Consider the following 52,215-nt stretch of genomic DNA (forward strand, 5'->3'; position numbering starts at 1 on the left):
TTTGTGGCTTTTGTGGCTTTTGTGGCTTTTGTGGCTTTTGTGGCTTTTGTGGCTTTTGTGGCGAGGGAGCTTGCTCCCGCTGGGCTGCGCAGCAGCCCCTTTTTGGCGATTGCTACGCAATCGAGCGGGACCAAGCTCCCTCGCCACAGGGTCGTGTTCAGATAGATCCAATGAAGTTGACCAAATCCTCCCCTCCGTTTCCCAGTAAACTCTCCTTCTTTTAGCCGCCCCCTCTTCACCGCGGCCATCATCTGTTTCTGGAGTTCACCTTGCGTCTGTTTCACACCTCCGACTGGCACCTGGGGCAAAACCTGCACGGCCAGGAACGCGATTTCGAACACGCCTGCTTCCTCGAATGGCTGCGGCGTCAGCTGAGCCAGGAAAACCCCGACGTGCTGCTGATTGCCGGTGACATCTTCGACACCGTCAACCCGCCGGTCAAAGCCCAGGAGCGCCTGTACGATTTCATCGTCAGCGCCCATGAACAAAACGCCAACCTGACCATTGTCATGATCGCCGGCAACCACGACTCCGGCTCGCGTATCGAATTGCCCGCGCCGCTGATGCGCCGCTTGCGCACCCACGCCTTGGGCCGGGTGTTGTGGCTGGACGACGGCCAATTGGACGTCGAGCGGCTGTTATTGCCGCTGCCCGATGCCAAGGGCAAGGTCAAGGCGTGGTGCCTGGCCCTGCCGTTCCTGCGCCCCGCCGAAGTCACCGGCGCGCAACTGGGTGACGACTACCTGCGGGGCATCGGCCAGGTGCACGAGTGGCTGATCGCTGCCGCCAACAGCAAGCGCAAGAAAGGCCAGGCGCTGATCGCCGTCAGCCATGCGCACATGGCCGGCGGCTCGGTGTCCGAGGATTCCGAGCGCAGCCTGATCATCGGCAACGCCGAGGCCCTGCCCGCCAGCCTGTTCGGCCCGAGCATCAGCTACGTAGCCCTCGGCCACCTGCACAAACCGCAGAAGGTCAACGGTGAAGAGCGCATCCGCTACAGCGGCTCGCCGATCCCACTGTCGTTCTCGGAGATTGGCTACCAGCACCAGATTCTCGACGTCACGCTGGACGGCGAGATCCTAGTCAAGGTCGAGCCACGCCTGATTCCCCGGGCCGTCAATCTTCAACGCCTGGGCCCGGCCCCCCTGGCCGATATTCTCGGGCAACTCAAGGAGCTGCCCGACATCGACCTGCTGGCCGACATCCAGCGCCAACCCTGGCTGGAAGTGCGGGTGCGCCTCGACGAACCGCAGCCGGACCTGCGCCACCAGGTTGAAACCGCGTTGCAAGGCAAGGCCGTGCGCCTGGTACGGATCGGCGCCGAGTACGCCGGCAACGGTGGCACTGGCGGTGCCGATGACGACGGTGCGTTGGTGGAGCTCGATCAGCTCAGCCCGCAGGAACTGTTCAGCCGCGCCTGGCAGGACACCTACGGCAACGAAGTGGACGAACAAACCCTCAAGGACTTTGCCGTGCTGTTGCAAGACGTGCAGATGGAGAGCGAGCAGCCATGAAGATTCTCGCGATCCGCCTCAAGAACCTGGCGTCCCTGGCCGCGCCTTTTGAAATCGATTTCACCGCCGAACCCTTGGCCAGCGCCGGCCTGTTCGCCATTACCGGCCCCACGGGCGCCGGCAAGAGCACGCTGCTCGACGCCTTGTGCCTGGCGCTGTTCGGCGCCGTGCCGCGCCTCAACAACACCGGGCGCGACGCCAAGGTGCCGGACGTCGATGGCGATATCGCCACGGGTGACCCGCGCACGCTGTTGCGCCGCGGCACCGGCGACGGCTTTGCCGAAGTGGATTTTCGTGGCATAGACGGGCGCCGCTATCGGGCCCGCTGGGAAGCCAATCGCGCCCGGGAAAAGGCCGGCGGCAAGTTGCAAGCCAGCCGCCAGAGCTTGCGGGACCTGGACAACGATCAATTGCTGGCGAGCCAGAAAGGCGAATACAAGACCCAGCTCGAAGCCGCCCTGGGCCTGAACTTCGAGCAGTTCACCCGCGCCGTGTTGCTGGCCCAAAGCGAGTTCAGCGCGTTCCTCAAGGCCGATGACAACGACCGCAGCGAACTGCTGGAAAAACTCACCGACACCGCCCTGTATACCCGCCTCGGCCGCCGCGCCTTCGACAAGGCCAAGCAAGCCAAGGACAGCCACCGGCAATTGCAGGACCAGGCCAGCGGCGTCACGCCGCTGGTTCCCGAAGCCCGGGCCGAGCTGGACCAGCGTTTCAATGACGCCCAGCAGCAGCTCAAGACCCAGCAGGCGCAGCTCAAGCAACTGGAGCAGCAACACACCTGGCTGCGGGACCTGCGCCAGCTGCAGGACGAACACGCCAGCGCCGCCGAGCAGTTGCAACAGGCCCAGGTCGATTGGGACGCCCTGGCCGACGAACGCCTGAAACTGACCCGCCTGGAACAACTGGCGCCCCAGCGCCATCAGTTCATTCGTCAGACGGAGTTGAGCCGACAACTCGACCCCCTGGCCGGGCAGATCCAGCAGCTCACCCAACAGCAGATCGACTTGCATGAACAACAGGCCGAACTGGAAAAACGCCTGGACGCCGCGCAACTGGCACAGGCCGCAGCCCGGCAACAAAGCAGCGACTGCGCGCCGTTGCTGCGCCAGGCCTTTGAAGAGCAAAGCAGCCTGGCCCGCCTCGCCAAGGACACCAGCCAGGCCGCCGAGCGCCAGGAGCAGGCACAACAGGCGTGCACCGAAGGCCAGCGCACCATCGACACCTTGCTCGACCAGCAAAAACAGGTGGCCGAGCGCTTGCAGCGCATCGCCGGCGAACTTGAGCAAAGCACCCACCTGGCGCCGCTGAGCGACGCCTGGAGCGCCTATCGCGATCGTCTCCAACAACTGATGCTGATCGGCAATCGCCTGAACCAGGGCCAGGCCGAACTCGCCACCTTGGAACACAGCGCCGCCCGCGCCGCCGAAGAACTGGCCAGCCGCCGACAAGACCTCGAGGTGCTGTACAAGGAAGCGGGCGCCGAGCCCGACGCGGTGGCCGAACAGATCCAATTGCTCGGCAACCTGCTGCAAGACAACCGCAAGCAACTGCGCGCGTTCGAAGAACTGACCCGGCTATGGGCCAGTCAGCAAGAGCTGGACAAACGCGGCGCCGAGCTCGAACAACGCCAGCAACAAGCGTTGCAGGAACGTGACCGCTTGGTGCGTGAGGGCGGCGAAGCCAAGGCCGAACTGACCATTGCCGAGCAGGCCCTGACCGTGACCCGCGAACTGCTGGCACGCCAGCGCCTGGCCCGCAGCGAAAGCGTCGAGCAACTGCGCGCCCAGTTGCAGGCCAAGCAGCCCTGCCCGGTGTGCGGCAGCGTCAAGCATCCTTATCATCAACCCGAAGCCCTGCTGGAAAACCTCGGGCGCTTCGATGACTCCGAAGAGGCCAACGCCCGCAAAGCCGTCGAACTGCTCTATGAAAAAGTCATCGAGCTACGGGCGCAGTACAGCGGCGTCATGGCCCAGCTCAAGGAGCTCAAACAGCAGCAGGAACAGCTCGCCAGCCAGCAACAGGGCTTGGCGCCCAGCCTGGAAGCCCACCCGTTGTCGGCGCAACTGCTGGCCCAGGATTCGAGCAAGCGCGACGCCTGGCTGGCCCAGCAGAACAGCCAACTGCACCAGCACATCAGCCAGGACGAACAACGGCAAGCCGCCCTGCTGACCCTGCAGCAAGACGCCGCCCGGATGGGCCAGCGCCTGCGCGAGGCCGAAGTCGCCAGCCAACAGGCCTCACAGCACCTGGACAACCAGCAGCAAGCACTGGCCCGCGACCGCCAGCGCCTGGGCGAGGATTTGAGCCACTTCAGCACGCTGCTGCCGGCGGACACCTTGCAGGCGTTGCGCAGCGATCCCGCCGCGACCTTCTTGCAGCTCGACCAACAGATCGCCCAGCGCCTGGCGCAACTGGACCAGCAACGCGACGAACTGGGCGAACAGCTCCAGCGCCAGCAGACCCTGGAAAAAGAACAGGACCGCCAGCAGACTCGCGTCCAGCAACTGGAAGCGGCCCGCGTGCAATTCAGCACCTTGAGCGAGCAACAGCAGGCCGGCCAGGCAAAACTCGCGCAACTGCTCGGTGGGCACATCAGCGCCGAACACTGGCAGCAACAACTCGACCAGAGCCTCGAACAGACCCGGGAGGCCGAGGCAACGGCCAATCAGCAGTTGCAGCAATTGCGCAACAACCTCGTGCAACTGGCCGCCGAACTCAAGGCCCGCCAGGAACAGGCACAATCCCTGGACCATGAACTTCAGGCCCTGGATACGGGTATCGCGCAGTGGCGCAACGGCCATCCTGAACTGGACGATGCCGCCCTTCAAACCCTGCTCAGCCTGGCCGAACAACAGGTCAGCCAGTTGCGCCAGCGCTTGCTCAACAGCGAAAAAGCCATCGAACAGGCCCGCGTCCTGCTCACCGAACGCGAGCACCGCCTGCACAATCACCAGGCCCAGCACAACGGCAACCTGGCCGCCGAGCAACTCGCCGAAGCCCTCACCGAGCTGCAAGCGCAATTCTCCGCCAGTGAACAGCGTTGCGCCGAACTGCGCGCCGAACAGGCCGAGGATCAACGTCGGCAGAACGCCAACCAGGCCCTGGCCCAGCAGATCGACCAGGCCTACGCCGAATACCAGCGCTGGGCACGCCTCGATGCCCTGATCGGCTCGGCCACCGGTGATCGCTTCCGCAAGCTGGCCCAGGCGTACAACCTCGACCTGCTGGTGCACCACGCCAATGCCCAACTGCGGCAACTGGTGCGCCGCTACCGGCTCAAGCGCGGCGGCAGCATGCTCGGGCTGCTGGTGATGGACACGGAGATGGGCGATGAACTGCGCTCGGTGCATTCGTTGTCCGGCGGCGAAACCTTCCTGGTCTCCCTTGCCCTGGCACTGGGCCTGGCCTCGATGGCGTCCAGCACACTGAAGATCGAATCGCTGTTCATCGACGAAGGCTTCGGCAGTCTCGACCCCGAGTCGCTGCAACTGGCCATGGATGCCCTCGACGGCCTGCAGGCCCAGGGCCGCAAGGTTGCGGTGATATCCCATGTGCAGGAAATGCACGAGCGGATCCCGGTGCAGATCCAGGTGCGGCGCCAGGGCAACGGGTTGAGCACGGTGGAGGTGAAATGAGTCGTGCCACGCTCTACTCCTTCCGCCGTTGCCCCTATGCGATGCGGGCGCGCATGGCCTTGCGCTACAGCGCGGTCGAGGTGGCAATTGTCGAAGTCAGCCTGAAGGCCAAGCCCGCCGAGATGCTCGCCCTCTCCAGCAAAGGCACGGTGCCGGTGCTGCAAGTCGATAGCCGGGTGATCGATGAGAGTCTGGAGATCATGGGCTGGGCCTTGGACCTGCACGATCCGCAAGACTGGAGACTACGGGACGATCCCGAAGGCCAGGCGCTGACAGCGGCGTTGGTCGAGGAAAACGACCGAGTGTTCAAGCTTCACTTGAATCGCTACAAATACCCCGAACGCCATCCCGAATACTCGAAGGAACATTACCGTAGCGAGGGTGAAAATTATCTGCGCAGACTGGAGGCATTGCTTGAAGCCCGGCCCTTCCTGGCGGCGGAGCACCCGAGCCTGGCCGACGTGGCCGTGCTGCCCTTCATACGGCAGTTCGCCCATGTCGACCGCGACTGGTTTGCCCAGGCGCCCTACCCTCGGCTACAGGATTGGCTGCAGGGATTGCTCGAGTCAGAGCTGTTCGTGGCGATCATGGCCAAGTAACCATTTGCCCAGTTAGCGCACTTTTTGTGGCTAATGAGCTTCTATGGCTAAGAGGGGCTTTTGTGGCTAAGGGTTTTTTTGTGGCGAGGGAGCTTGCTCCCGCTGGGCTGCGCAGCAGCCCCCTTTTAGCGATTGCTACGCAATCGAGCGGGAGCAAGCTCCCTCGCCACAAAGGCAATCATGCAGCCCATTGCTATCTGAGCCAATCAGTCGCCCAACAAACTCAACAATCGCTCACGGGCGACTTCCAGCTCACCGGGAACGGGCTGGGCCGCCGAGACAATCGGGGTGGAATAGAGGAACAGCAGCATCACTGCCAGACGCATCGCCATGGTGTCGATCCTTATTGGTAAGGAGTCAATTAACGAGCGTCAAATTTAAACACATGGCCATGTGATATCACAACGGTGATTTTCAACCCAAGCACGAAGCCTGCGATCTTTTCTCTCCCCCGGGATCCGGGTAGGAAACGAAAAGATCGCAGGCTTCAAGGGTCAGCGGTGTTCAGTGTTGGGTCTTGTGGTCCAGCGCCGCATAGAAGTTGGCGCTTTGTTGCAGGTATTTCTCGGTGTAGCTCTGGGTGCGGTTTTTCTTGTCGCTGATCTCGATGCTGGCACTGGCCGGCAATGCCACGTTGGCGGAGATGGCGGAAGCGGCGATCACGGAAAAAAGATTCAGGTTCATGGCGGTAATCCTCGGATTCAGTTGGCTGATTTGCCCGGTGGGGCCGTGAAGCAAACTTACGCGCCGAGGCGTCTCGCCTTGAAATGCTTTGTAATACTAGCGACTATCAGTCTTGTTGATACAACGGCGAAGGCCCCTGAAATCGGGGCCTGAGCGTTATTGACGCACCAGGAATTTCACATCGCTTGGCGCATCCATGGGCAGTTTCTGAACGGTTTTGCCCAGCAGGCCGGTCTTTGGATCGCGCTCGATGACCACGATCTGGTTGCTTTTCTGATTGGCGACCAGGACGAATTTTTCGTTTGGATCAAGGCTGAACTCCCGGGGGTGATCACCCTCGACGGAGCGTCGCTGCAGTTCCTTCAAGGTGCCGGAGGTCGGGTCTACAGCGAACACCAGGATTTCGTTGGTGGTGCCACGGTTACTGACGTTCAAGAACTTGCCGTCCTTGGACGCATGCAACGCTGCCGCTGCCTTACCCGGCTGGGGTTTGCCGTCGGCCAGATCGACCAACTGGCGCTGGGTCAGGCGACCGTCCTGGTAATCGAATACCGCGACCTGGGCGGTCATCTCCATCGTCAACCAGGCATGCTTGCCATCGCCACTGAACAACAGATGGCGCGGCCCGCTGCCCGGCGGCAACTGCACGAAGGGCGGATCGGCAGGCGTCAACGGCAGTTCGGGGTTGGCCTTGGGGTTGTAGCGGTAGACAAACACCTTGTCCGCCCCCAAGTCATTGGCGAACACATAGTTGCCGTCTGGTGACGGCACCGCGGAATGCACATGAGCGGATTTCTGCCGCTCGGGATTGACCCGACTCGGCTGATGGCTGCCCGATTGGACCACTGGCGTCAGCTTGCCGTCCGCCCCCACCGGCACCACCACCAAGGTGCCGCCCGGGTTTTCCAGCACGGAATAGTTACTGACCAACAAATGCTGGCCGTCGTGGCTCAAACTCGAATGGGTCGGTTCGTTGCCCAGGGATTGCACTTGGCTGATCAGGCTGATGGCGTGGGTCTTTGGGTCGATGGCGTAGCTACTGACCTTGCCCACCGGGTCTTTTTGGCCCGGCCCGTTTTCGTTGACCACGAACAGCCGGGTCATGTCCTTGGACAGGGTCAGCCATGAAGGGTTGTCTGTCTTGATCACTTGCAACGGGTTGGCGGCGATCTGGCCGGTGCGGCTGTCGAACTGCAACCGGTAGATGCCTTGGCTCTGGCCCGCCGTGTAGGAGCCCACCAACAACTGGTGGCGCTCGCTGGTGTCGGCCTGGACGCCCATGGCGCCCACGCTGCCGGCCATCAACAAGGGCCAGAAACTACGCATCTTCATGATCGGAGTCCTCATCGTCGTGGCCGCTGGTCGCTTCCACGCATTCCAGGTGGTGATCGCCCGAATCGCTGGTAATGACCCAATGCTTCAGGGCTTTGTCGAAGGTCGCGGCCTGCATCTGCGCCGGGGTGAAACGCCAATGCTCAAGGGTGCGGCCGTTCATGCACTCGACGTGCAACTGATCTTGCTCGTCGAGGGAGAAATCGAATGCATGCAGCCCATCGATAATCAGCATGTCGCAATGTTCGAGGGCGTGCAGCAGGGTGTCGGTTACGGCAGTCATGGTGATCAGTCGGTCATTGGGAAAGTGCCATGATAACCCAATGTGGGAGTGGGCCTTGGGCCATAAGGTTCGAAAGCGGTGTTGCCTGACATATCGCTTTCGCGAGCAGGCTCGCTCCCACAGGAGATTGGTGATGAGCGTAAATCCCCTGTGGGAGCGAGCCTGCTCGCGATGAGGCCGGCACATTCAACTTGAATGTAACGACCTCACCGCAACCCTCAGAGCGCCTCGCGCCCCGGCACCCCATCCACCAACCGCTGGATCCCCAGCGGATTTGCGTTTTTCAGTGGTTCCGGCAGCAGGCTGTCCGGATAGTTCTGGAAGCACACCGGACGCAGGAAGCGATCGATCGCCAATGTACCCACCGAGGTGCCACGGGCATCGGACGTCGCCGGGTAAGGCCCGCCGTGCACCATCGAATCACACACCTCGACGCCGGTTGGATAACCGTTGAGCAAGATGCGGCCGACCTTCTGCTCCAGCAACGGCGTCAGTTCGCCGAACTGTTCGAAATCCGCCGGCTCGCCAATCATCGTCGCGGTGAGTTGGCCGTGCAGGCCGTTCAGCGCGGCGGTCAGTTGCGCCTGGTCGGCGACTTCGACAAATACCGTGGTCGGGCCGAACACCTCTTCTTGCAGCGCCTCGGCACCGTTGATCAACAGGCTGGCGTCGGCCTTGAACAACTGCGGCTGGGCCTGGTTGCCCTGTTGCTCGCGCCCGGCCAGGTGTTCGATGCCCGGGTGCGCCAGCAGCTTTTGCAGGCCCTTGCCGTAGCTTTGCAGCGTGCCGGCGTTGAGCATGGTCTGGGCAGACTGGTCGCCGATCAGCGCGGCCACCTGTTGGGTGAAGGCGGTGAACTGCGGCGAGCGAATGCCGATCACCAGGCCCGGGTTGGTACAGAATTGGCCGCAGCCCTGCACCACCGAGGCGGTCAAGTCGCGAGCGATGCTTTCGGCGCGGGTTTCCAGCGCCTGGGGCAACACGATCACCGGGTTGATGCTCGACATTTCGGCGAACACCGGAATCGGCTGGGGCCGTGCGGCCGCCATGTCGCACAGGGCACGCCCGCCCTTGAGGGAACCGGTGAAACCCACGGCCTGGATCGCCGGATGCTTGACCAGCCATTCGCCGACGCCACCGCCATAGATCATGTTGAACACACCGGCCGGCATCGCGGTTTTCTCGGCGGCGCGAATGATCGCGTCGGCGACGTGTTCTGCCGTGGCCATGTGGCCGCTGTGGGCCTTGAACACCACCGGGCAGCCGGCGGCCAGCGCCGCTGCGGTATCACCACCGGCGGTGGAAAACGCAAGGGGGAAGTTACTGGCGCCGAACACCGCCACCGGGCCGAGGCCGATGCGGTACTGACGCAGGTCCGGACGCGGCAGCGGCGTGCGCTCCGGCAAGGCGCGGTCAATGCGCGCGCCGTAGAAATCACCACGGCGCAGGACCTTGGCGAACAGACGCATCTGGCCGCTGGTACGCCCGCGCTCGCCCTGGATCCGCGCCGCTGGCAACGCGGTTTCACGGCAGACCACGGCGACGAAGTCATCGCCCAAGGCGTCCAGTTCATCGGCAATGGCTTCGAGGAACTCGGCCCGGCGCGCCGCACTCAGGCTGCGATAGGTCGGGTATGCCGTGGCAGCGGCCTTGGCAGCGGCATCGACTTCTTCGGCCGTGGCCTGGACGAATGCATGGGGCAAGGCCTCGCCGGTGCTGGCGGCGACGCTCTGCAGGCGGGTCTGGCCGGCCGCGCTGCGCGCCCCGCCGATGTAGTTGTGGCCAAGGATCTGGTTCATCGCAAGTCTCCTTTAAAGTGTGCCGATAGTACCCGGATTGAACACCGCGTCCACCGGGGCAATACCGTTGACCAGCGGCGCGCCGAACTCCGCCTGGCTGATTTCGAACACATCCCCCGGCTGGGTGCGGATGCCATCGGCGAACGACAGCGTCGCGGTGCCGAAGAAGTGTACGTGGACGTCCCCCGGGCGCAGGAACTGACTGTATTTGAAGTGGTGGAATTCCAGGTTTTCGAGGCTGTGGCACATGTTCGCCTCGCCGCTGAGGAATTCGTTCTGCCACAGCACTTCGCCGTTGCGCAGGATACGACTGGTCCCGGATAGATGTTGAGGCAGTTCACCCACGCGAAGTTCCGGGCCAAAGCTGCAACTGCGCAGTTTCGAATGGGCCAGGTACAGGTAATTCTTGCGCTCCATCACGTGGTCGGAAAACTCGTTGCCCACGGCAAAGCCCAGGCGATACGGCTTGCCATCGTGACCGATGACATACAGGCCGCTGACTTCAGGCTCTTCGCCAGCGTCTTCGGCGAACGGCGGCAACGGAAACGGCTGGCCCGGACGGACGACAATGCTGCCGTCGCCCTTGTAGAACCATTCCGGTTGCACACCGGCCTGCCCGGCCTGGGGCTTGCCGCCCTCCACGCCCCACTTGAAGATGCGCATGGTGTCGGTCATGGTCGCTTCGTCACCGGCCTGCTGGTGCATCTTGTCCCGGGCCGAGGCACTGCCCAGGTGGGTCAGGCCGGTGCCACTGACCAACAGGTGCGCCGGGTCCGGGTGATCCAGCGGCGGCAGGATGCGCAGCTCACCGAGCAACTGCGCGTAGTCATGGCTTGCACCCAGGCCCAGGCCGTTGACCTGCTGCTCAAGCTTCACACCCGCTTCGATGGCTGCCAGCGCCAGCTCGCGCACGGTGCCGGCGCCCTGCACTTCGCGCACTTGATCGCCCTCGACCACACCGACGCGGCGTTCGCCGTTACTCAATTCGAACTGAACTAAACGCATATCTTTCTCCTTGTACGCAAAACTTGAATTTGGTGCATTCCCTTGTGGGAGCGAGCTTGCTCGCGATAGCGGCCTCCCATTCAGCCGGGATGTTGACTGTCCGATCGCCATCGCGAGCAAGCTCGCTCCCACAGTTGATCGCAGTCATTTCAGGTACGTGTCGCTCCCCGGGCGCTGGCGGCAAACTGATCCGCCGGCAACACATGCTTGCGCTCCAGCAGGCGGTAGACCACGCCAGTCAACACCAAGCCAAACACCATCACACAGGACAGGAAATACAGCCCCGAAGCCAGGTTGCCGGTGTACTCCTTCAGCGCACCGATCACGAACGGACCAATGTAGCCACCCAGGTTGCCCACCGAGTTGATCAGCGCGATGCCCGCCGCCGCACTGGCGCCGGCAAAGAACCGTCCCGGCAAGGTCCAGAACACCGCAGTGCAGGAAAACAGCGCGAACGCCACCAGGCACAGCGCCGCCAATTGCAACACCGGCACCGACAACCAGGCGCTGAGGAACAGGCCGATGGCGCCCAGCACGTACAACACGGCCAGGTGACCGTAGCGGTCGTTCAAGCGGTCGGAACTGCGGGGAATGATCAGCAGGCCGACGATGCCGAAAATGTACGGCACCGACGACACGAAACCGGTCACCAGATCGCTGCCGCCGAACTGCTTGATCAGCGTCGGCAACCACAGGCCCAGGCCGTAGATGCTCAAGGTCACCGGCAGGTAGAACAGCGCCAGCAGCAACACACGCTTGTCCTTGAGGGCATGCAGCGGATTGCCATGGCGGGTCTGGCCGTATTCCTCCAGGTCTTTTTTCAGCTCACCGGCCAGCCAGTCCTTCTCGGCCTGGTCCATCCATTTCACTTGTTGCGGGCCATCCGGCAGGTAGCGCAGCACCGGCCAGGTCAACAGCACCGCCGGCAGACCGATGACAATGAACAGCCATTGCCAGCCGTGCAGGCCAAGGATCCCGTCCATGCCCAGCAAGCCGCCGGATACCGGGCCGGTGATCATCATCGCGATGGGTTGGGAGAGAATGAACAGCCCCAGGATCTTGCCGCGATGGCGCACCGGGAACCATTGGGTGATGTAGTACAGCACGCCCGGGAAGAACCCGGCTTCGGCCGCGCCCAGCAAGAAGCGCATCACATAGAAGCTATGGGGGCCTTGCACGAACGCCATGCCAATGGTGATGGCGCCCCAGGTAATCATGATCCGGGCGAACCAGCGCCGGGCACCGAAGCGCTCCAGCATCAGGTTGCTGGGGATTTCCAGCAGGAAATAACCGATGAAAAACAGCCCGGCGCCCAGGCCGTAGGCGGCGTCGCCGATGCCGATGTCGGCGCCCATGTGCAGCTTGGCAAAGCCCACCGCAGAGCGGTCTACGTAGGCGATCAGGTACAGCAGGATCAGGAAGGGAATCAGTTTGAGAGTGATGCGACGAATAAGCCGCAGTTCCTGGCTCATGGGACCGGTCTCCGATTGTTGTTGTTATAGAACCTCGGGGGATTTCTCTCGCGAATGACCGCCAGGACAATCCCTCCGTTGAATCGGACTATATAGTAATACTATTTACCCAACAACACTTCCAAACCGCACAAATTGCGCTTATGTTACGCTTCAGCTAGAACAATATAGTCATACAATAAGAGAATCGATCATGTCTGATAAGAAACCCTCCCTGCGCTCGGCCCAATGGTTTGGCACCGCCGACAAAAACGGCTTCATGTACCGCAGCTGGATGAAAAATCAGGGCATCGCCGACCATCAGTTCCACGGCAAGCCGATCATCGGTATCTGCAACACCTGGTCGGAGCTGACGCCGTGCAACGCGCACTTCCGGCAGATCGCCGAGCACGTCAAGCGTGGCGTGATCGAGGCCGGGGGGTTCCCGGTAGAGTTCCCGGTATTCTCCAACGGTGAATCGAACCTGCGGCCCACCGCCATGCTGACCCGCAACCTGGCAAGCATGGACGTGGAAGAGGCGATTCGTGGCAACCCGATCGACGGCGTGGTGCTGCTCACCGGTTGCGACAAGACCACCCCCGCCCTGCTGATGGGCGCCGCCAGTTGTGACGTACCGGCCATAGGCGTCACCGGCGGGCCAATGCTCAACGGCAAGCACAAGGGCCAGGACATTGGCTCCGGCACTGTGGTCTGGCAATTGAGCGAGCAGGTCAAGGCCGGCACCATCACCATTGACGACTTCCTCGCGGCCGAGGGCGGCATGTCCCGCTCGGCCGGTACCTGCAACACCATGGGCACGGCCTCGACCATGGCCTGCATGGCTGAAGCCCTCGGCACTTCCCTGCCCCACAACGCGGCGATTCCGGCCGTGGACGCCCGCCGTTATGTATTGGCCCATATGTCCGGCATGCGTGCGGTGGAAATGGTCCGTGAAGACCTGAAACTGTCGAAGATCCTGACCAAGGAAGCCTTCGAAAACGCCATTCGTGTCAACGCGGCCATCGGCGGCTCGACCAACGCGGTGATCCACCTCAAGGCCATTGCCGGACGCATCGGCGTGCAACTGGACCTGGACGATTGGACCCGCATCGGTCGCGGCATGCCGACCATCGTCGACCTGCAGCCGTCCGGGCGCTTCCTGATGGAAGAGTTCTACTACGCCGGCGGTTTGCCCGCCGTGCTGCGTCGCCTGGGGGAAGCCAACCGGATCCCTCACCCGAACGCGCTGACGGTCAACGGCAAGAGCCTCGGCGACAACACCAAGGACGCGCCGATCTACGGCCAGGATGAAGTCATCCGCCCCCTCGACTACCCGATCCGCGCCGACGGTGGTATCTGCGTACTGCGGGGTAACCTGGCGCCCCTCGGCGCGGTGCTCAAGCCATCCGCCGCCACGCCTGAGTTGATGCAGCATCGCGGCCGTGCGGTGGTGTTCGAAAACTTCGACGAGTACAAGGCACGGATCAACGACCCCGAGCTCGATGTGGACGCCGACTCGATCCTGGTGATGAAAAACTGCGGGCCGAAGGGTTATCCGGGCATGGCTGAAGTGGGCAACATGGGCCTGCCGGCCAAGCTGCTGGCCCAGGGCGTGACGGACATGGTGCGTATTTCGGACGCGCGCATGAGTGGCACCGCCTACGGCACCGTCGTCCTGCACGTGGCGCCGGAAGCCGCAGCCGGCGGGCCTCTGGCCGCCGTGAAGGAAGGCGACTGGATCGAACTCGATTGCGCCAGCGGCCGCCTGCACCTGGACATCCCGGACGCCGAACTCGCCGCGCGCCTGGCCGACCTCGCGCCACCGCAACAGCTATTGGTGGGCGGCTACCGCCAGTTGTACATTGACCATGTGCTGCAAGCGGACCAGGGCTGCGACTTCGACTTCCTGGTGGGTTGTCGCGGCGCCGAGGTGCCGCGTCACTCTCACTGATCCAGGTCTCCCTTATGGGAGCAAGCTTTGTGAGAGCAAATTTTGTGGGAGCTGAGCTTTTGTGGGAGCTGAGCTTGCTCGCGATAGCGGTGTAACAGACAACAGAGATGTTGACTGGAAGTGCCTCATCGCGAGCAAGCTCAGCTCCCACAAAGACTCTTCATCTGCATCAAAAACTCGCACTAGCGACCCGCCATCGCCGCGCCTGCTATCATGCGCAACACCCCCCTCGCACAGGATCGCGCCGCGTCCCATGGATTACCGCAAACCCTCCGACCGCAAAAGCATGCATGCGCGCATCGTCCAGGAACTGGGCATGCAGATCGTCTCCGGGCGCTTCAAGCCGGACGATAAATTGCCCGCCGAAGCCCTGTTGTGCGAAGAGTATGCGGTCAGCCGCCCGGTGCTGCGCGAAGCCACCCGGGTACTGGTCGCCAAGGGGCTGGTGTATTCGCGCCCGCGCGTGGGCACGGTGGTCAAGGCCCGCCGGGAATGGCACATGCTCGACCCGGACGTGCTGCACTGGTTGATGCAAAGCAGCCCGCAGAATGAGTTCTTCGGCCTGCTCACCAGCGTGCGCAGCATCATCGAACCCGCCGCCGCCGCCCTCGCCGCCCAGTTCGCCACCGACGACGACATCGCCGCCATCAGCGAAGCCTACCAGCGCATGGAAGCGGCCCCGACGCCCGAAGCGTTGCTGCAACCGGACCTGGACTTCCACAGTCGTATTGCCGACGCCACTCACAACGACCTGCTCGCCAATCTATGCAACATGTTGTCCGTGGCCATCGCCGAAGCCCTCAAGCACTCCAACCAGCGGCCCAACCTGCATGAACTGGCGATGCCGCGGCACAAGGCGATCCTCACCGCCATCGAGAACCGCGACGCCCTCGGCGCGCGCCATGCGACCCTGGTGCAACTGGACGATGCCCGCAGCGCCTTGAACGTGGTGCTGGGCAGCGATCCCGACCAAGCCTGACACCACCCGCCCCAAGCGGGTGGTATCTATATACCGCACACAGAGGACGGGAATCCCGACACTTGACCCTCGTCGTCACTCCGACGGCCATGCGTTCAAGAAAAGGAATTCTTATGACCTCGCTATCCCCAGCCGACAGCGTTTCTGCGCTTGAAGAAATCAGCAGCCAGCTCTTCGCCGACCGCCCGACCTTCGAGCAGGTCGTACAGCACATGCTTGAGCAGGCACTCAAGGAAAAATACCCCGAACTGACCATCGACCTCTCCAAGACCCGTCTCGCGGTCCCGAATGCAGCCGCCAAAGGCTGGAACTTCCAGCCCTTCATGCCGTTGGTGCTCGATTACCTGGCCCTCGGCACGCCCGTCGATTTCAGTCCCCAGGGCGCGCTTGACTGCTATCTTTCCGACTCGCCCCCCAGCCGCCTGTGGTCGGGCAATAGACGGCTGGACGTAACGGTTGTCGAAATATGCTTGCTTGAATTGCCCTGGATCGTCCCGATCGGATTGGAAGATGCGCTGACCCGTTATTGGAATGGCGACATCCGCACGACCGCCCTGAGCGAAACCACCCTGCGCATCAGCCGCTGGCGATGCCTCAGCGACACCCTCAGAAACGCCTTGCATATTCGCCGGCTGCAACAACCCGGCTTGAGCGTACCGGCACGCCAAGCCCTGGACCAGATCGTTCGGTGGCCGGAGCGCGCCCAGCGTTTCCAGGCCAACGCCTCGCCTGTCTATGCCTATGGCCTGAAACACACGGTCACCCGTGGTTCCACCACCACCGAGCTGCCAGGCACCGATGTCCTGCTGGCTCATTACACCGAATATGGACTCACTCTCCTGCTGTGCAGCCCGGGTGGCACCGTACAGCCCTTCGAATCGATGGACGCGGTCATTCGCTATCGAGGTGAACAGATCGCCAAGCGCTACGTGGTCGACACGGTCACTTGCCAACGCTACGAGCTCGCCGGTGATGCCTTCGAAGCCCAGGCCGTCATGATACTGGGACAGCAATTGGCTGATCTGCGGGCCATGCAATTGCCTGCCCGGATCGGCCTGGCAGAGCTCAAGGCGCTGTACAGCGAATTGAGCGACCCGAGCCGCTACCTCCGCGATCTCCCAGGTCTGACGCCGCAAACATCGACTCGACTGGTCGCGCTACGGCCCGAGTGGTTGAAAACTGCATCGTCGACCGATGAGGCAAACTTCAGGCGCGCCACCCTGGCGCTGGCCAGTGCCACGAACAATGCATCAGAGCAAACCGATATCACCGACATCAACGCTTATACCGTCGACGCGCTGCTCACGGAGATGGAGAAAATCAACGACAGCAGCCCGAACAAGGTTTCCACAAGCCAGTTCCACCCCGACGACGTCGAGTTGATCTTCACCGTTTCCGCTGGGTTTCCCGGGACCGCCGGTATCAGCGAAAAAAGAACCCTGAGCCTGACGCAACTGGCCATCGCCAATCTGGTCGGCCGCCCAAGCGGGCACCTGAACATCCGTCATCGCAAGGGCTTGGCACTGCCTGCCTGGCTGACCCAGGCACTCATCACCGACAAAAACGGATTGATCGAACGGGTCGACATCGGTGCGACCTATCCTGAGTACCTGCGCGAAGAGTTGATGGGCGACTCGCCCCAGGCCCAGAAACATCAGCAGGTATTCGCCGAACAGGTCTCGGCGCAGTTGCCGCTCCAGGCGCTGCAGCAAATGCTGAACAACGAACATGGCATGTCCCGCCAAGGGCTGCGGTTCATCGAAGCCTTGCTGCAACCCGACGCCGAAGACCGCCAGGTCGAGGGGCGCCCCGTCGTCATCCGGCACCTGGCCTTCCTGCGCCAGCCCCAGGCCCAACCCGATATCGTGAATAACATGTTCATTGTCGAGGCGAAAGACGCTAAAACCGGGCCGCACCTATTGTATCGCCCGCTGTGCACGCCTTCGCTGATGGAGTTTGCAACGCAGCAGGCGCTGCTGCAGGCCATCGCCACGGCCGGTGACGTGCAAAAAAGCGTCCTGATCTGGATGTCTGATGCCGCCCGGCCGGTGTATGCCAACGGTGGGTTCAAGGAACCGCATATTGTGCGCTTCCTCCAGGGCGACGAATTTACCGCGCCGGAAAAACCCGCCCCTGCTACGCTAGCCACCGGCGGCGGCAACGAGGAATTGCTGCAATACCTGAACAACGGCCAGTTGCTGCAGTACCTGTATGGCTGCAACGCAAAGGCGCTGGTCACCCAGGCCGACCGCAACTTAGTCTCCAACAGCGAAAGCCGCTGGGCGATGTTGCTCGAAGGCGGCGGTCTGCTGTTCAACACGCTGCTGTTTCCCTTGCTGCGCGGTCCGGCCATGGCCATTGCCTGGTTATGGAGCCTGATGGCCAGTGCCAGCCATGACATCCCGGCCCTGGCCAGCGAAGACCCGGCAACACGGGAAAGCGCTTTCGTCGACTTTTTGGTCAACCTGGCCCTGCTGACGAGCCACTTGTCCTCGATCCCTGCTCCGTCTCGTGCACCCATCGCCGAATCCCTCAAGGAGCAGGCGATGCGCCCCCCAGCCCCACGCGTCATTGCCGAGCAATGGCCGGCGCCGGCGAAGCCTGGCATCCAGGAGGGGGCTGTCGCCCTGCCGGACGCGCACGCCAATGACCAGGGCCAAATCCTGGACTTGAGTTTCACCAGCGCCCACCATCGCCTGACGCCGGAACAACGCACTCAATTGCGAAACATGGAAGTGCCGCGCCCCAAGACTCTGCCCGAGCCCTACCGCGTGGGCGCTTTCAAGGGGCTGTATGTGATCGACAGCAAATGGCATGCCTTGATAGACGGAAGACTGTTTCGAGTCATACCGGAGACACAAGGCAACAAGGTCGTCGTCAGGATCGTTGACCCACTCGACCCGTTCACCCTGGGCCCGCAGTTGCAATCGGACGGCCAGGGCAACTGGTCCATGGACCTGGGTTTGCGCCTGCGAGGAGGCATGCCACCCAAGCGCATCGCTGAACAGCGGCGGCTCAAGGACCAGAGAAGGAAGGAGCTGCTCGATGACTTGGCCGGCTTCGCGCTCCAACAACCCAAGCAACATGCGGCGGTGAGCGTTGCTGAACAGGTACTGAAGAAAGTCGAAGAGGGCAGCACCTACACTGAAGCGCAGCGCGCGCCTAAACGTCAAACCCTTTACACGCTGCTCGAACAGCAGGTCGACATTCGCCGCAAACTGCTCGACAGCATGCCCGAACGCGACGAGCTGAAGATAAGCTTGCCTGCTGACCGCGTCCGTGAGCTGATGGGCGATGTAGCCGGCTACGCGAGCATCGCCTCTGAAGCAACCGCTTCGGAATATCAAGCGCTCAACGACGAAAACTCGCGCCTTTTACCTCCCACGCCCGAGGTATTGCTCAATCACACAGAAAGCTACTTTGACTACCTCAAGAAAACAATCGACATCAACAGTCGGCGAATCCGTTGGTTGGAGCTCAGCGAGGAGTACCTGGAGAAACTGTTGAATCAGGGTTCCGCAGGCGCCAAGGTGTATGAGCAACTGACAAAAGGTCGCCCCTTGGATGCAGTAAACTCAATCACTGCCAAATCCCTGCAAATGAGCACGCTCAATTTATTGTCACTCAAAAATTCCGGCGGCCTGTCTGACTACATGTACCGGGTTTTTCGGCCGCTTGGAAAGCAGGTACATACTCACGCCGAGCTGCATACCTACGAGCTGACTCCATCGGAAGAGCTGCAAGTCCTGGAAAGCCTGAGCGAGCAGTACGCCAGGGCCCTGGACCATTTGCAGGGCATGAGAACCCTCTATCCCGACGATATAAACCAACCCTACTTCAACCAACTGACCGAGTTGATGGAAAGCCTGTATCAGGACGCCTCCAGCAAACTGGCCATCGAAGTCAAGCCCGAGCCGGAACCGGAGCGCCGCATACGCCCACCGAAACGTCCCAAGGCGGCCGAGGGGCGCCCGCAGAAAAAAGTGATCAAGACTCGCAACAACGGGGTTTTGATCGGCGATTTCAAACCGGCCGGCACCCGCCTGCCGATAGATGTCGTCGAGCTGCGCGCGGATAACAATAAGGACGTCGCCATCTATTCGCTCCATGAGGATGTGTGGGACCCCGTCGATGTGCGTCAACCGGAGCCTGCCGCTGCGTCAGTACCCGCTCCAGCACCCAGAACGCGGCGTGTCGAAACGATAAGCCGCGATGCGCGCAAATTGCTCGGTCAACTGGATCAGCGGTTGCGCCGCGCCGAAGATTACAAAACGCGCTGCCGTTATCCCCAGGAAATCGAGGAGATCCTGAACAATGAGGCGAGCCGATTCCGCGCCCTGTCCGACGAACTCGACAACGCCATCGCAAGCTCACAAACGCCACGCACCCCGGAAGATGGGGCGCTGCGCACCCAACTGACGGATGCGATTACCCGGCTGACCAACCGGGGCAGCGCCCTGCGCACCGAGCTGAGCCTGAGTTTGCCGCCCACCGACGGCAACCTGCGCTACCTGTTCGAAAAAAACCTGATACAGGTCGCACGACTGGGCGAACGCAAGGCCTTGACAGGGGCCCGCAAGGATTTTCTCCAGGAATACGCCGTCAACGACCGTGATGGTTTCCCCATCTGGTATGCACATTTTCATTATGAAGCGGTGGACACGCCGAAAGCCGACTACAGCGTTGCACACCTCAAGACCAAGGCGCAGCGTCGAGAGCACTATCATTCGCTGCTCGCCAAGGCTAACAACCCCTACGCAGTGATCGATGTGCACCGTGGACAGATCGGCCGCTCATTGGCCCAGGGCAAGTTTCTACCGTTGGCGCCATGACCAAGGCACATGGAAACCTGTGGGAGCGAGCCCGCTCGCGATGGCGGATGGACATTCAACACCTTCATTGACTGTCACACCGCTATCGCGAGCAAGCTCGCTCCCACCTCAGTTCGCCACCTGGGCTGCGCTGAAGGTTCTGCCATCGATCAATGGGCGAACAGTGAATTGCCCTTCTGCCCCGCCAGCTTCTCAGGTTGGATCAGCAACCGCGCCAGCGCCGGCAGCAGCCACAGCGCACCAAACATGTTCCACAGCAACATGAACGTCAGCATCAAGCCCATGTCGGCCTGGAACTTGATCGCCGAGAAGATCCAGGTGCACACGCCAATCGCCAGGCACAGGCCGGTGAACAACACGGCTTTACCGGTGGATTTCAGCGTCTGGTAGTAAGCCTCCTGCAACGCCAAGCCGGCGCGCAGGAAACTTTCCAGGCGGCTGTAGATGTAGATGCCGTAGTCCACGCCAATCCCCACCCCAAGCGCCACGACGGGCAAGGTCGCGACCTTCACGCCAATGCCCATGAAGGCCATCAGAGCGTTGCCCAGCACCGAGGTCAGCACCAGCGGCAGCACGATGCACAGCGTCGCCGCCCAGGAACGGAAGGTGATCATGCACATGGTCGCCACGCAGATGTACACCAGGATCAGGATGGTCAGTTCCGATTCCTTGATCACCTCGTTGGTGGCCGCCTCGATGCCGGCGTTGCCGGCGGCAAGGATGAATTCCAGGCCATCGCGGTTGTTGTCCTTGGCAAAGTCCTGCACCGCCTTCACCGCGCGGTCCAGGGTCTCGGCCTTGTGATCGTTGAGGAACACCAGCACCGGCGCCAGGGAACAGCTGTTGTTGTACAGGCCATCGGCCCGGGCGATGGAGTTGTTCAGCACGTCAGGGTTGCGCGACAAGGTCTCCCATTTCAGGTTGCCCTCGTTCATGCCCTTGATCATTTGCTTGGACACGGTCACCAGGGAAATCGCCGACTGCACGCCCTCGGTGTTCTGCATCTTCCACATCAGCTCGTCAATCGGCGCCATGGCCTCATAGCGCGAGCAGCCTTCGGCCTTGGTCTTGACCATCACCACCAGCACATCGGAACTGGTGGAGTAATTGCTGATGATGAAGTTGTTGTCCTGGTTGTAGCGTGAGTCCGGACGCAGTTCCGGCGCGCCCTGGTCCAGGTCGCCGATCTTCAGGTTCTGGCTGTACCAGAGGCCACCGCCAAAGGCGATCACCGCCAGGGCAATGGACACCGGTGCGACCTTGGCGCTGGCGAAACTCGACAGCAGGCGCCAGAACGGGTGTTCACGGGTCGCGTCTTTCTTGCTGCGCTCGACCGCCCGCTTGCTGATGCCGACGTAGGAGATCGCTACCGGCAGCAGGATCAGGTTGGTGAACACGATGCCCGCCCCGCCGATGGAGGCGCCGATGGCCAGTTCACGGATCACGCCGATGTCGATGATCAGCAAGGTGATGAAGCCCACGGCGTCCGCCAGGATCGCGATCATCCCCGGCAGGAACAACTGGCGGAAGGTACGCCGCGCCGCCGTCAGGGCATTGTCCGCCTCGCTGGACTGCAAGGCGATGCCGTTGATCTTCTGCACGCCATGGGAAATGCCGATGGCGAAGATCAGGAACGGCACCAGCATCGAGTAGGGATCCAGGCCAAAACCGGCCGCATGCATCAGCCCCAATTGCCAGACCACCGCCACCAGGGTGGTGCTCAACACCGCAACGGTGCTGCGCATGCAGTTGGTGAACCAGTACAGCAGGATCAAAGTGATGACGAAGGCCACGCCGAAGAACAGCACCACCATGACCAGGCCGTCGATCAGGTCACCCACTTTCTTGGCGAAGCCAACGATATGGATCTGCACATTCGGGTTCTGGGCTTCGAACTTGTTGCGAATCTTGTCTTCAAGCTCGTGGGAGAACTTGCGATAGTCGAGGGCAAGCAGCTTGCCCTGGTCCTGCGGGTCGGGGTAGGACTCCAGCAACGGAATGTCGATAATGCTCGACTTGAAATCGTTAGCCACCAGGCGCCCAACCTGGCCTGACTTGAGCACGTTGTTGCGCAGCAGGTCGAGGCTGTCGGCCGAGCCGTTATAGCTCTGGGGAATCACCTCGCCACCAGCAAAGCCCTCCTCCGTCACTTCGGTCCAACGCACGCTGGGGCTCCACAACGACTTGAGCCCGGAACGGTCGACACCGGAAATGTAGAACACCTCGTCATGGATCTGGCGCAGGGTCTCCATGTAGTCCTTGGAGAAAATATCGCCGTTGGTGGCTTCCACGGAAATGCGCACCGTGTTGCCCAGGTTCGCCAGGTCGTTGCGGTGCTCAAGCATCTTCTCGATAAAAGGATGCTCGAGGGGAATCATTTTTTCGAAACTGGTGGAGGGCCGGATCAGCGTGGCCTGCCAGAACAGGAAAACGCTGACCAGCAGGCAAATGACGATCACTGCCGGGCGGTTGTTGAAAATCAGGCGCTCGAGAAACGTCGCCTTGTCTTGGTGATGACTGCTCATGGGGTCCGCCTTCTTGTTTTTATGCCCGTCTCGCAGGCCTGACTCATTTGCTCAGTTCAGCGCCAGTGGACGTGGTGGCACGCACGCCGCCTTGCCCTGCCAGGATCAGGTTGCCATTGCCTGCCGCCGTGACGGCCGCCACGGAGATTCGGTCCGGGCGGTTGAACACGCTGAAGGTCTCGCCGTCGTCGGTACTGCGTACCACGCTGCCGCCGTTGCCGACAATCACGATGGAACCGTCCGCCAGCAACGTGGCGCCGGACAGGCCGAACTCCAGCGTTCCACGGGCGGCCTTGAGCTCGACTTGCTCCCAGGTGCCGCCAAAATCGGTGGAACGGTACAGGTTGCCGCGCAAGCCGTAGGCCAGCAGCGTCGAAGGCTGGGCGGTACCGATGACACCGAACAGCGAGCCTTCGTACGGGCCTTCGACCTTTTCCCAGGTCTGGCCCCAGTCGGCGGAGCGGAACATGCTGCCGGCCTCGCCGACAATGAACAGCCCGGCGTCTTTCACGGCCGCGATGGCATTGAGGTGGAACTGGTCTTCGTTTTCGAGGCGGTCGCTGGCGTCTTCCCAGAGCTTGCCGCCGTCGGTGGTCTCGTACAACGCGCCATACGCACCCACGGCAAAACCATTGCCGGCGTCCTTGAACCAGACATCCAACAGCGGCGCTTCACGGGTGAGGTCTTCGAATTGCTTGGTCCAGGTGCTGCCGCCGTCATCGCTGGCGAGGATCTGCGCGTCGTGCCCCACCGCCCAGCCGTGCTTGTCGTCAACGAAAAAGACTGCAGTGAGCAACTGGCGGGTCGGCACCTTGGCCTGGGTCCAGGACGTGCCCTGGTCATCGGAATAGACGATGTGCCCCCGATCACCGACCGCCACCAGGCGCTGCCCGGCATGGGCCACATCGAGCATCAGGGTTTTGCTGGCCTTGGCCGATTCGACGGAATAGATGACATCGGACGTCGACGCCGCAACGGCCATCACCGGTGCCGACAACACCGCAGAGCCCAGCAGCGACAGCGCCGAAGCCAGCAGCGCGACTCTGCGCAGCAGCGGCGGCCGGCAGCGGCCCACAGCCATGACAGGCTCATTCATAGACCTTTCCCCCATTATTATTGTTATGGCTTGGTACGTTGCCAGTCCTGGAGCATAGTCCTGAAACCTGCAATCTAGAGCCACTTCGGAAGCTGGCGTTATCCTATCGGGCTTTCGAAAGGTCTGACAATCGACGCCGCGTTATCTTTTGTTAACCGGGGGATAACGGGAAGGGGTGAATCAGAAGATATTCGTGAAAATGATGACTGTGGCGAGGGAGCTTGCTCCCGCTGGCCTGCGAAGCAGGCCTGATCTTGATTCGTTTCGCCAGTGAAGGCACGTAAACCAAGAAAAGGGAGTCCTTCGGCCTCCAGCGGGAGCAAGCTCCCTCGCCACAAAAGGCAATGCGAAGCCCGGTCAAGCCAGGCTCTTGCTCACCACCTCGAACACATCGGCCGACAGCCCGCCGGACGCGAGGATGCGTTCCAGTTCGGCTTTCATCAGGGCCTGGCGGGCGCTGTCGTATTTGCGCCAGCGGGTCAGCGGGGCCAGTTGTCGCGAGGCGATCTGCGGGTTGAAGCCATTGAGCTGGATGACCAGGTCCGCCAGGAAGCGATAACCGGAGCCGTCAGCGGCGTGGAAGTTGATCAGGTTCTGCCCGGCAAACGCACCGATCAGGGCCCGCACCTTGTTCGGGTTCTTGATGTTGAACGCCGGGTGCTCCATGAGCGCCTTGACCCGTGCCAGTCCACCCGGCAATGGGCTGCCGGCCTGGACGCTGAACCACTGGTCCATGACCAGCGGGTTGCCCTTGAAGTTTTCCGCGAACACGTCCAGTGCCTTGGCCTTCTCGGTCTCGAATGGCGAGTTGACCAGCACCGCCAGCGCGGTCAGGCGCTCGGTCATGTTGTCGGCGGTGTCGAATTGATCCAGGGTCGCGCTCAGCACCTCAGGCTTGTCGGTCAGCATCAGATACGACAACGCAATATTTTGCAGCGCGCGGCGGGCGAAATGCTCGGCCTCGGCCACGTATGGCGTGCGTTTCGACAGGTCGCGATTGGCTTCATAACGCTGCCACAGGCCTTCGAACAGGTTCTCGGCCAATTGTTGGCGGGCGAACTCACGGGCGACGTGGATCGCCTCGACGTCGGCCACTTCGCTGATTTCCGTCAGGTAGGCTTCGCTTGGCAGCGAGAGCATTTCCGCGACCATGGCCTGGTCCAGGGATTCGTCCGACAGTACGCTGCGCAGCGCACTGACCAGGCGCGGATCCAGCGTCAGGCTGGCGCCCTGCTGATGCTGGGCGATCAGTTCCTGCAACACCTGCACCGACAACTGCTGGCCGGCGTCCCACCGGTTGAAGCCGTCGCTGTCGTGTTGCATCAGGAACATCAACTGGTCGCGGTTGTACGGGAAGCTCAGTTTCACTGGCGCCGAGAACCCACGCAGCAACGAAGGCAGGGGCTGTTCAGGGATATCGACGAAGGTGAAGGTCTGCTCGGCCTCGGTCACCGAGATCACCCGGGACGTACCGTCTGCCGCCGCTTCACCGGCCAGGCGCAACGGGATCTCGGCGCCCTGGCGGTCCAGCAGGCCAAGCTCCACGGGAATCACGAACGGCAGTTTTTCCATCTTGTCCGGGGTCGGCGGGCAGCTCTGGCGGAAGGTCAGGCTGTAGGTCTTGGCGGCGGCGTCATAGGACTCGCTCACCGCCAGCCGTGGCGTACCGGCCTGGCTGTACCAGCGCTTGAACTGGGTCAGGTCGACGCCATTGGCATCTTCCATGGCCTTGATGAAATCGTCACAGGTCACGGCCTGGCCGTCGTGGCGCTCGAAGTATAGGTCGCTGCCCTTGCGGAAACCCTCAGGCCCCAGCAGGGTGTGGATCATGCCGACCACTTCCGAGCCCTTCTCGTACACCGTCAGGGTGTAGAAGTTGGAAATCTCGATAAAGCTGTCCGGACGCACCGGGTGGGCCATGGGGCCGGCGTCTTCGGCGAACTGGAGGGTGCGCAGGTACGCGACGTCCTGGATGCGCTTGACGGTGGCGGATTTCATGTCCGCCGAGAACCCGGCGTCGCGGAACACCGTGAAGCCTTCCTTGAGCGACAGTTGGAACCAGTCGCGGCAGGTCACGCGGTTGCCCGACCAGTTGTGGAAATACTCGTGGGCAACGATCGCTTCGACCCGCTGGTGGGCGGCATCGGTGGCGGTTTCGGCGCGGGCCAGCACGGCGCTGGAGTTGAAGATGTTGAGGCCCTTGTTCTCCATGGCGCCCATGTTGAAATCGTTGACCGCGACGATCATGAAGATGTCCAGGTCGTACTCTCGCCCGTACACCTCTTCGTCCCAGCGCATCGACTTCTTCAGGCTGGTCATGGCGTGCTGGCACTTGTCGATGTTTTCCGGCTCGACATAGATGCGCAGCGCCACGGTGCGCTCGCTCAGGGTGGTGAACGTGTCTTCGACACACCACAGGTCACCGGCCACCAGGGCAAACAGGTAGGCCGGTTTCTTGAACGGGTCTTCCCAGGTCGCCCAGTGCCGGCCGTCTTCGCCAGGGCCGCTGGCAATCGGGTTGCCGTTGGACAGCAGCACCGGATAGCTGTGCTGCTCGGCCACCACGGTGGTGGTGAACTTGCTCATCACGTCCGGGCGGTCGAGGTAATAAGTGATCTTGCGGAACCCTTCGGCCTCGCACTGGGTGCAGAACATGCTGCCGGACTTGTACAGGCCTTCCAGGGCGGTGTTGGTTTCCGGGTGAATCCGCACGGTGGTGTCGAGCGTAAAGGCCTGGGCCTTGGGGTGCACGGTCAGGTGACTGTCGTCCAACTGATAGTCGCTCGGGCCCAGGTCGGCATCGTCGAGCTTGAGCGAGACCAGTTTCAGGTGCTGGCCATCGAGCACCAGCGGCGGCAGCCCGGCGCCGCGCTCGGGGTTGCGGCGCATCACCAGTTGCGCATGGACCAGGCTGTGGTCCTCGAACAACTCGAAGGTCAGGTGTGTTTCGTCGATCAGGTACTCGGGGGCCTGATAATCCTTGAGGTAAATCATCTTCGGTTGTTCGGTGCGAATGGGTCGAATCCTTCTACTGATGCACGGCGAGCTGGTAGGCCGTGTATTTACGAATGTTGATCACGCCGGTGTCGAAAATCAGGTACTGGCCCTTGATCCCCAGCAGCGTGCCCTCGGCGATCGGGTTCTTGTCCAGATTGAAGCTGACGATCTTGGTCGGGTATTGCTCCACCGGATAACGGATCTCGATGGGTTCGACGTCCGCTATGGTCTGGATCGCTTGCAGGCCGAATCGTTCCTGCAAGCCCTGCAATCCCTGGGCGCAGCTGTCGAACAGCGCGTCGCGGATCGCGGGCAGATCCACCGCCGCCGCGTCGCCCTTGAGCAAGGCACGCCAGTTGGTCTTGTCCGCCACCTGGCTGCGAAACAGGTCTTCGACGAAGCCCGACTGTTGGCGGGTGGCGACCCGCAGGATCGGCAATGCCTGGCTCGCGCCCTGGTCCAGCCAGCGGGTCGGCAACTGCGTGGCACGGGTGATGCCGACTTTCACGCCCGAGGAGTTGGCCAGGTAGACCACATGATCGGTCATGCAGAACTGCTCGCCCCAGGCCGGATCACGGCACGTGCCCGCATCGAAATGGCAACGCTCGGGGCTCATGATGCACAGGTCGCACTGGGCCAGCTTGGTCATGCACGGGTAGCAATAACCCTGGCTGAAGCTGGTCTTGGTCCGGCGCCCGCAATGGGTGCAGTGGATCGCACCGAGGTATTCCAGGCGGATCGTGCTGCCGATCAACGGATTGACCGGCACCTCGACCTCGCCCAGGCGAAAGGCGTATTGAACGGTCGGCCCGTCAAGGCGCGCCGACATCTTGCTGATTGCACCGCGGCCAATCTCGATCAATGGATGGCGTCCGACTTGAACAGGATATTTGGCACTTCGGTGGCTTTCGACTGGCACTCCTGCGGGCCCATGTAGCCGGTGCGCTCTTCTTCGGGCAGGTTCTGGATTTCCCAGGCGATCATCGCCTGCAAGGACAGTTCGCGCTGCTCGGCGGTGAGCTTGTTGCCATCGGCCCATTTACCGATTTCCACGGCCAGTTTCAGGCTCCGGTAGATATCAGGCGTGATGTTCTGGATCATTTCGTTGAAGGAAGACATGGGTTCTCCGCGCAATCGCGCATTCTCAAAAGACACAGGCGCCGGTCAAAGGGCCATTTTACGGCGAGCGAACAGCCCGCCCAACAACCCAGTGAAGCAGCCGACGAGCAGCCCGCCGACGTGGGCCGCGTTGGCGATCTCACCAAAACCGATCAGCGAAACCAGCCCCGACAGGCACAGCAGCAACCACACCAGCATCATCACCAGCACCCCGCGGGGCAAGTGATACGCCGGGTTCGGTGCGAGCAGTTGGTAGCTCCAGCAATGGCCCAGCAGGCCGTACAACACCCCGGACAACCCGCCGAACAGCGTCGCACCGCTGAAAAAGTACTGGGCGAAATTGGAGACCAGGCTGAACAGCAATGTCAGCCCTAATAAGTTGATGCCACCCTGGCGCGCTTCGATCCGCCGCCCCAGCTCCCAATACCACATGCCGTTCATGGCGATGTGCAGGAAACCGAAGTGGATCAGCATCGGCGTCACCAGGCGCCACCACTGCCCCGCCGCCAGGCTGTCGGCCAATGGCGTGAACTGGATGTAGTCGCCAACGACGCGGAACTCGAGGAAGGTCAGCCAGCGCAGGGTCTCTAGATTATCTCCCAGCAGGGTGACCGCGCTGACGATCAGGCTCAGCAACAGCACCACGGCCGTCACTGGGCTGCGAACCAGTTGCTGGACGAACCCCGCGCGCCGGGACGTGCTGGCGGTGTCCGGCAGTTCCAGTTGCTGATCGGGGTCGCCAGCAGGAAACCGCGCGTACAACGAACGCACGTCCTCACTGATCTCGTCCGGCACCCAGAGCACCTGCTCGCCCGCCTCTTCACTGACGCGATGGGGCACCTGCATGCGTTGCAGCAGCTTGACGAAGCCGCTCAGGTCGACCGCCAGGGGCAGGCGCAAAACCGCGACAGCACTCATTGCACCACCTCCGGCCGTTCGACATCGACCCAGACGAACTTGTGCGGATCCAGGCGAGTTTCCTGGTCGAGGCGATAAGCGACCAGCTTGCCGTAGAGCACCGCACTGTAGTCCAGGCAGGCCAGGTTCGGGCGGATTGGCGCGGGTTTGCCGCTGCGCCAATAATGGCCTACGAACAACAGCGGCTCATCGACGCCATAACGCAGCAGGTTGTTTTTTTCGTCCGGCGACAGCGGCGTGCGGGCGACCGGCTCCGGCAAGGCGTCGGGCTGGAACACGATGTCGCCGTAGGTCTGCGGGTTGTCTTCCCAGAACTTGGTACGGAAAAACGAACGGGTCAGGCCATCGCCCCCGGTCAGCGTCAGGCCGTGGGGCAGGCGCATGTCCGTGCCGCGCAACAAGCGATCGAACACCGTGCAGGCGAAACTGCCCGATTCGGCCGAGGCCTGGAGAAAATGCTCGTCGATGCAACCGTCCGGGAACAACCCCCGCAGCGGTTCGATCAGGCCCGCATCCCAACAGGCATGCACTACCCGGAAACGGCCGGCGTCGACAAACAACGGCAGCTCGTAGAACCATTTGAGAAAGTCATGCCAGTCGCCGGGATGCTGCTCGAACTGGGTCAGGGTCTGGTTGAGCAGGCGGGCATGGCGCGGCGTGTGTTCGCGCACGTAGCGCTGGCCGCTGCCCGGCAATGCCGGTGTGCTCCAGCCCAGGGCGTTGAACTCGTGGTTGCCCATGATGCACAGCGCCTGGCCGGCCACGACCATGTCATGGACGATGTGCAGCGCCTCGCGAATCCGCGGGCCACGGTCGATGATGTCCCCCAGGAACACGGCCATGCGCGACGGATGCCGCCAGACCCCGCCCTGCTTTTGGTAACCGAGTCGGTCCAGCAGGTGTTCCAGGGTCAGGGCGCATCCGTGCACGTCACCGATCAAATCGTAACTGCGCGCAGGATCGAGCATCAGTCGCCTCCACCCCCCAACCGACTGCCCCAGCCGAGCTTGGTCCGGCAGACTTCGTAATAATTGTGATCCAGCGGATGGATCAGGCGCAGCTTCTGCGCTTTTTTGCTGACGGTGATGGTGTCACCCGGCGCGCAGGTGAAATGGTTCTGGCCGTCACAGGACACTTGTGGGTAGATCTGCATATCCTTGGACACGACGATTTTCAGCTCACTGTTGCCATCGACCACGATGGGTCGCCCAGACAAGGTATGGGGGTACATGGGCACAATCACAATAGCGTCGAGCTTGGGGTGCATGATCGGCCCGCCGGCCGACAGCGCATAGGCGGTGGAACCGGTGGGGGTGGCGACGATCAGGCCGTCGGCCTTCTGGCTGCAGACGAACTGGCCGTCGATGTACAGCTCGAACTCGATCATCCGAGTGGACTTGCCGGGGTGCAGCACCACATCGTTGAGGGCGTCGCCCTGGCCGATGGCCTCGGCGTGACGACGGACTTCGGCTTGCAGCAGGAAGCGGTTTTCCACCAGGTAGTGGCCGTCCAGCACCTCGGCGACCTTGATCTCCAACTCGTCAGGGCGGATATCGGAGAGGACCCCCAGGCTGCCGCGGTTGATCCCCAGCACCGGGATATTGTGCCGCGCCAGGGCCCGGGCGGCGCCCAGCAGGCTGCCGTCGCCGCCCACCACGATCACCATGTCACACACCTCGCCGAGCATCTTGCGCGACGAGGTCTGCAGGCCATGGCCCGGCAGGACTTCGGCGATGGTATCTTCGAGGATCACGTGCAGGTGCCGCTCCAGGAGGAAACGCTTGAGCCGGCGAACGGTGTCCAACACCTGCGAACTGCCCAGGCGACCGATGATGCCGATATTACGAAATTGCTCCATGAGGCTCCTGCGAAGGTCTGCGGCGGGCGAAAACACGATTATGGGCGAAAGCGCGCCGTAGACAAAATCCTTTAAGCCTTCAGCGCAACGGCTATGCTCGCAAGATGATCCTGTTCCCTGAATTGCTGGACCTGCCCCGTCGCCTGCGCCATCCCGAAGTGCGTGACCTCGCGTGGGCGATCATCGCCCCGCCGATGCTCATCGACACGCCCTGGCCCCAGCGCCATCCGCTGGCCGGCAGCGACTGGGTGCAGGAGCCTGGAAGACTCGAACACTGGTTGCGGCAACTGGACCGTGACAGCTATCCCTTGCTGCATTGTCTATCCCAAGGGCGGACGCGACGCCTGGGGCTGTATTACGAAAGGCTGTGGCAGTTTGCCGCGCAACACGCCCCGGGCATCGAACTGATCGCCGCGAACCAGCCGATCCGGCGCGAAGGCCATACCCTGGGCGAACTGGACCTGCTGCTGCGCGATCGCGACGGCATCCACCACCTGGAACTGGCCATCAAGTTGTACCTCGGCCCACAGCACGGTAACGGACTGGACGCCGCGCAATGGCTGGGCCCGGGCTGCCATGACCGGCTCGACCGCAAGCTGGCGCATCTGCGCGAACACCAACTGCCGATCTCGGCCCGCCCGGAAAGCCGCGAGGCGCTGGCGACGCTGGGGATCGAGTCGTTTCGCTCACACTTGTGGCTCGGCGGCTACCTGCTCTATCCCTGGCCGGGCGAGGCCGAACCGCCGAGCGGCGCCCACCCCAGGCACTTGCGTGGCCGTTGGCTGCGCCAGCGGGACTGGCCCGGATTCATCGCCCAGCGTCCGCCAGGCCGCTGGCAACCCCTGCCCCGCGCCGCCTGGCTGGCCCCGGCGCATTATCCGGCCGAGCAGACCTGGAGCACCGCGCAACTGGACGCCTGGCGATTGGCCCTGGCCCCCATGGCGCCGGCGCAGTTGATGGTACGCCTGAACGAAATCGCCGAGGGCGAATGGGAAGAAGCCGAGCGGGTGTTCCTGGTGGCGGATCTTTGGCCGAATGTGCCGGGTAGTGGCTGAGTCTTGTGCCGCCTGCCAGGGCCTCATCGCGAGCAAGCTCGCTCCCACAGGTTATGTGTTGATCATCAATTCTGTAGGCAACACAAATCCACTGTGGGAGCGAGCTTGCTCGCGATTGAAGCCAACGCGGTCTAGATGGACAACCGCACAGCCAAAGCCGCCAACGTCACCAGCAACACCGGCACCGTCAGCACGATCCCGACCTTGAAATAATACCCCCAGCCGATCTGGATGTTCTTGCGCGCCAGCACATGCAGCCACAGCAACGTCGCCAGGCTGCCGATCGGGGTGATTTTCGGGCCCAGGTCGCTGCCGATGACGTTGGCGTAGATCATCGCCTCCTTCACCACGCCAGTGGCCTGGCTGGCGTCGATGGACAAGGCTCCGACCAGCACTGTCGGCAAATTGTTCATGACCGACGACAGCAATGCAGTCAGCACGCCGGTGCCCATCGCCGCGCCCCACACGCCATATTCGGCGAATCCATCGAGCCACTGGGCCAGGTAACCGGTCAGCCCGGCGTTGCGCAAGCCATAGACCACCAGGTACATGCCGAGGGAGAAGATCACGATCTGCCAGGGCGCTTCCTTCATCGCCTTGCGGGTGGAAATCTTGTGGCCGTAGGCCGCGACACCCAGCAGCAACGCAGCACAAACGGCCGAGATAGCACTGATGGGAATCCCCAGCGGCTCCAGGGCAAAGCAGCCCAGCAGCAGGATCACCAACACCACCCAACCGGCGTAGAACGTTGCCCTGTCGTGGATCGCCGTCGCCGGGTCGTCCAGTTGACCGGGGTCGTAGTCCCGCGGGATGTCGCGGCGAAAGACCCACATCAGGATCGCCAGGCTGGCCGCCACGCTGACCAGGTTCACCGGCACCATGACCGCCGCATAGCGGTTGAAGCCAATGCCGAAGAAATCCGCCGAGACGATGTTCACCAGGTTCGATACCACCAGTGGCAAGCTCGCGGTGTCGGCAATGAATCCAGCCCCCATCACGAATGCAAGCGTCGCCGCCGGGGAGAAACGCAACGCCAGCAGCATCGAGATCACGATGGGCGTCAGGATCAGCGCCGCTCCGTCATTGGCAAACAAGGCCGACACCAGCGCCCCCAGCAGCACCATGAACGCAAACAGCTTGCGCCCACTGCCCTTTCCCCAGCGGGCCACATGCAGGGCCGCCCAGGCGAAGAACCCGGCCTCGTCCAGCAGCAGGCTGATGATGATCAGCGCGACAAACGTACCGGTGGCGTTCCAGATGATCTGCCAGACCAGGGGAATGTCACTGATCTGCACCACCCCGCTCAACAAGGCCAGCAGCGCGCCCAACGTCGCGCTCCAGCCAACCCCGAGCCCCTTGGGCTGCCAGATGACCAGCGTAATGGTCAGCAGGAAAATCAACGACGCGACGAGCATGCGTAACAACCAGGAAAGAGAACGTTAAAGACAGGAATCACCAGCAGTGCAATGCACAGGCGAGTGTTGTCGGCGAGCGCCTTGAAGACATCGACAGGGCTTGGGTAGTCAGGCACAGCGAACGACATCCCGGATGAGCGAACGGCGAAGGTATGGAATTCAGGCAATACAGTAAAGCAGGGATTGCAGGCGCAAATATATCGTGGCGAGGGAGCTTGCTCCCGCTGGACTGCGCAGCAGGCCCAGGTTTGGTGCTGCGGCGCAGATTTTGGGGCCGCTTCGCGACCCAGCGGGAGCAAGCTCCCTCGCCACAGAGTCTACGCGGGTTCAGATTTTCTTGTGCTGCTCGACCCACTTGCCATAGGCGTCGATGAATTTCTGCAGGAACGGCCGCAACGAATCCGACAGGTTGCCCGCCTCGTCAAACGCCGTTCCGGCGCCGCTCAAATAGGCTTCCGGTTGCTGCATGCAGGGCACGTCAAGGCACACCAGCGACTGGCGCAGATGATGATTGGCACCGAACCCGCCCATGGCGCCCGGTGAAGCGCTGATCACTGCGCCCGGCTTTCCGCTCAGGCAACTCTGGCCGTACGGACGCGCCCCCCCGTCGATGGCATTCTTCACCGGTGCCGGCACCGAGCGGTTGTATTCAGGCGTGACGAACAACAAGGCATCAGCCGCACCCACCTGCTGGCGGAATGTGGTGTAGGCTGCCGGCGGCGTGACGTCGATGTCTTCGTTATAAAGTGGCAATTCACCGATCTCGATGATAGTCAGCTTGAGGTTGGCGGGCGCCAAGTCAGCCAGTGCCAGCGCTATCTTGCGGTTGATCGAGGCCTTGCGCAGGCTGCCCACCAAAACGGCCACTGTGTACACGTTACTCATGAGAGGCTTCTCGACTGTCGGCTCAAAGGAGCCTGTAGTTATAGATGATCGGCGTGACAATTGGACCAGTGGAGCGACGAAAACCGGCCGGTTCGACTATTTTTTTCATGTAGGAAAACTTACCACGCTTGGGCAAGGTCTACAGAACCGCAAATCGAGTGATTTATTTCCAGAGGTTCTAAGCAATGGCAGCAGTACTTGTCGGACAATTTCATGCGCGGGACGCCGAAGGTCGCGTCTATTCGGTGCATGAGTTCCAGGAATCGGAGCCGTCTGCGGACGGTAGCGGCAAGGATGTCGTCACTTATAAACTGGCGATCGGTGATCGCGTCAACAAACTCGACGAGGACCGATTCCTCCTGGTTCAGTCTGGCATCGAACTGAAACGCGAAGCCACAACCTTCACCAGCGAACCTGAAGCGCAGATAGCGCTATAACCGGTTGTTAGAGCAGAAGTCATGCCCGGACTTGGGTTAGGATTCAGCCACTCTATGGCTCACCCGCCGAACACGGACTTCCTGCATGCGTTTACGCCACATCGAAGTAATCCAGGCGCTGTTGCAGACCGGCCACCTCGGCACGGCGGCCGAATGGCTGCAACTGCCGGTGGCGGAGGTCGCGGCGATCCTGCGCGATGCCGAGGCCCAATTGGGCTTCATGCTGTTTGCCAGCGTGCGCGGGCGCTTGCAAGCCACCCGTGAAACCCTCGAACTGCGCGACGGCATCACGCGCGTGTACGACACGCTCGAACCGGTGCAACGCCTGGCCAGCAGCCTGAAACACCATCAGGCACCGCCCTTGCGCATTATCTGCACTCCGCCGCTGGCCCAGCAGTTGTTGCCCCAGAGCAGCGCCGCCTTGCGCCGCCGCCATCCGGATGCGCCGTGCACCCTGCTCAGCCAACCGACCCGTGACATCGTCCACAGCCTGCTGTTGCGTGAAAGCGACCTGGGCCTGAGCCTGCACGACCCTGAACATCCCGACATCCATTGCCAGATGATCGCCCAGGGCAAACTGCAATTGCTCGCGCCCCACGGCTGGCTGCAACCCCGGCAAAAATACATTTCGATCCAGGACCTGGCGGGCCAACCGTTGGTAGGCCTGGATGGCCATGACCCGCTGAGCCCTGCGTTCGAGCACAAGTTGGCGGCGCTGCGTCCGGCGCCGATGATCCAGATCCGCGTCCAGACCCATCAGATGATGCGCGCCATGGTCGAGGCCGGCGAAGGCCTTGCCATCGTCGACCCGTTCACCGCCTCGGGTGCCAAGGGCGGCGGTCTGGATGTCTGCCCGCTATCGCCCGCCGTCGCGATTGGCCTCTATGCCCTGAGCCTCAACGGCGCCCCCTCTTCACCCGCCCTGCAATCGCTGCTGGAGCGGGTTACGGAACAAGCCGAGGCGTTGCTGAGCCACTGATCGACATGCCCAGCGGGTCGTCGAACAACCGGTACCAGAACAACGCCACTTCGGCGGTATGCCGGTCAATGCCGCGATAGCGCAGGTGGTCGATGCCACCGAGCACGTAACCGCATCGCTCATAGAGCCGGCAGGCGCCCAGATTGTTGTTCTGGGTCTCGAGCATGATGCCCGGCAGTTTTTTCTTGCGGCTCCAGAACTGGGCAACGTCGAGCAACGCCTTGGCCACCCCATGGCGACGGGCCGGGGCGTGCACCGCCAACTCGTCGATGTGGGCATAGCCGTTCCAATTGGTACTGATCACCAGGTGCCCTACCGGCTGGTCATCGAGGTAGGCCATGAAGATCTCGCTGTCCGGAGCGTTGCGGAAACTGCTGAACTCTTCGGGATCGATGCCATAGCACTTGCGATAGGGAACAATGGGCGTCACCGGCCATTGGCTGACAGGACGACCGATCTGCGCCGTTGCGTAGTCGTTGACTTCAAAACTGAAGTCACTGCCCCAGATGTAGGCGGCAAAGCCGTCATCGACGACTCGCACCGACAACCCGGGGTGCTTGGGATTCATGACCGGTTGCATACTGGGGAAGGTCCTCATTCCTTGAGGCAACCAACGGCGTGGTGCCATCCATTGCCCTTATCTTTCAAATCTTCACACATCAAGCGGGATCCGTAGCCTGCCCGTTCCCTCAGGGTAGAAGGTCGTGGCGATTGTGGCGAGAAATGAACGATGGATAACCTTGTGGGAGCGAGCTTGCTCGCGATGACGGCGGCACATTCAGCATTGATGCAAGCTGAACGACCATCATCGCGAGCAAGCTCGCTCCCACAGGAAGAGGTTTCATCAGTGCGTGGCGGCCTGCGACTCGGCCAACTGCGTCCACAATGCCGGAGCACCTGCGGACTTGGCGATGGCTTCCAGACGCGCGGCATGCTCGGCCAGGTCGTTTTCGCTGGCGCGGATGATCCGCGAGGGCTGGCGATCAGCGGGCAAGCGACGGATTTCCGTGGCCTGGTTGCCGGAGCCTTCGCCAGTACCATTGCCGTCCGAGGCGTTGCCGGCCAGGGACAGGCTGGTCTGGCCGCCGGTCATGGTCAAGTAGACGTCGGCCAGGATCTCGGAGTCGAGCAAGGCGCCGTGCAGTTCACGGCCGGAGTTGTCGACGCCGTAGCGCTTGCACAAGGCATCGAGGCTGTTGCGCTGGCCAGGGTGGCGTTCCCGAGCCATCATCAGGGTGTCGAGGATGGTGCAATGCCGGGTAATGTCGGCCCGGTCGTGCTGGCCCATCAGGGCGAATTCGTTGTTGATGAACCCGACGTCGAACGCCGCGTTGTGGATGATCAACTGCGCGCCCTGGATGAATTCGAAGAACTCATCGGCCACTTCGGCGAAACGCGGCTTGCCCACCAGGAATTCGTTGGTGATGCCGTGGACGCCGATGGCGCCCTCGTCACTTTCACGGTCCGGTTGCAGGTAAACGTGGAAATGGCGACCGGTCAGGCGCCGGCCGATCAGCTCGACACAACCGATTTCAATAATCCGGTGACCATCGGTCACCGGCATGCCGGTGGTTTCGGTATCCAGTACTACAGATCTGTTGGCCATCAGTGTTCAGCTCTCAACGGGCAGTCTTGCAAAAGCGCGGATCTTAACACGCTCACATAGGGGATGAATCGGAGCCTGCTTTTTGTGGCGAGGGGATTTATCCCCGCTGGGCTGCGAAGCAGCCCCGAAGTCAGAAACTGTGGTGTGTCAGGCAGATTAATAGGGCCGCTTCGCGCCCCAGCGGGGATAAATCCCCTCACCAAAAATCCATCCTGTCCAGATCCTGATAACGCCTCTATCAAGCCTGCTTATAGCCCCGCACCTCATCCACCCCACGATTGGCCAACTGATCGGCCCGTTCGTTGCCGTGGTGGCCGATGTGGCCACGCACCCATTTCCAGGTGACGTTGTGGCGGTTGACCTGCTCGTCCAGCAACTTCCACAGGTCGGCGTTTTTCACCGGTTCCTTCGCCGCCGTCTTCCAGCCGCGCTTCTTCCAGTTGGCCATCCACTCGTTGATGCCTTTCATTACGTACTGCGAGTCGGTCACCAGCAGCACATCACAAGGCCGCTTGAGCTCTTCCAGGCCACGGATGGCGCCCATCAGCTCCATGCGATTGTTGGTGGTATTGGCTTCGCCGCCCCAGAGTTCCTTCTCCACGCCCTTGCACACCAGCAACGCGCCCCAGCCACCCGGGCCGGGGTTGCCCTTGCAGGCGCCATCAGTGAAGAGTTCTACGCTATCGCTCATGCCAATCTATCCAGAAAAAATGCAAAGGCCCGCCCATCGGGCCCGACAAAACCCGCAGCCCAATGCCGGCAAGACCCATCAGAAAAAGGTTACGGCTCGATGTGGCGACGATTGACCTTGGCCATTGGCAAGGGAATCAGCTTGCCCATCGGCTCGCGTCGCGCCTGACGTACCGGGCGCAACCCGACCGCGATCTTGCGCGCCACCAGCAGGTAGAAACCGCCGCCGGACAGCTGCCAGTCGCCAGCCTTGCGCTCCCAGCCGGCCAGGCGTGCCTGCCACTTGGGTGACGCAAGCGGCGGACGATAGCACCCGAAGCGGCGGTTCTCCAGCGCGAAGCCCAGCAGGTTGAGCCAGTCGCCGACCCTCGACGCCGAGATGCAGCGGGCCTGGCGCAAGGCGTCGTGGGCAAATACATGACGCAAGCCCCAGGTGCTCCAGGGGTTGATGCCGATGATCAGTAGATGTCCGCCGGGACGCACACTGCTGGCGGCCTCGCGGAGCAAGCCGTGGGGTGACAGGCAGAAATCCAGGCCATGCTGCATGACCACCACGTCGGCGGCATGCTCGCTCAGCGGCCAGGCCTGCTCTTCGCAGACGATTTCCACCCCGGGCAACGGTGCCCCCAGGCGAACGTTGCGCTGGACCTGCGGCGCCGACGGCGGCGTTTGCGCCGACGGCCCGTAATGCACCAGATAGCCGCCGAAGAACCGGCCCAACTCGTCTTCGAGCATGCGCCGTTCTTCATCCAGCAAAAATTGCCCCACCGGGCCGGACAGCCATTCACGGGCGGCGCTGATCAACGCCAGCCAGTCAGGATCAGCCTGAGCGAACGCTTCATCGGTCATTGCATTCTCCAACGCGTCAGGAAGTTCTAAGATGCGCCTTTGTTTTCCGCTTGGCGAATTCCGCGATGATACAGATCAGTGCCCTGCCCGCGTTCACCGATAACTACATCTGGTTGTTACAGGATCACTCCACCCAGCGCTGCGCCGTGGTCGACCCGGGGGATGCCGCGCCGGTACAGGCCTGGCTCGACGCCCATCCGGGTTGGGTCCTGAGCGACATCCTCATCACCCACCATCACCATGATCACGTCGGCGGCGTCCAGGCGCTGAAAAAGGCAACGAACGCCACCGTCTACGGCCCGGCCAGTGAAAACATCCCGGCGCGGGACCATGGGCTGAATGATAACGACAAGGTCCACGTGCTGGGCTGGGACTTCGATGTCCATGCCGTGCCCGGCCATACGCTGGGGCACATCGCCTACTACCACCATGGCCTGCTTTTCTGCGGCGACACCCTGTTCGCCGCCGGTTGCGGCCGACTCTTCGAAGGCACGCCTGCGCAAATGCACCACTCGCTCAGTCGCCTCGCCGCCCTGCCCGAAGATACGCTGGTCTACTGCACCCATGAATATACCCTCAGCAACCTGAGGTTCGCCGCTGCCGTGGAACCCGGCAACCCGGACATCGCCGCCCGCCTGGAAAAAGTCAGCCGACAACGCGACGAAGGCGTCATCACCCTGCCTTCGACCCTGGCCCTGGAGAAACTCACCAATCCATTCCTGCGCACCGCTGAAACATCCGTGAAACAAAAAGCGGACGAACGGAACGGCCAGCGAAACCAGACGCCGAGTGAGGTTTTTGCGGCCTTGAGAGCTTGGAAAGATACGTTCTAAGGCAGCTATCGATTGATACAAAAATTCTGAAAGGTTGACCTGTTGGGGTGCGCTTCCTAGAATCGGCCGACATTTTTGCCCGGAACTTACTTCCAGCCAATGTCGTCATCTATACGCAGGTCCGTCCAGTCAGACACATTGACCCGCTTGGCTCAAGCCATCGCGGTGGCTGTGTCCGCCACCTTGGCGGGCTGCCAGAGCACGAGCCAGCTGCCGCAGAGCGATGCGGCGCACACCCCGAATATCGCCGCTCGCGCCAAGCAGAAGCCGGTATGGCTCACCGAGAAACCCAGCCCCCAAGTGCCCCAGGACGTCTGGGAGCGCATGCGCCAGGGCTTCCAATTGCAGGAAACGGCCGGCGTCAACCCGCGTATCGAGCAACAGCGCCTGTGGTTCGCCAGCAACCCTTCCGTCATGGAAAACGCCGGTGAGCGCGGCAGCCTGTACATCCATTACATCGTCGAACGCCTCGAAGAGCGCAACATGCCCCTGGAGCTGGCCTTGCTGCCGGTGATCGAGAGCGCCTACAACCCCATGGCCTATTCCCGGGCGCACGCAGTGGGCCTGTGGCAGTTCATCCCTTCCACGGGGCGGTACTTCAACCTGCGCCAGACCCGCTTCTACGACGGACGTCGCGACATCACCGCCTCCACCACGGCCGCCCTGGACTACCTGACTCGCCTGCACGACATGTTCAACGGTGACTGGTTGCTGGCGCTGGCGGCCTACAACGCCGGGGAAGGCACGGTCAGCCGCGCCATCGAGCGCAACGAGAAACTGGGCTTGCCCACCGACTACTGGAACTTGCCGCTGCCCAGCGAGACCCAGGCCTATGTGCCGAAGTTGCTGGCGCTGTCCCAGGTGGTGCTCTCGCCCGACGCCTACGGTGTGAACCTCAACCCGATCGCCAACGAACCTTATTTCCAAGTCGTCGAGATCAACCAGCGCATGGACCTGTCCAAGGTCGCGGCGGTGGCCAACATCGACGAAGACGAGCTGTTCCAGCTCAACCCGGCCTTCAAGCAGCGCACCACCATCGACGGTCCCCAGCATTTGCTGGTGCCGACGTCCAAGGCCCAGTTGCTGACTGCCAGCCTGTCGACCATGCGCCCGGAAGAGTTGATCAGCCAGCGCTCGCTCAAGCCGGTTTTCGAATCCGCCGACGACAGCGAAGTGGAAGGTGCCAGGCGCACCTACCGCGTCAAGCGCGGCGACAACCTGGCCCAGATCGCCAAGGCCAACAAGGTCCAGACCAAGGATCTGCAACGTTGGAACAAACTCAGCGGCAACAAGCTCAAGGTCGGCCAGACCTTGGTGATGCAGGACACCAGGGCCAGCAAGACCACCGGCAAGCGCATCAGCACCGTGGTGGCCGCCAACAGCAAGAACCAGAAGAAGCAAACCCAGTACAAGGTCAAGCAAGGTGATTCCCTGTACGTGGTCGCCAAGCGCTTCAACGTGGAAATGCAGCACCTCAAGCGCTGGAACCCGCGAATGGGCAAGGCGCTCAAGCCTGGGCAGATGCTGACGGTTTACTCGCCGCACTAAGCCATCGATGGTTGAAGGGGCTGTTTATGCCCGAGAAGCTTTTGTGGCGAGGGAGCTTGCTCCCGCAGGGCTGCGCAGCAGACCCGAATCTGGCCCCTCGGTGTGACAGATGGATTGGGTCACGGCTTTTGGGGTTGCTGCGCAACCCAGCGGGAGCAAGCTCCCTCGCCACAAAGCGTTCACGCGCCGGTTTCGAGTAATCCGAGACGCTTTGGCACCCCGCCTTTTTCCTGTCGATACAAGCTGTTACTGTACAGGCCATAAAAGCCCAAGCCGCCTGGATCGGATCTCAGACTTGATACGTCCCCTCCTCCTGCTCCTGAGCAGCCTGGCCTTGAGCTCTCCCGCCAGCGCAACCATCAGCGAAAGCCATGGTTATGCGCAGTTCGGCACGCTCAAGTACCCGGCCAGGTTCACCCACTTCGACTGGGTCAACCCGCAAGCGCCCAAGGGCGGAGTCTTGCGGGTCATGGCATTCGGCACCTTCGATACGCTCAATCCCTACACATTCAAGGGCAGCAGCCCGGTTTCCACCCCCAATTTCCTGCAATACGGCATCAATGAGCTGAACGAACCGCTGATGGTCGGCACTGGCCAGTATGCACCGTCGGGTGACGAACCAACGTCGAGCTATGGGCTGATCGCCCAGTCGGTGGAATACAGCGAAGATCGCAGCTGGGTGGTGTTCAACCTGCGCCCCGAGGCGCGGTTCCACGATGGCGTGCCCATCACCGCTTATGACGTGGCGTTCTCCTACCGGACGCTGCTCAAGGACGGCCACCCGCAATACCGCACCAACCTGCAGGAAGTGTTGCGGGTCGACATTCTCAACCCGCTGAAAATCCGCTTTGTCTTCAAGCGCGCGGGCAATCCGCTGCTGATCCTGCGCCTGGGTGAGCTGCCGGTGTTGCCCCAGCATTACTGGAAAGGTCGCGATTTCAAGGCGACGACCTTCGAGCCGCCCCTGGGCAGCGGGCCGTATCGCATCACCAAAGTGCAACCCGGTCGCCAACTGGTGTTCGAACGGGTCAAGAACTACTGGGGCAAGGACCTGCCGGTCAATCGCGGCAAGTACAACTACGACCGCATGGACGTGGAGTTCTACCGTGACAGCGAAGTTGCCTTCGAAGCCTTCAAGGCCGGTGAATTCGACATCTACATCGAGCACCAGGCCAAGAACTGGGCCAACGGCTATCAATTCCCGGCGGTCAACCGCGGCGATGTGATCAAGGCGCAGATCCCCCACCAGATCCCGACCCAGACCCAAGGCCTGTTCATGAACACCCGGCGCGGCACGTTCGCCGACATCAAGGTGCGTGAAGCCCTGGGGCTGATGTTCGATTTCGAGTGGACCAACCGCACCCTGTTCAGCGGCGCCTACAAGCGTACCCTCAGCTACTACCCCAACAGCGAATTCTCCGCCACCGGCCTGCCGGTGGGCCATGAATGGCTACTGCTCAAGCCGTACCGCGAACAACTGCCACCTGAACTGCTCACCGAACCCTTCAGCTTGCCCAAGACCGACGGGCGCGGCATCCCTCGGGAAACCTTGCGCAAAGCATTGGGACTCCTGAAGGAGGCCGGTTGGAGCCTCAACGGCCAACGCCTGCTGAACGCCGATAGCCAGCCCCTGAGTTTCGAAATCCTGCTGGTGAACCCGAACCTGGAGCGCATCCTGCAACCCTACGTCGAGAACCTCGCCAGCATCGGCATCCAGGCACGGCTGCGCACAGTGGACCGAGCCCAGTACAAGCAGCGCCTGGACCAGTTCGACTTCGACATGATCCTGCTGACCTTGGGCCAGACGCTCAGCCCCGGGCTGGAGCAGTGGCAGTACTTCCATTCCAGCCAGGTCGGGGTCAAAGGCAGCAAGAACTACGCCGGGAGCGCCAACCCGGGGGTCGACCACCTGTTGGAAAATCTGCTCGCCGCCCAGACCCGCGACGAACAGGTCGCCGCCGGCAAGGCCCTGGATCGCGTGCTGTTGTGGCCGCATTACTGCATTCCCAACTGGTATCTCAATTATCATCGCCTGGCATACCGCAACCGGTTCGCCTTCGTCACCACGCCGCCCTACACCCTGGGCCTGAGCGCCTGGTGGCTGAAATCTTCGGAGAAAGATCAATGAAGCCTCTACGTGCCCTGCTCCTGCAGGCCAGCTGCCTGTTATTCGCCGGGCTGGCCTGCGCCGCGCCGCAGCACGCCTTGACGCTGTACAACGAGCCGCCGAAGTACCCGGCGGATTTCAAGCATTTCGACTACGTGAACCCCGATGCGCCCAAGGGTGGAATATTCCGCCAAGGCGGGTTTGGCAGCTTCGACAGCCTCAACCCGTTCATCAGCAAAGGCGTACCGGCCGACGACATCGGCCTGATCTACGACACCCTGGCCAAGCAGGGCCTGGACGAACCGTTCACCGAATACGGGTTGATCGCCGAAAAAATCGAGAAAGCCCCAGACAATGGCTGGGTGCGCTTCTACTTGCGCCCCGAAGCCCGCTTCAACGATGGCCACCCGGTACGCGCAGAAGACGTCGTCTTCAGCTTCCAGACCCTGACCAAGGACGGCGCCCCGATGTTCCGCGGCTATTACAACGACGTCGCCGAAGTCATCGCCGAAGATCCGCTCAAGGTCCTCTTCAAGTTCAAGCACACCAATAATCGCGAGCTGCCATTGATCCTCGGCCAGTTACCCGTCCTGCCCAAGCATTGGTGGGCCAGTCGAGATTTCAGCAAGGGCAACCTTGAGATCCCTCTGGGCAGCGGTCCCTACAAGGTCGCCGAAGTGAAGGCCGGACGCTCGATCCGCTATGAGCGCGTGAAGGATTATTGGGGCAAGGACCTGCCGGTCAACCGTGGCTTCTACAATTTCGACGTGCTGACCACCGACTATTACCGCGACAACACCGTGGCCGTGGAAGCGTTGAAAGCCGGGCAGTTCGATTTCTGGCTGGAAATGGCCGCCAAGAACTGGGCCAACGCCTACAATATTCCGGCGGTGACCGAAGGTCGGTTGGTCAAGGACCAGATCCCCAACGGCAACCCTACCGGCATGCAGGGCTTTATCTACAACCTGCGTCGCCCGGTTTTCCAAGACGTGCGGGTACGCAAGGCCCTAAGCCTGCTGCTGGACTTCGAGTGGACCAACAAACAGCTGTTCCATGGCGCCTACGCCCGCACCCGCAGCTATTTCGAGAATTCGGAGATGGCGGCAACCGGGCTGCCTGGCGAAGACGAATTGAAAATCCTCGAACCCTTGCGTGGCAAGATTCCCGAGCAGGTCTTCACCGAAGCCTTCCAGCCTTCGATGTGTGACGGCAGCGGCATGATCCGCGACCAGCAACGCAAGGCCTATCACCTGCTGCAGGAGGCCGGATGGCGCATCGTCGACGACAAGATGGTCGATGCCCAAGGCAAGCCCGTGGTGCTGGAGTTTCTGCTGGCCCAGACCGAGTTCGAGCGAGTCTTGTTGCCATTCAAGCGCAACCTGAGTGACCTGGGCATCGAACTGGTGATTCGCCGCGTGGATGTATCCCAGTACATCAACCGTGTACGCTCGCGGGACTTCGACCTGGTGGTGGGCAGCTTCCCGCAATCCAGCTCGCCAGGCAATGAACAGCGCGAGTTCTGGATGTCCGCCGCCGCCGACAAGCCCGGCAGCCGCAACACCATGGGCTTGAAGGACTCGGCTGTGGACCAGTTGGGGGAGCAATTGATCAACGCCGATTCGCGCAAGAGCCTGGTGGCCCATGCCCGGGCATTGGACCGCGTCCTGCAATGGGGCTACTACGTAATCCCCAACTGGCACATCAAGACCTGGCGCGTGGCCTATTGGAACCACATCGGCCACCCGAAAGTCACGCCGACCTACGACATCGGCACCACCACCTGGTGGGTCAAGCCGGAGGTCAAACCGGCCGATGAAGTAGAAAAGCAGGTCATCGAGCAGCAAGTCGCCTCCCCTGCGAGCGGGGAGTAACAAGATGCTGGCTTATATTTTTCGGCGACTGCTGCTGATCATTCCCACCCTGTTCGGCATTCTGTTGATCAACTTCGTCATCATCCACGCCGCGCCCGGCGGGCCGGTGGAGCAGATGATCGCCAAGCTCGAGGGCTTCGAGGGCGCCACCAGCCGCATCGCCGGCGGCGGTGCCGAAGTATCGGTGGCCGGTTCTTCCTACCGCGGCGCCCAGGGCCTGGACCCGGCGTTGGTCAAGGAAATCGAACGCATGTACGGCTTCGACAAGTCGGCGCCCGAACGCCTGTGGATCATGATCAAGAATTACGCCCGCCTGGACTTCGGTGACAGTTTTTTCCGCGACGCTAAGGTCATCGACCTGATCAAGGAAAAGCTGCCGGTGTCCATCTCCCTCGGCCTGTGGAGCACGCTGATCATGTACCTGGTGTCGATCCCGCTGGGGATCGCCAAGGCCACGCGCCATGGCAGCCATTTCGACGTGTGGACCAGCTCGGCAATCATCGTCGGCTACGCGATCCCGTCGTTCCTGTTCGCCATCCTGCTGATCGTGGTGTTTGCCGGCGGCAGTTATTTCGACTGGTTCCCGTTGCGCGGACTGACTTCCAACAACTTCGACGAATTGAGCATGGGCGGCAAGATCCTCGATTACTTCTGGCACCTGGCCTTGCCCGTGACCGCCCTGGTGATCGGCAACTTCGCTACCATGACCCTGCTGACCAAGAACAGCTTCCTCGACGAAATCAACAAGCAATACGTGGTCACCGCCAAGGCCAAGGGCCTGACCCGCCATCGAGTGCTCTACGGCCATGTCTTCCGCAACGCCATGCTGCTGGTGATCGCCGGTTTCCCTTCGGCATTCATCGGGATCTTTTTCACCGGCTCGCTGCTGGTGGAAGTGATCTGCTCGCTCGACGGCCTCGGCCTGATGAGTTTCGAAGCGGCCATCAACCGCGACTACCCGGTGGTGTTCGGCACCCTGTTCATCTTCACCTTGCTGGGACTGGTGGTGAAACTGATCGGCGACCTGACCTACACCTTTGTCGATCCGCGCATCGACTTCGAAAGCCGGGAGCATTGAGATGAACCTGTCCCCTCTCAATCGCCGTCGCTTCGAACTGTTCAAGGCCAACAAGCGTGGCTGGTGGTCGCTGTGGCTGTTCCTGGTGCTGTTCGGGCTGAGCCTGGGCGCCGAGCTGATCGCCAACGACAAGCCGTTGGTGGTGCATTACGACGACGGCTGGTACTTCCCGGCCCTCAAGCGCTACCCGGAAACCACGTTCGGCGGCGAGTTCCCCCTGGAAGCCAACTACAAGAGCCCCTACATCCGCGAACTGCTGGCCGCCAATGACGCCTGGGTGCTGTGGGCGCCGATCCCGTTCAGCTACCAGAGCATCAACTACGACCTGAAGGTCCCGGCCCCGGCCCCCCCTTCAGCCATGAACTGGCTGGGTACCGACGACCAGGGCCGCGATGTCCTCGCCCGGATCATCTACGGCTTCCGCATTTCGGTGCTGTTCGCCCTGACGCTGACGCTGCTCAGCTCGATCATCGGCGTGATCGCCGGCGCCCTGCAGGGTTTCTATGGCGGCTGGGTGGACCTGGCCGGCCAGCGCGTCCTGGAAATCTGGTCCGGACTGCCGGTGTTGTACCTGTTGATCATCCTGGCCAGCTTCGTGCAGCCCAATTTCTGGTGGCTCCTGGGGATCATGCTGCTGTTTTCCTGGATGAGCCTGGTGGACGTGGTCCGCGCCGAGTTCCTGCGCGGGCGCAACCTGGAATACGTGCGCGCCGCGCGAGCACTGGGCATGCAGAACGGCGCGATCATGTTCCGCCACATCCTGCCCAACGCCATGGTCTCGACCATGACCTTCATGCCGTTCATCCTCACCGGCGCCATCGGCACCCTCACCGCCCTGGATTTCCTCGGCTTTGGCCTGCCGCCGGGCGCGCCGTCCCTGGGCGAGTTGGTGGCCCAGGGCAAGTCCAACCTCCAGGCGCCATGGCTGGGCATCAGCGCGTTCGCCGTGCTGGCCCTGATGCTGAGCCTGTTGGTGTTCATCGGCGAGTCCGCTCGCGATGCCTTCGATCCGAGGAAGTGATATGAACCAGGACAACCTGATCGAAGTGCGCGACCTGGCGGTGGAGTTCGTTGTCGGCGAACGCCGCCAGCGCGTGGTCGAGGGCGTGAGTTTCGATATCCAGCGCGGCGAAACCCTGGCCCTGGTGGGTGAAAGCGGCTCGGGCAAGTCGGTCACCGCCCACTCGATCCTGCGCTTGCTGCCCTACCCCCTGGCCCATCACCCCACCGGGACCATCCAGTACGCCGGCCAGGATTTACTGGGGCTGAAGGAAAAAACCATTCGCCATATCCGCGGCAACCGGATCGCGATGATCTTCCAGGAGCCGATGACCTCCCTCAACCCGCTGCACTCCATCGAAAAACAGATCAATGAAGTGCTCGGCATCCACAAGGGCCTGAGCGGCAAGGTCGCGACCCGCCGGACCCTTGAGTTGCTGGAGCTGGTCGGCATTCCCGAGCCCCACAAGCGCCTCAAGGCCCTGCCCCACGAGTTGTCCGGCGGCCAGCGCCAGCGGGTGATGATCGCCATGGCCCTGGCCAACGAGCCGGAACTGCTGATCGCCGACGAGCCGACCACCGCCCTGGACGTCACCGTCCAGCTGAAAATCCTCCAATTGCTCAAGGAATTGCAGGCGCGCTTGGGCATGTCGCTGCTGTTGATCAGCCACGATTTGAACCTGGTGCGAAGAATTGCGCATCGCGTATGTGTCATGCAGCGCGGTTGCATCGTCGAACAGGCATCGTGCGAAGAGTTGTTCCGCGCGCCGCAGCATCCGTACACTCGGGAACTGCTGGGCGCTGAACCCAGCGGCACCCCGGCGAACAATGTCGTCGGCCCGCCGCTGTTGCAGGTAGAGGACCTGAAAGTCTGGTTCCCGATCAAGAAAGGCCTGTTCAAACGCACGGTGGACTACATCAAGGCCGTGGACGGCATCCGCTTCAGCCTGCCCCAGGGCCAGACCCTGGGCATCGTCGGCGAAAGCGGCTCCGGCAAGTCCACCCTGGGGCTGGCAATCCTGCGGTTGATCGGCAGCCAGGGTGGGATCCGCTTCGAAGGCAAGTCGTTGGACAGCCTGACGCAGCAGCAAGTCCGACCGCTGCGCCGGGAGATGCAAGTGGTGTTTCAGGACCCCTTCGGTAGCCTGAGCCCACGGATGTGCGTCAGCCAGATCGTCGGCGAAGGCCTGCGGATCCACAAGATCGGCACCGAAGCCGAACAGGAACAAGCGATAATCGCGGCATTGAAGGAGGTAGGCCTGGACCCGGAAACCCGGAACCGCTACCCCCATGAATTTTCCGGAGGGCAACGGCAGCGTATCGCCATTGCCCGGGCCCTGGTGCTCAAGCCGGCGTTGATTCTGCTGGCTGAACCAACGTCGGCGCTGGACCGTACCGTGCAACGCCAAGTGGTGGAGCTGTTGCGGTCGTTGCAAACCAAGTACAACCTGACGTACCTGTTTATCAGCCATGACCTGGCTGTCGTCAAAGCGCTGAGCCACCAGCTGATGGTGGTCAAGCATGGCCAAGTGGTCGAACAAGGTGATGCCCGCAGCATATTCGCCGCGCCGCAGCACCCCTATACACAGCAGTTGCTGGAGGCCGCCTTCCTGGCCCCAACAACTGCCGAATAACCTGAAAAGAGGAGCAACACATGGGTTTTCTCGCCGGTAAGCGCGTACTGATCGTCGGTGTCGCCAGCAAGCTGTCCATCGCATCCGGCATCGCCGCCGCCATGCATCGCGAGGGCGCTGAGCTTGCCTTCACTTATCAGAACGACAAACTCAAGGGTCGTGTCGAAGAGTTCGCACAAGGCTGGGGCTCGAGCCCTGAGCTGTGCTTCCCGTGCGACGTGGCCAGCGATGAAGAAATCGCCAAGGTCTTCCAAGAGCTGAGCAAGAAGTGGGACGGCCTGGACTGCATCGTGCACTCCGTGGGCTTCGCCCCGGGCGACCAACTGGACGGCGACTTCACCGAAGCCACCACCCGTGAAGGTTTCCGCATTGCCCACGACATCAGCGCCTACAGCTTCGTGGCCCTGGCCAAGGCCGGTCGCGAAATGATGAAAGGCCGCAACGGCAGCCTGCTGACCCTGTCGTACCTGGGCGCCGAGCGCACCATGCCGAACTACAACGTCATGGGCATGGCCAAGGCTTCCCTGGAAGCTGGCGTGCGCTACCTGGCCGGTTCCCTGGGTCCGGACGGCACTCGCGTCAACTGCGTATCGGCAGGCCCGATCCGCACCCTCGCCGCTTCCGGCATCAAGAACTTCCGCAAGATGCTGGCCGCCAACGAAGCGCAAACCCCGCTGCGTCGCAACGTCACCATCGAAGAAGTCGGCAACGCCGGCGCCTTCCTGTGCTCGGACCTAGCGTCGGGCATCAGCGGCGAAATCATGTACGTGGACGGCGGCTTCAACACCACCGCCATGGGTAATATCGAAGAGTAATCTTCACGCGCACCACGCTTGAAAAACGCCGCTCGTCCTGGAAAGGGCAAGCGGCGTTTTTTATTCGATTGCCTGATTGCACCGCCATTCCCTGTGGGAACGAGCTTGCTCGCGATGGCGGTATGTCGGTGATATGGCCCCGTGGCGAGGGAGCTTGCTCCCGCTCGGCTGCGAAGCAGTCGTGAACCGGCGGGTGCGGTGTGTCTGACGCTCCGCATTCGGCAGGTTTTGGGGCCGCTTCGCGCCCCAGCGGGAGCAAGCTCCCTCGCCACGGATTGTCGACGACCTTAAGTAAACAGCGTTACCTGTGGGAGCGGGCTTGCTCGCGAAAGCGGTGGGTCAGCTTGCATTGATATTGAATGTACCGACGCCTTCGCGAGCAAGCCCGCTCCCACAGGGATTAGCCTGTGCTAGCTGCGCAGCGCCTGCTTCTGCGCATACATCGCCGCATCCGCGTCAGCCAGCAGGTTATCGATCGACCGATGGCGCTGGGCGTCGTACTCGATCTGGCCGACGCTGAACCGAATGTCATAGCCGCGCTGCAACATCGCATTGCGCTCATGAAGGATTTCCTGGAGCCGTGCCATGATCGTCGCTGTCTCGACATGGGAGGAGCCGGTGAGCAACGCCACGAACTCGTCTCCGCCCAGACGACCGATCACATCACTTTCGCGAAAGGCGATGCGCAGCACGTCGGCGAAGGTTTTCAGCGCGCTGTCACCCTCGGCATGCCCATAGCGATCATTGATCGGCTTGAAGTCGTTGAGGTCGAAGAACAGCAGCGTCGCCGGTCGCGACAAGCGATCACACACACTCAACGCATGCTGGGCCAGCGTCCTGAAGCCGCGGCGATTGGACAACAGCGTCAGCTCGTCCATGCTCGCCATCTGCACCGCGACCATTTCCTGCTCGGCCATGCGCGCCAGGTCACGCAGCAGTTCGCGTTCTTCGTCATTGAGCCGGCGCGGCTTGGTGTCGAGCAGGCACAACGTGCCCAGCTTGCTGCCATCCTCCAACCCCAGCGGATGCCCTGCGTAGAAGCGAATGCCAGGCGTGTCCGTGACCAGTGGGTTGTCGTGGAAGCGCTCGTCCTGTTCCGCATCGCAGATCTCCAGGATCTGATCCTGCAAAATCGCATGCCCACAAAACGAAACTTCCCGCGAGGTTTCGCTGGCCTCCAGGCCAGCGCTGGACTTGAACCACTGCCGGTTGGCGTCCACCAGCGACACCAGGGCGATGGGCACGTCAAACAGGCGCCGGGCAAGGCGGGTCAGGCGATCAAAGCGCTCTTCGGGTGCGGTATCGAGCAGTTTGAGCGAGTGCAGATTCTTGAGGCGAACGGCTTCGTTGTCCGGTTTACCTGGCGCAAGCATCGGAAACTCCATTGGCGGGACTTTCTGGAGTCTAGTCCAGGAAGTACCGCCGATGAACAGAACAGCCAAATCCAACGGGCATTTGCCGGCCAGGGCTAATACACTGCCACACAGGTTCACGACGAGGATGCTGACCGATGAAGCACGCCAACCCTGACGCCGCCCCACGCTTCTGGCGTGACGCGGCCCTGCCCTTCATCGAAGCCCGGGCCATCGACGATGGGCGCAAGGTCTGCTATTCGCGTCACTCCCACGATCACTTCTCCATCGGCGCGATCACCGCCGGGCGCAGTACCTATATCCACGAACGCTCGAGTTTCCAGGTGGAAAGCGGCACAGTGGTGCTGATGAACCCCGGCGACGTCCATGCCTGCAACCCGATCGACGATCAGCCGTGGTCCTACGTGATGTTGTACGTCGACACCCAGTGGCTCAGGGATCTGCAGCGCCGTATCGGCTTTGACGAAAACCTCGATTTCCAAGGGTTCGCCACCACCCACAGCCGCGACGCAGAGCTGTTTGCCGCGTTGGGACGGTTGTATGGGCAATTGGTGGATGAGCAACTCGACACGGCCGGCAAGCACGCCGCCGCCGAGGCTTTTTTCATGGACCTGCAACAACGCCTCAACCCGGCCGGCCGTCCGGACCGGGGCAGTCATCCAGGGCTGATGCGTGCGGCGCAATTTATCCATGACCATTGCAGCGAAGCCTTGAAGCTCGAAGACATCTGCACCGCCGCGCAGCTGTCGCCGTCCTACCTGAGCCGAGCCTTCAAGCGCCATTACGGGATGACGCCCCACGCCTTCCTGGTCAACCGCCGGATCCAGTTTGCCCGGCGCCAATTGCGCGAAGGCAAGCTGATCGCCGACGTCGCGCTGGACAGTGGGTTTGCCGACCAGGCGCATTTCCAGCGCGCCTTCAAACAACACCTGGCGGCGACGCCCGGGCAATATCGCGGCTGATACCGCAGCCCGGATATGGGGTGAGTCCCCCTGTGGCGAGGGAGCTTGCTCCCGCTGGGCTACGCAGTAGCCCTCGATTCTGGGCGACTGCTGCGCAGTCGAGCGGGAGCAAGCTCCCTCGCCACAACAGCATCCCTGCCTCGAAAGAGCGGACCGCAGCCACAACAGCACGCCCTCTGACATGCCCGGGTTACCGCCACTTCAATTCATGGCAACAACAGATACACCGCACTCACCACCAACAACACCGCCATCGCCCGGTTGAACAGGCGCATGGTCGCCGGATTCCCCAGCCACGAGCGCAGGAAGCTCCCCGCATAGGCCCAGCAGCCCACCGAGACGTAGCAGATCACCAGGTAGATCGCCGCAAACTGCCACACCAGCCGCACCTCGCCATCGGCGACGAATGCGCCCATTCCCGCCACACAGGCCAGCCAGGCCTTGGGATTGAGCCATTGCATCAGCGCGCCGTAGAGCATCGACGGCTCTGTCACATATA

At 62.0% G+C, this 52,215-nt stretch carries 42 protein-coding genes; 18 read left to right on the top strand and 24 right to left on the bottom strand.

The genetic code is table 11. The features are described 5' to 3' along the window. Nucleotides 1–284: hypothetical protein (locus tag HGO40_RS19790; RefSeq protein ID WP_250964402.1), on the bottom strand; the 284-nt coding region annotated here is incomplete at its 3' end. Between HGO40_RS19790 and HGO40_RS19795 the strand changes: the two genes are divergently transcribed. From HGO40_RS19795 to HGO40_RS19805, 3 genes are read left to right on the top strand one after another with little or no spacing between them, the layout of a single operon-like run. After that, nucleotides 270–1,514: an exonuclease SbcCD subunit D C-terminal domain-containing protein gene (locus tag HGO40_RS19795; protein WP_250964403.1), complete on the top strand. Its 1,245-nt coding sequence runs from the start codon at nt 270–272 to the stop codon at nt 1,512–1,514. The two genes, HGO40_RS19790 and HGO40_RS19795, sit on opposite strands and share 15 nt — an antisense overlap. Beyond that, nucleotides 1,511–5,152: an AAA family ATPase gene (locus HGO40_RS19800; RefSeq protein ID WP_250964404.1), complete on the top strand. Its 3,642-nt coding sequence runs from the start codon at nt 1,511–1,513 to the stop codon at nt 5,150–5,152. The genes HGO40_RS19795 and HGO40_RS19800 overlap by 4 nt, the downstream gene beginning before the upstream one ends. After that, the gene (locus HGO40_RS19805; protein ID WP_250964405.1) at nt 5,149–5,751 is read left to right on the top strand and encodes a glutathione S-transferase; all 603 of its coding nucleotides are present in this window, start codon (nt 5,149–5,151) and stop codon (nt 5,749–5,751) included. The genes HGO40_RS19800 and HGO40_RS19805 overlap by 4 nt, the downstream gene beginning before the upstream one ends. Before the next feature lie 206 nt (nt 5,752–5,957). Here HGO40_RS19805 and HGO40_RS30555 read toward each other — a convergent pair whose 3' ends face one another. From HGO40_RS30555 to HGO40_RS19835, 7 genes are all read right to left on the bottom strand, one after another. Further along, nucleotides 5,958–6,083 carry a hypothetical protein gene (locus HGO40_RS30555; protein WP_272971873.1) on the bottom strand — a complete coding sequence of 42 codons (126 nt, stop codon included), beginning with the start codon at nt 6,081–6,083 and terminating at the stop codon, nt 5,958–5,960. Between the two features lie 172 nt (nt 6,084–6,255). Continuing rightward, nucleotides 6,256–6,435, bottom strand: a complete 180-nt coding sequence (locus HGO40_RS19810; RefSeq protein WP_186704886.1) for a hypothetical protein — start codon at nt 6,433–6,435, stop codon at nt 6,256–6,258. Nucleotides 6,436–6,591: 156 nt separating this feature from the next. Next, entirely contained in the window at nt 6,592–7,767 is a 1,176-nt protein-coding gene (locus HGO40_RS19815; RefSeq protein ID WP_250964406.1) for a lactonase family protein, read from the bottom strand. Beyond that, entirely contained in the window at nt 7,754–8,050 is a 297-nt protein-coding gene (locus HGO40_RS19820) for a DUF5629 family protein (RefSeq protein ID WP_250964407.1), read from the bottom strand. The genes HGO40_RS19815 and HGO40_RS19820 overlap by 14 nt, the downstream gene beginning before the upstream one ends. Before the next feature lie 218 nt (nt 8,051–8,268). Continuing rightward, nucleotides 8,269–9,849 carry an aldehyde dehydrogenase (NADP(+)) gene (locus tag HGO40_RS19825; protein ID WP_250964408.1) on the bottom strand — a complete coding sequence of 527 codons (1,581 nt, stop codon included), beginning with the start codon at nt 9,847–9,849 and terminating at the stop codon, nt 8,269–8,271. Between the two features lie 12 nt (nt 9,850–9,861). Then, nucleotides 9,862–10,854 (bottom strand): AraD1 family protein, encoded by a 993-nt coding sequence (araD1, locus tag HGO40_RS19830; RefSeq protein WP_250964409.1) that lies wholly within the window; start codon nt 10,852–10,854, stop codon nt 9,862–9,864. Between the two features lie 149 nt (nt 10,855–11,003). Next, nucleotides 11,004–12,326 carry an MFS transporter gene (locus tag HGO40_RS19835; protein WP_250964410.1) on the bottom strand — a complete coding sequence of 441 codons (1,323 nt, stop codon included), beginning with the start codon at nt 12,324–12,326 and terminating at the stop codon, nt 11,004–11,006. 193 nt (nt 12,327–12,519) lie between these two features. Between HGO40_RS19835 and HGO40_RS19840 the strand changes: the two genes are divergently transcribed. From HGO40_RS19840 to HGO40_RS19850, 3 genes are all read left to right on the top strand, one after another. Beyond that, nucleotides 12,520–14,256 carry an IlvD/Edd family dehydratase gene (locus HGO40_RS19840; protein ID WP_250964411.1) on the top strand — a complete coding sequence of 579 codons (1,737 nt, stop codon included), beginning with the start codon at nt 12,520–12,522 and terminating at the stop codon, nt 14,254–14,256. Between the two features lie 253 nt (nt 14,257–14,509). After that, on the top strand, nt 14,510–15,235 hold the full coding sequence (locus HGO40_RS19845) for a FadR/GntR family transcriptional regulator (protein WP_207965257.1): 726 nt from the start codon (nt 14,510–14,512) through the stop codon (nt 15,233–15,235). A gap of 113 nt (nt 15,236–15,348) precedes the next feature. Then, complete coding sequence (locus HGO40_RS19850; RefSeq protein WP_250964412.1) at nt 15,349–20,067, top strand: dermonecrotic toxin domain-containing protein; 4,719 nt, start codon at nt 15,349–15,351, stop codon at nt 20,065–20,067. Nucleotides 20,068–20,216: 149 nt separating this feature from the next. Here HGO40_RS19850 and HGO40_RS19855 read toward each other — a convergent pair whose 3' ends face one another. The 8 genes from HGO40_RS19855 to HGO40_RS19890 form a co-directional block, all read right to left on the bottom strand. Then, nucleotides 20,217–22,592, bottom strand: a complete 2,376-nt coding sequence (locus HGO40_RS19855; RefSeq protein WP_250964413.1) for an efflux RND transporter permease subunit — start codon at nt 22,590–22,592, stop codon at nt 20,217–20,219. Nucleotides 22,593–22,635: 43 nt separating this feature from the next. Beyond that, on the bottom strand, nt 22,636–23,688 hold the full coding sequence (locus tag HGO40_RS19860; protein WP_250964414.1) for a WD40/YVTN/BNR-like repeat-containing protein: 1,053 nt from the start codon (nt 23,686–23,688) through the stop codon (nt 22,636–22,638). A gap of 357 nt (nt 23,689–24,045) precedes the next feature. Continuing rightward, nucleotides 24,046–26,703, bottom strand: a complete 2,658-nt coding sequence (pepN, locus tag HGO40_RS19865; RefSeq protein WP_250964433.1) for an aminopeptidase N — start codon at nt 26,701–26,703, stop codon at nt 24,046–24,048. Between the two features lie 13 nt (nt 26,704–26,716). Next, nucleotides 26,717–27,547 (bottom strand): DUF2797 domain-containing protein, encoded by an 831-nt coding sequence (locus HGO40_RS19870; RefSeq protein WP_186704875.1) that lies wholly within the window; start codon nt 27,545–27,547, stop codon nt 26,717–26,719. Beyond that, a complete protein-coding gene (locus HGO40_RS19875; protein WP_030142618.1) occupies nt 27,544–27,804 on the bottom strand; it encodes a YeaC family protein in 261 nt (86 codons plus the stop codon). The genes HGO40_RS19870 and HGO40_RS19875 overlap by 4 nt, the downstream gene beginning before the upstream one ends. A gap of 45 nt (nt 27,805–27,849) precedes the next feature. After that, a complete protein-coding gene (locus tag HGO40_RS19880; protein ID WP_250964415.1) occupies nt 27,850–28,722 on the bottom strand; it encodes a rhomboid family intramembrane serine protease in 873 nt (290 codons plus the stop codon). Then, nucleotides 28,719–29,693, bottom strand: a complete 975-nt coding sequence (locus HGO40_RS19885; RefSeq protein WP_250964434.1) for a metallophosphoesterase — start codon at nt 29,691–29,693, stop codon at nt 28,719–28,721. The genes HGO40_RS19880 and HGO40_RS19885 overlap by 4 nt, the downstream gene beginning before the upstream one ends. After that, nucleotides 29,690–30,580 (bottom strand): NAD(+) kinase, encoded by an 891-nt coding sequence (locus HGO40_RS19890; RefSeq protein ID WP_250964416.1) that lies wholly within the window; start codon nt 30,578–30,580, stop codon nt 29,690–29,692. The genes HGO40_RS19885 and HGO40_RS19890 overlap by 4 nt, the downstream gene beginning before the upstream one ends. Nucleotides 30,581–30,684: 104 nt before the next feature. Here HGO40_RS19890 and HGO40_RS19895 point away from each other — a divergent pair, with 104 nt between their 5' ends. After that, on the top strand, nt 30,685–31,635 hold the full coding sequence (locus HGO40_RS19895; RefSeq protein ID WP_250964417.1) for a DUF1853 family protein: 951 nt from the start codon (nt 30,685–30,687) through the stop codon (nt 31,633–31,635). 131 nt (nt 31,636–31,766) lie between these two features. On the opposite strand, the gene HGO40_RS19900 is transcribed toward HGO40_RS19895, so the two are convergent. Further along, a complete protein-coding gene (locus HGO40_RS19900; protein ID WP_250964418.1) occupies nt 31,767–33,050 on the bottom strand; it encodes an arsenic transporter in 1,284 nt (427 codons plus the stop codon). A gap of 327 nt (nt 33,051–33,377) precedes the next feature. Then, the gene (locus tag HGO40_RS19905; protein WP_250964419.1) at nt 33,378–33,935 is read right to left on the bottom strand and encodes an NADPH-dependent FMN reductase; all 558 of its coding nucleotides are present in this window, start codon (nt 33,933–33,935) and stop codon (nt 33,378–33,380) included. Nucleotides 33,936–34,120: 185 nt separating this feature from the next. On the opposite strand from HGO40_RS19905, the gene HGO40_RS19910 reads away from it, so the two are divergent. Continuing rightward, nucleotides 34,121–34,372: a hypothetical protein gene (locus HGO40_RS19910; protein WP_250964420.1), complete on the top strand. Its 252-nt coding sequence runs from the start codon at nt 34,121–34,123 to the stop codon at nt 34,370–34,372. An 85-nt stretch (nt 34,373–34,457) separates the two neighbouring features. Beyond that, nucleotides 34,458–35,351: a LysR substrate-binding domain-containing protein gene (locus tag HGO40_RS19915; protein ID WP_250964421.1), complete on the top strand. Its 894-nt coding sequence runs from the start codon at nt 34,458–34,460 to the stop codon at nt 35,349–35,351. On the opposite strand, the gene HGO40_RS19920 is transcribed toward HGO40_RS19915, so the two are convergent. From HGO40_RS19920 to HGO40_RS19935, 4 genes are all read right to left on the bottom strand, one after another. Beyond that, entirely contained in the window at nt 35,317–35,931 is a 615-nt protein-coding gene (locus HGO40_RS19920) for a GNAT family N-acetyltransferase (RefSeq protein WP_186704868.1), read from the bottom strand. The two genes, HGO40_RS19915 and HGO40_RS19920, sit on opposite strands and share 35 nt — an antisense overlap. Nucleotides 35,932–36,195: 264 nt before the next feature. After that, entirely contained in the window at nt 36,196–36,957 is a 762-nt protein-coding gene (dnaQ, locus tag HGO40_RS19925; protein ID WP_250964422.1) for a DNA polymerase III subunit epsilon, read from the bottom strand. A gap of 238 nt (nt 36,958–37,195) precedes the next feature. Continuing rightward, complete coding sequence (gene rnhA, locus HGO40_RS19930) at nt 37,196–37,648, bottom strand: ribonuclease HI (protein ID WP_030142629.1); 453 nt, start codon at nt 37,646–37,648, stop codon at nt 37,196–37,198. An 89-nt stretch (nt 37,649–37,737) separates the two neighbouring features. Beyond that, nucleotides 37,738–38,496 carry a class I SAM-dependent methyltransferase gene (locus HGO40_RS19935; protein WP_250964423.1) on the bottom strand — a complete coding sequence of 253 codons (759 nt, stop codon included), beginning with the start codon at nt 38,494–38,496 and terminating at the stop codon, nt 37,738–37,740. 65 nt (nt 38,497–38,561) lie between these two features. Here HGO40_RS19935 and gloB point away from each other — a divergent pair, with 65 nt between their 5' ends. From gloB to fabI, 8 genes are all read left to right on the top strand, one after another. Then, nucleotides 38,562–39,329 (top strand): hydroxyacylglutathione hydrolase, encoded by a 768-nt coding sequence (gloB, locus tag HGO40_RS19940; protein ID WP_250964424.1) that lies wholly within the window; start codon nt 38,562–38,564, stop codon nt 39,327–39,329. Between the two features lie 99 nt (nt 39,330–39,428). Then, complete coding sequence (locus tag HGO40_RS19945) at nt 39,429–40,877, top strand: transglycosylase SLT domain-containing protein (protein WP_250964425.1); 1,449 nt, start codon at nt 39,429–39,431, stop codon at nt 40,875–40,877. Between the two features lie 295 nt (nt 40,878–41,172). After that, nucleotides 41,173–43,005 (top strand): extracellular solute-binding protein, encoded by a 1,833-nt coding sequence (locus HGO40_RS19950; protein WP_284739176.1) that lies wholly within the window; start codon nt 41,173–41,175, stop codon nt 43,003–43,005. Beyond that, entirely contained in the window at nt 43,002–44,855 is a 1,854-nt protein-coding gene (locus HGO40_RS19955) for an extracellular solute-binding protein (RefSeq protein WP_250964426.1), read from the top strand. Before HGO40_RS19950 ends, HGO40_RS19955 begins: the two co-directional genes overlap by 4 nt. A gap of 4 nt (nt 44,856–44,859) precedes the next feature. Next, nucleotides 44,860–45,933: a microcin C ABC transporter permease YejB gene (locus HGO40_RS19960; RefSeq protein WP_250964427.1), complete on the top strand. Its 1,074-nt coding sequence runs from the start codon at nt 44,860–44,862 to the stop codon at nt 45,931–45,933. A 1-nt stretch (nt 45,934) separates the two neighbouring features. After that, nucleotides 45,935–46,954, top strand: a complete 1,020-nt coding sequence (locus HGO40_RS19965; protein ID WP_250964428.1) for an ABC transporter permease — start codon at nt 45,935–45,937, stop codon at nt 46,952–46,954. 1 nt (nt 46,955) lies between these two features. Continuing rightward, nucleotides 46,956–48,566 carry an ABC transporter ATP-binding protein gene (locus HGO40_RS19970; protein ID WP_250964429.1) on the top strand — a complete coding sequence of 537 codons (1,611 nt, stop codon included), beginning with the start codon at nt 46,956–46,958 and terminating at the stop codon, nt 48,564–48,566. 20 nt (nt 48,567–48,586) lie between these two features. Continuing rightward, nucleotides 48,587–49,381, top strand: a complete 795-nt coding sequence (gene fabI / locus HGO40_RS19975) for an enoyl-ACP reductase FabI (RefSeq protein WP_186704859.1) — start codon at nt 48,587–48,589, stop codon at nt 49,379–49,381. Between the two features lie 410 nt (nt 49,382–49,791). Here the strand turns inward: fabI and HGO40_RS19980 are convergent, their stop codons facing one another. Further along, nucleotides 49,792–50,754, bottom strand: a complete 963-nt coding sequence (locus HGO40_RS19980) for a GGDEF domain-containing protein (protein WP_250964430.1) — start codon at nt 50,752–50,754, stop codon at nt 49,792–49,794. Nucleotides 50,755–50,891: 137 nt separating this feature from the next. Between HGO40_RS19980 and HGO40_RS19985 the strand changes: the two genes are divergently transcribed. After that, nucleotides 50,892–51,716: a helix-turn-helix transcriptional regulator gene (locus HGO40_RS19985; RefSeq protein ID WP_250964431.1), complete on the top strand. Its 825-nt coding sequence runs from the start codon at nt 50,892–50,894 to the stop codon at nt 51,714–51,716. 206 nt (nt 51,717–51,922) lie between these two features. Here HGO40_RS19985 and HGO40_RS19990 read toward each other — a convergent pair. Further along, nucleotides 51,923–52,215: LysE family translocator (locus HGO40_RS19990; protein ID WP_250964432.1), on the bottom strand; the 293-nt coding region annotated here is incomplete at its 5' end.

It is taken from the genome of Pseudomonas sp. CG7, assembly GCF_023701885.1.
GTDB lineage: Bacteria > Pseudomonadota > Gammaproteobacteria > Pseudomonadales > Pseudomonadaceae > Aquipseudomonas > Aquipseudomonas zanjanensis.

What these genes read in the sequence shown, in the direction of transcription:
- HGO40_RS19980 (WP_250964430.1), bottom strand. Translation starts at nt 50,754, where the DNA reads ATGCTTGCGCCAGGTAAACCGGACAACGAAGCCGTTCGCCTCAAGAAT.
- fabI (WP_186704859.1), top strand. Translation starts at nt 48,587, where the DNA reads ATGGGTTTTCTCGCCGGTAAGCGCGTACTGATCGTCGGTGTCGCCAGC.
- HGO40_RS19875 (WP_030142618.1), bottom strand. Translation starts at nt 27,804, where the DNA reads ATGTCTTCCTTCAACGAAATGATCCAGAACATCACGCCTGATATCTAC.
- HGO40_RS19900 (WP_250964418.1), bottom strand. Translation starts at nt 33,050, where the DNA reads ATGCTCGTCGCGTCGTTGATTTTCCTGCTGACCATTACGCTGGTCATC.
- gloB (WP_250964424.1), top strand. Translation starts at nt 38,562, where the DNA reads ATGATACAGATCAGTGCCCTGCCCGCGTTCACCGATAACTACATCTGG.
- HGO40_RS19835 (WP_250964410.1), bottom strand. Translation starts at nt 12,326, where the DNA reads ATGAGCCAGGAACTGCGGCTTATTCGTCGCATCACTCTCAAACTGATT.
- HGO40_RS19915 (WP_250964421.1), top strand. Translation starts at nt 34,458, where the DNA reads ATGCGTTTACGCCACATCGAAGTAATCCAGGCGCTGTTGCAGACCGGC.
- HGO40_RS19985 (WP_250964431.1), top strand. Translation starts at nt 50,892, where the DNA reads ATGAAGCACGCCAACCCTGACGCCGCCCCACGCTTCTGGCGTGACGCG.
- HGO40_RS19965 (WP_250964428.1), top strand. Translation starts at nt 45,935, where the DNA reads ATGAACCTGTCCCCTCTCAATCGCCGTCGCTTCGAACTGTTCAAGGCC.
- HGO40_RS19815 (WP_250964406.1), bottom strand. Translation starts at nt 7,767, where the DNA reads ATGAAGATGCGTAGTTTCTGGCCCTTGTTGATGGCCGGCAGCGTGGGC.
- HGO40_RS19855 (WP_250964413.1), bottom strand. Translation starts at nt 22,592, where the DNA reads ATGAGCAGTCATCACCAAGACAAGGCGACGTTTCTCGAGCGCCTGATT.
- rnhA (WP_030142629.1), bottom strand. Translation starts at nt 37,648, where the DNA reads ATGAGCGATAGCGTAGAACTCTTCACTGATGGCGCCTGCAAGGGCAAC.
- araD1 (WP_250964409.1), bottom strand. Translation starts at nt 10,854, where the DNA reads ATGCGTTTAGTTCAGTTCGAATTGAGTAACGGCGAACGCCGCGTCGGT.
- HGO40_RS19810 (WP_186704886.1), bottom strand. Translation starts at nt 6,435, where the DNA reads ATGAACCTGAATCTTTTTTCCGTGATCGCCGCTTCCGCCATCTCCGCC.
- HGO40_RS19955 (WP_250964426.1), top strand. Translation starts at nt 43,002, where the DNA reads ATGAAGCCTCTACGTGCCCTGCTCCTGCAGGCCAGCTGCCTGTTATTC.
- HGO40_RS19895 (WP_250964417.1), top strand. Translation starts at nt 30,685, where the DNA reads ATGATCCTGTTCCCTGAATTGCTGGACCTGCCCCGTCGCCTGCGCCAT.
- HGO40_RS19825 (WP_250964408.1), bottom strand. Translation starts at nt 9,849, where the DNA reads ATGAACCAGATCCTTGGCCACAACTACATCGGCGGGGCGCGCAGCGCG.
- HGO40_RS19910 (WP_250964420.1), top strand. Translation starts at nt 34,121, where the DNA reads ATGGCAGCAGTACTTGTCGGACAATTTCATGCGCGGGACGCCGAAGGT.
- HGO40_RS19970 (WP_250964429.1), top strand. Translation starts at nt 46,956, where the DNA reads ATGAACCAGGACAACCTGATCGAAGTGCGCGACCTGGCGGTGGAGTTC.
- HGO40_RS19920 (WP_186704868.1), bottom strand. Translation starts at nt 35,931, where the DNA reads ATGCAACCGGTCATGAATCCCAAGCACCCCGGGTTGTCGGTGCGAGTC.
- HGO40_RS19860 (WP_250964414.1), bottom strand. Translation starts at nt 23,688, where the DNA reads ATGAATGAGCCTGTCATGGCTGTGGGCCGCTGCCGGCCGCCGCTGCTG.
- HGO40_RS19805 (WP_250964405.1), top strand. Translation starts at nt 5,149, where the DNA reads ATGAGTCGTGCCACGCTCTACTCCTTCCGCCGTTGCCCCTATGCGATG.
- HGO40_RS19890 (WP_250964416.1), bottom strand. Translation starts at nt 30,580, where the DNA reads ATGGAGCAATTTCGTAATATCGGCATCATCGGTCGCCTGGGCAGTTCG.
- HGO40_RS19935 (WP_250964423.1), bottom strand. Translation starts at nt 38,496, where the DNA reads ATGACCGATGAAGCGTTCGCTCAGGCTGATCCTGACTGGCTGGCGTTG.
- HGO40_RS19945 (WP_250964425.1), top strand. Translation starts at nt 39,429, where the DNA reads ATGTCGTCATCTATACGCAGGTCCGTCCAGTCAGACACATTGACCCGC.
- dnaQ (WP_250964422.1), bottom strand. Translation starts at nt 36,957, where the DNA reads ATGGCCAACAGATCTGTAGTACTGGATACCGAAACCACCGGCATGCCG.
- HGO40_RS19960 (WP_250964427.1), top strand. Translation starts at nt 44,860, where the DNA reads ATGCTGGCTTATATTTTTCGGCGACTGCTGCTGATCATTCCCACCCTG.
- HGO40_RS19820 (WP_250964407.1), bottom strand. Translation starts at nt 8,050, where the DNA reads ATGACTGCCGTAACCGACACCCTGCTGCACGCCCTCGAACATTGCGAC.
- HGO40_RS19840 (WP_250964411.1), top strand. Translation starts at nt 12,520, where the DNA reads ATGTCTGATAAGAAACCCTCCCTGCGCTCGGCCCAATGGTTTGGCACC.
- HGO40_RS19905 (WP_250964419.1), bottom strand. Translation starts at nt 33,935, where the DNA reads ATGAGTAACGTGTACACAGTGGCCGTTTTGGTGGGCAGCCTGCGCAAG.
- HGO40_RS19845 (WP_207965257.1), top strand. Translation starts at nt 14,510, where the DNA reads ATGGATTACCGCAAACCCTCCGACCGCAAAAGCATGCATGCGCGCATC.
- HGO40_RS30555 (WP_272971873.1), bottom strand. Translation starts at nt 6,083, where the DNA reads ATGGCGATGCGTCTGGCAGTGATGCTGCTGTTCCTCTATTCCACCCCG.
- HGO40_RS19880 (WP_250964415.1), bottom strand. Translation starts at nt 28,722, where the DNA reads ATGAGTGCTGTCGCGGTTTTGCGCCTGCCCCTGGCGGTCGACCTGAGC.
- HGO40_RS19850 (WP_250964412.1), top strand. Translation starts at nt 15,349, where the DNA reads ATGACCTCGCTATCCCCAGCCGACAGCGTTTCTGCGCTTGAAGAAATC.
- HGO40_RS19800 (WP_250964404.1), top strand. Translation starts at nt 1,511, where the DNA reads ATGAAGATTCTCGCGATCCGCCTCAAGAACCTGGCGTCCCTGGCCGCG.